The sequence below is a fragment of the Mycobacterium sp. SMC-17 genome, assembly GCF_045310915.1.
Taxonomy (GTDB): domain Bacteria; phylum Actinomycetota; class Actinomycetes; order Mycobacteriales; family Mycobacteriaceae; genus Mycobacterium.
Window position 1 is genome coordinate 1 of the sequence record NZ_JBJIAK010000025.1, and the last position, 56,024, is coordinate 56,024.

At 68.0% G+C, this 56,024-nt stretch carries 56 protein-coding genes (1 of these 56 running past the window's edge); 40 read left to right on the forward strand and 16 right to left on the reverse strand.

Annotation, left to right across the window (positions count from 1 at the left end):
- Positions 1-20 precede the first annotated feature (20 nt).
- Positions 21-518 (forward strand): 2'-5' RNA ligase family protein, encoded by a 498-nt coding sequence (locus tag ACJH7A_RS17030; protein ID WP_406802418.1) that lies wholly within the window; start codon positions 21-23, stop codon positions 516-518.
- Between the two features lie 232 nt (positions 519-750).
- On the opposite strand, the gene ACJH7A_RS17035 is transcribed toward ACJH7A_RS17030, so the two are convergent.
- Positions 751-1,362: a TetR family transcriptional regulator gene (locus ACJH7A_RS17035; RefSeq protein ID WP_406802385.1), complete on the reverse strand. Its 612-nt coding sequence runs from the start codon at positions 1,360-1,362 to the stop codon at positions 751-753.
- 61 nt (positions 1,363-1,423) lie between these two features.
- Here ACJH7A_RS17035 and bioB point away from each other — a divergent pair, with 61 nt between their 5' ends.
- Genes bioB through ACJH7A_RS17050 form a run of 3 tightly spaced genes read left to right on the forward strand, consistent with a single transcriptional unit; the run spans position 1,424 to position 3,350 of the window.
- Complete coding sequence (bioB, locus tag ACJH7A_RS17040; RefSeq protein WP_061002338.1) at positions 1,424-2,431, forward strand: biotin synthase BioB; 1,008 nt, start codon at positions 1,424-1,426, stop codon at positions 2,429-2,431.
- Positions 2,432-2,442: 11 nt separating this feature from the next.
- A complete protein-coding gene (locus ACJH7A_RS17045) occupies positions 2,443-2,682 on the forward strand; it encodes a hypothetical protein (protein WP_020103208.1) in 240 nt (79 codons plus the stop codon).
- Complete coding sequence (locus tag ACJH7A_RS17050; protein WP_406802386.1) at positions 2,679-3,350, forward strand: DUF2567 domain-containing protein; 672 nt, start codon at positions 2,679-2,681, stop codon at positions 3,348-3,350. The genes ACJH7A_RS17045 and ACJH7A_RS17050 overlap by 4 nt, the downstream gene beginning before the upstream one ends.
- On the opposite strand, the gene ACJH7A_RS17055 is transcribed toward ACJH7A_RS17050, so the two are convergent.
- Positions 3,307-4,635, reverse strand: coding sequence for a lipase family protein (locus tag ACJH7A_RS17055; RefSeq protein ID WP_406802387.1), 1,329 nt, complete (start codon positions 4,633-4,635; stop codon positions 3,307-3,309). The genes ACJH7A_RS17050 and ACJH7A_RS17055 overlap by 44 nt on opposite strands.
- A gap of 91 nt (positions 4,636-4,726) precedes the next feature.
- A complete protein-coding gene (locus ACJH7A_RS17060; RefSeq protein ID WP_305798837.1) occupies positions 4,727-5,419 on the reverse strand; it encodes an NrtR DNA-binding winged helix domain-containing protein in 693 nt (230 codons plus the stop codon).
- 153 nt (positions 5,420-5,572) lie between these two features.
- Here ACJH7A_RS17060 and ACJH7A_RS17065 point away from each other — a divergent pair, with 153 nt between their 5' ends.
- From ACJH7A_RS17065 to ACJH7A_RS17090, 6 genes are all read left to right on the forward strand, one after another.
- On the forward strand, positions 5,573-6,607 hold the full coding sequence (locus tag ACJH7A_RS17065; protein WP_406802388.1) for an ATP-grasp fold amidoligase family protein: 1,035 nt from the start codon (positions 5,573-5,575) through the stop codon (positions 6,605-6,607).
- Positions 6,608-6,741: 134 nt separating this feature from the next.
- The gene (locus tag ACJH7A_RS17070) at positions 6,742-7,566 is read left to right on the forward strand and encodes a hypothetical protein (protein ID WP_406802389.1); all 825 of its coding nucleotides are present in this window, start codon (positions 6,742-6,744) and stop codon (positions 7,564-7,566) included.
- 167 nt (positions 7,567-7,733) lie between these two features.
- Positions 7,734-8,747, forward strand: a complete 1,014-nt coding sequence (gene nadA / locus ACJH7A_RS17075) for a quinolinate synthase NadA (protein WP_020103215.1) — start codon at positions 7,734-7,736, stop codon at positions 8,745-8,747.
- A gap of 1 nt (position 8,748) precedes the next feature.
- Positions 8,749-10,344 carry an L-aspartate oxidase gene (locus tag ACJH7A_RS17080; RefSeq protein ID WP_406802391.1) on the forward strand — a complete coding sequence of 532 codons (1,596 nt, stop codon included), beginning with the start codon at positions 8,749-8,751 and terminating at the stop codon, positions 10,342-10,344.
- Entirely contained in the window at positions 10,344-11,201 is an 858-nt protein-coding gene (nadC, locus tag ACJH7A_RS17085) for a carboxylating nicotinate-nucleotide diphosphorylase (protein WP_406802392.1), read from the forward strand. Before ACJH7A_RS17080 ends, nadC begins: the two co-directional genes overlap by 1 nt.
- A 22-nt stretch (positions 11,202-11,223) precedes the next feature.
- The gene (locus ACJH7A_RS17090) at positions 11,224-11,772 is read left to right on the forward strand and encodes a hypothetical protein (protein ID WP_212813950.1); all 549 of its coding nucleotides are present in this window, start codon (positions 11,224-11,226) and stop codon (positions 11,770-11,772) included.
- A gap of 50 nt (positions 11,773-11,822) precedes the next feature.
- Here ACJH7A_RS17090 and ACJH7A_RS17095 read toward each other — a convergent pair whose 3' ends face one another.
- Entirely contained in the window at positions 11,823-12,239 is a 417-nt protein-coding gene (locus tag ACJH7A_RS17095) for a nitroreductase family deazaflavin-dependent oxidoreductase (RefSeq protein WP_212813952.1), read from the reverse strand.
- 56 nt (positions 12,240-12,295) lie between these two features.
- Here ACJH7A_RS17095 and hisD point away from each other — a divergent pair, with 56 nt between their 5' ends.
- The 8 genes from hisD to hisI all read left to right on the forward strand — a co-directional run bounded on the left by hisD (position 12,296) and on the right by hisI (position 18,779).
- Positions 12,296-13,615 carry a histidinol dehydrogenase gene (gene hisD, locus ACJH7A_RS17100; protein ID WP_406775221.1) on the forward strand — a complete coding sequence of 440 codons (1,320 nt, stop codon included), beginning with the start codon at positions 12,296-12,298 and terminating at the stop codon, positions 13,613-13,615.
- Positions 13,615-14,736, forward strand: coding sequence for a histidinol-phosphate transaminase (locus tag ACJH7A_RS17105; protein ID WP_406802393.1), 1,122 nt, complete (start codon positions 13,615-13,617; stop codon positions 14,734-14,736). Before hisD ends, ACJH7A_RS17105 begins: the two co-directional genes overlap by 1 nt.
- The gene (hisB, locus tag ACJH7A_RS17110) at positions 14,733-15,341 is read left to right on the forward strand and encodes an imidazoleglycerol-phosphate dehydratase HisB (RefSeq protein WP_020103224.1); all 609 of its coding nucleotides are present in this window, start codon (positions 14,733-14,735) and stop codon (positions 15,339-15,341) included. The genes ACJH7A_RS17105 and hisB overlap by 4 nt, the downstream gene beginning before the upstream one ends.
- The gene (gene hisH / locus ACJH7A_RS17115) at positions 15,338-15,955 is read left to right on the forward strand and encodes an imidazole glycerol phosphate synthase subunit HisH (protein ID WP_212813958.1); all 618 of its coding nucleotides are present in this window, start codon (positions 15,338-15,340) and stop codon (positions 15,953-15,955) included. Before hisB ends, hisH begins: the two co-directional genes overlap by 4 nt.
- On the forward strand, positions 15,952-16,683 hold the full coding sequence (gene priA, locus ACJH7A_RS17120) for a bifunctional 1-(5-phosphoribosyl)-5-((5-phosphoribosylamino)methylideneamino)imidazole-4-carboxamide isomerase/phosphoribosylanthranilate isomerase PriA (protein ID WP_406802394.1): 732 nt from the start codon (positions 15,952-15,954) through the stop codon (positions 16,681-16,683). The genes hisH and priA overlap by 4 nt, the downstream gene beginning before the upstream one ends.
- Positions 16,683-17,495, forward strand: a complete 813-nt coding sequence (locus tag ACJH7A_RS17125; RefSeq protein ID WP_406802419.1) for an inositol monophosphatase family protein — start codon at positions 16,683-16,685, stop codon at positions 17,493-17,495. Before priA ends, ACJH7A_RS17125 begins: the two co-directional genes overlap by 1 nt.
- Complete coding sequence (gene hisF, locus ACJH7A_RS17130) at positions 17,465-18,265, forward strand: imidazole glycerol phosphate synthase subunit HisF (RefSeq protein ID WP_168175979.1); 801 nt, start codon at positions 17,465-17,467, stop codon at positions 18,263-18,265. The genes ACJH7A_RS17125 and hisF overlap by 31 nt, the downstream gene beginning before the upstream one ends.
- A gap of 166 nt (positions 18,266-18,431) precedes the next feature.
- Positions 18,432-18,779, forward strand: coding sequence for a phosphoribosyl-AMP cyclohydrolase (gene hisI, locus ACJH7A_RS17135; protein ID WP_073694223.1), 348 nt, complete (start codon positions 18,432-18,434; stop codon positions 18,777-18,779).
- Here hisI and ACJH7A_RS17140 read toward each other — a convergent pair.
- Positions 18,776-19,423 carry a TetR/AcrR family transcriptional regulator gene (locus ACJH7A_RS17140; protein WP_406802395.1) on the reverse strand — a complete coding sequence of 216 codons (648 nt, stop codon included), beginning with the start codon at positions 19,421-19,423 and terminating at the stop codon, positions 18,776-18,778. The two genes, hisI and ACJH7A_RS17140, sit on opposite strands and share 4 nt — an antisense overlap.
- Before the next feature lie 162 nt (positions 19,424-19,585).
- Here ACJH7A_RS17140 and ACJH7A_RS17145 point away from each other — a divergent pair, with 162 nt between their 5' ends.
- The 5 genes from ACJH7A_RS17145 to atzF are packed head-to-tail and all read left to right on the forward strand — an operon-like array spanning position 19,586 to position 26,378.
- Entirely contained in the window at positions 19,586-21,094 is a 1,509-nt protein-coding gene (locus ACJH7A_RS17145) for an amino acid permease (RefSeq protein ID WP_073694225.1), read from the forward strand.
- 34 nt (positions 21,095-21,128) lie between these two features.
- Positions 21,129-21,989, forward strand: a complete 861-nt coding sequence (locus ACJH7A_RS17150) for an urea amidolyase associated protein UAAP1 (RefSeq protein WP_406802396.1) — start codon at positions 21,129-21,131, stop codon at positions 21,987-21,989.
- Entirely contained in the window at positions 21,986-22,630 is a 645-nt protein-coding gene (locus ACJH7A_RS17155; protein ID WP_406802397.1) for an urea amidolyase associated protein UAAP2, read from the forward strand. Before ACJH7A_RS17150 ends, ACJH7A_RS17155 begins: the two co-directional genes overlap by 4 nt.
- Positions 22,627-24,702 carry a 5-oxoprolinase/urea amidolyase family protein gene (locus ACJH7A_RS17160; protein ID WP_406802398.1) on the forward strand — a complete coding sequence of 692 codons (2,076 nt, stop codon included), beginning with the start codon at positions 22,627-22,629 and terminating at the stop codon, positions 24,700-24,702. The genes ACJH7A_RS17155 and ACJH7A_RS17160 overlap by 4 nt, the downstream gene beginning before the upstream one ends.
- Entirely contained in the window at positions 24,699-26,378 is a 1,680-nt protein-coding gene (gene atzF / locus ACJH7A_RS17165) for an allophanate hydrolase (RefSeq protein WP_406802399.1), read from the forward strand. Before ACJH7A_RS17160 ends, atzF begins: the two co-directional genes overlap by 4 nt.
- A gap of 55 nt (positions 26,379-26,433) precedes the next feature.
- On the opposite strand, the gene ACJH7A_RS17170 is transcribed toward atzF, so the two are convergent.
- Entirely contained in the window at positions 26,434-27,231 is a 798-nt protein-coding gene (locus ACJH7A_RS17170) for an ABC transporter ATP-binding protein (protein WP_406802400.1), read from the reverse strand.
- Complete coding sequence (locus tag ACJH7A_RS17175; protein ID WP_073694231.1) at positions 27,228-27,899, reverse strand: FadR/GntR family transcriptional regulator; 672 nt, start codon at positions 27,897-27,899, stop codon at positions 27,228-27,230. Before ACJH7A_RS17175 ends, ACJH7A_RS17170 begins: the two co-directional genes overlap by 4 nt.
- Before the next feature lie 159 nt (positions 27,900-28,058).
- Between ACJH7A_RS17175 and ACJH7A_RS17180 the strand changes: the two genes are divergently transcribed.
- The gene (locus ACJH7A_RS17180) at positions 28,059-29,732 is read left to right on the forward strand and encodes a 2-isopropylmalate synthase (protein ID WP_406802403.1); all 1,674 of its coding nucleotides are present in this window, start codon (positions 28,059-28,061) and stop codon (positions 29,730-29,732) included.
- Here ACJH7A_RS17180 and ACJH7A_RS17185 read toward each other — a convergent pair.
- The gene (locus tag ACJH7A_RS17185; protein ID WP_406802420.1) at positions 29,719-30,174 is read right to left on the reverse strand and encodes a peroxiredoxin; all 456 of its coding nucleotides are present in this window, start codon (positions 30,172-30,174) and stop codon (positions 29,719-29,721) included. The genes ACJH7A_RS17180 and ACJH7A_RS17185 overlap by 14 nt on opposite strands.
- A 14-nt stretch (positions 30,175-30,188) precedes the next feature.
- On the opposite strand from ACJH7A_RS17185, the gene ACJH7A_RS17190 reads away from it, so the two are divergent.
- The 7 genes from ACJH7A_RS17190 (at position 30,189) to ACJH7A_RS17220 (ending at position 38,096) form a co-directional block, all read left to right on the forward strand.
- Positions 30,189-31,724 (forward strand): anthranilate synthase component I, encoded by a 1,536-nt coding sequence (locus ACJH7A_RS17190; RefSeq protein ID WP_406802404.1) that lies wholly within the window; start codon positions 30,189-30,191, stop codon positions 31,722-31,724.
- Positions 31,721-32,323, forward strand: a complete 603-nt coding sequence (locus ACJH7A_RS17195) for a TIGR02234 family membrane protein (RefSeq protein ID WP_406802405.1) — start codon at positions 31,721-31,723, stop codon at positions 32,321-32,323. The genes ACJH7A_RS17190 and ACJH7A_RS17195 overlap by 4 nt, the downstream gene beginning before the upstream one ends.
- Positions 32,324-32,452: 129 nt before the next feature.
- Positions 32,453-33,271 carry an indole-3-glycerol phosphate synthase TrpC gene (gene trpC, locus ACJH7A_RS17200; protein WP_073694234.1) on the forward strand — a complete coding sequence of 273 codons (819 nt, stop codon included), beginning with the start codon at positions 32,453-32,455 and terminating at the stop codon, positions 33,269-33,271.
- A 38-nt stretch (positions 33,272-33,309) separates the two neighbouring features.
- A complete protein-coding gene (gene trpB / locus ACJH7A_RS17205; RefSeq protein WP_406802406.1) occupies positions 33,310-34,581 on the forward strand; it encodes a tryptophan synthase subunit beta in 1,272 nt (423 codons plus the stop codon).
- Positions 34,578-35,369 carry a tryptophan synthase subunit alpha gene (trpA, locus tag ACJH7A_RS17210; protein WP_406802407.1) on the forward strand — a complete coding sequence of 264 codons (792 nt, stop codon included), beginning with the start codon at positions 34,578-34,580 and terminating at the stop codon, positions 35,367-35,369. Before trpB ends, trpA begins: the two co-directional genes overlap by 4 nt.
- Positions 35,366-37,147 (forward strand): prolipoprotein diacylglyceryl transferase, encoded by a 1,782-nt coding sequence (gene lgt, locus ACJH7A_RS17215; RefSeq protein WP_406802408.1) that lies wholly within the window; start codon positions 35,366-35,368, stop codon positions 37,145-37,147. The genes trpA and lgt overlap by 4 nt, the downstream gene beginning before the upstream one ends.
- Before the next feature lie 328 nt (positions 37,148-37,475).
- Positions 37,476-38,096 carry a TetR/AcrR family transcriptional regulator gene (locus tag ACJH7A_RS17220; protein WP_073694291.1) on the forward strand — a complete coding sequence of 207 codons (621 nt, stop codon included), beginning with the start codon at positions 37,476-37,478 and terminating at the stop codon, positions 38,094-38,096.
- 98 nt (positions 38,097-38,194) lie between these two features.
- On the opposite strand, the gene ACJH7A_RS17225 is transcribed toward ACJH7A_RS17220, so the two are convergent.
- Positions 38,195-39,349, reverse strand: a complete 1,155-nt coding sequence (locus ACJH7A_RS17225) for an LLM class flavin-dependent oxidoreductase (protein ID WP_073694292.1) — start codon at positions 39,347-39,349, stop codon at positions 38,195-38,197.
- Between the two features lie 108 nt (positions 39,350-39,457).
- On the opposite strand from ACJH7A_RS17225, the gene ACJH7A_RS17230 reads away from it, so the two are divergent.
- The 3 genes from ACJH7A_RS17230 (at position 39,458) to ACJH7A_RS17240 (ending at position 42,283) form a co-directional block, all read left to right on the forward strand.
- Positions 39,458-39,850 (forward strand): DUF2752 domain-containing protein, encoded by a 393-nt coding sequence (locus tag ACJH7A_RS17230; protein WP_073694238.1) that lies wholly within the window; start codon positions 39,458-39,460, stop codon positions 39,848-39,850.
- 111 nt (positions 39,851-39,961) lie between these two features.
- Positions 39,962-41,380, forward strand: coding sequence for a pyruvate kinase (pyk, locus tag ACJH7A_RS17235; RefSeq protein ID WP_073694239.1), 1,419 nt, complete (start codon positions 39,962-39,964; stop codon positions 41,378-41,380).
- Between the two features lie 42 nt (positions 41,381-41,422).
- Complete coding sequence (locus tag ACJH7A_RS17240) at positions 41,423-42,283, forward strand: acyl-CoA thioesterase II (RefSeq protein WP_073694240.1); 861 nt, start codon at positions 41,423-41,425, stop codon at positions 42,281-42,283.
- Between the two features lie 15 nt (positions 42,284-42,298).
- Here ACJH7A_RS17240 and ACJH7A_RS17245 read toward each other — a convergent pair whose 3' ends face one another.
- The 6 genes from ACJH7A_RS17245 to ACJH7A_RS17270 all read right to left on the reverse strand — a co-directional run bounded on the left by ACJH7A_RS17245 (position 42,299) and on the right by ACJH7A_RS17270 (position 49,156).
- Positions 42,299-42,751, reverse strand: a complete 453-nt coding sequence (locus ACJH7A_RS17245; RefSeq protein WP_073694241.1) for a DUF4190 domain-containing protein — start codon at positions 42,749-42,751, stop codon at positions 42,299-42,301.
- The gene (locus ACJH7A_RS17250) at positions 42,748-44,274 is read right to left on the reverse strand and encodes an ATP-binding cassette domain-containing protein (protein ID WP_073694242.1); all 1,527 of its coding nucleotides are present in this window, start codon (positions 44,272-44,274) and stop codon (positions 42,748-42,750) included. The genes ACJH7A_RS17245 and ACJH7A_RS17250 overlap by 4 nt, the downstream gene beginning before the upstream one ends.
- Positions 44,261-45,868: a thiol reductant ABC exporter subunit CydD gene (gene cydD / locus ACJH7A_RS17255; protein ID WP_083611965.1), complete on the reverse strand. Its 1,608-nt coding sequence runs from the start codon at positions 45,866-45,868 to the stop codon at positions 44,261-44,263. The genes ACJH7A_RS17250 and cydD overlap by 14 nt, the downstream gene beginning before the upstream one ends.
- Before the next feature lie 23 nt (positions 45,869-45,891).
- Positions 45,892-46,947 carry a cytochrome d ubiquinol oxidase subunit II gene (gene cydB, locus ACJH7A_RS17260; protein ID WP_073694243.1) on the reverse strand — a complete coding sequence of 352 codons (1,056 nt, stop codon included), beginning with the start codon at positions 46,945-46,947 and terminating at the stop codon, positions 45,892-45,894.
- A 12-nt stretch (positions 46,948-46,959) separates the two neighbouring features.
- Positions 46,960-48,408: a cytochrome ubiquinol oxidase subunit I gene (locus ACJH7A_RS17265; RefSeq protein WP_073694244.1), complete on the reverse strand. Its 1,449-nt coding sequence runs from the start codon at positions 48,406-48,408 to the stop codon at positions 46,960-46,962.
- Between the two features lie 142 nt (positions 48,409-48,550).
- Positions 48,551-49,156, reverse strand: coding sequence for an HdeD family acid-resistance protein (locus ACJH7A_RS17270; RefSeq protein ID WP_406802421.1), 606 nt, complete (start codon positions 49,154-49,156; stop codon positions 48,551-48,553).
- A 150-nt stretch (positions 49,157-49,306) separates the two neighbouring features.
- On the opposite strand from ACJH7A_RS17270, the gene ACJH7A_RS17275 reads away from it, so the two are divergent.
- Genes ACJH7A_RS17275 through ACJH7A_RS17295 form a run of 5 tightly spaced genes read left to right on the forward strand, consistent with a single transcriptional unit; the run spans position 49,307 to position 53,719 of the window.
- Complete coding sequence (locus ACJH7A_RS17275; RefSeq protein WP_073694246.1) at positions 49,307-50,227, forward strand: ABC transporter substrate-binding protein; 921 nt, start codon at positions 49,307-49,309, stop codon at positions 50,225-50,227.
- Positions 50,211-51,164, forward strand: coding sequence for an amino acid ABC transporter permease (locus tag ACJH7A_RS17280; RefSeq protein ID WP_406802409.1), 954 nt, complete (start codon positions 50,211-50,213; stop codon positions 51,162-51,164). Before ACJH7A_RS17275 ends, ACJH7A_RS17280 begins: the two co-directional genes overlap by 17 nt.
- Before the next feature lie 5 nt (positions 51,165-51,169).
- Positions 51,170-51,922, forward strand: a complete 753-nt coding sequence (locus ACJH7A_RS17285) for an amino acid ABC transporter ATP-binding protein (RefSeq protein WP_406802422.1) — start codon at positions 51,170-51,172, stop codon at positions 51,920-51,922.
- The gene (macS, locus tag ACJH7A_RS17290) at positions 51,922-53,079 is read left to right on the forward strand and encodes a MacS family sensor histidine kinase (protein WP_406802410.1); all 1,158 of its coding nucleotides are present in this window, start codon (positions 51,922-51,924) and stop codon (positions 53,077-53,079) included. Before ACJH7A_RS17285 ends, macS begins: the two co-directional genes overlap by 1 nt.
- Positions 53,072-53,719: a response regulator gene (locus ACJH7A_RS17295; protein ID WP_406802411.1), complete on the forward strand. Its 648-nt coding sequence runs from the start codon at positions 53,072-53,074 to the stop codon at positions 53,717-53,719. Before macS ends, ACJH7A_RS17295 begins: the two co-directional genes overlap by 8 nt.
- Here the strand turns inward: ACJH7A_RS17295 and ACJH7A_RS17300 are convergent.
- Entirely contained in the window at positions 53,692-55,056 is a 1,365-nt protein-coding gene (locus ACJH7A_RS17300; protein WP_406802412.1) for an adenylate/guanylate cyclase domain-containing protein, read from the reverse strand. The genes ACJH7A_RS17295 and ACJH7A_RS17300 overlap by 28 nt on opposite strands.
- Before the next feature lie 580 nt (positions 55,057-55,636).
- Here ACJH7A_RS17300 and ACJH7A_RS17305 point away from each other — a divergent pair.
- Positions 55,637-56,024 carry the 5' portion of a cellulase family glycosylhydrolase gene (locus ACJH7A_RS17305; RefSeq protein WP_406802413.1) on the forward strand. Its footprint extends 1,577 nt past the window's final position, so 388 of the gene's 1,965 nt are visible here — the first part of the coding sequence; it begins with the start codon at positions 55,637-55,639; the stop codon falls past the right edge of the window.

Below are 56,024 nucleotides of genomic sequence, written 5' to 3' on the forward strand. Positions count from 1 at the left end.
TAACTGCCGCCCACAGCAAAATGATCCCGACCAGAACCGAAAAGTCCTCACAGAATCAGTCAGTCCACGGATCGAGGCTTAGGGATGCGGGCATCGCCGCACAGCCACCCGCCGCCCGTCCGCACGCCACTTTGTGCGTCGCACAACAGATCGACGAGGCGGTGCTGGCGGCACTCGCCGGTGTCGTCGACCGGTTGGCGTTCCCCGTCCGCCTCGGTGCCACGATGGTGTTCGGCCGCTCCGCCGGAATTCTCGCCCGACTCGTGGTGCCCAGCCGCGACCTGATCGACCTGCACGCCGAGGTCTGCCGGCTCAGCGCGCCACACCTGCGGCCGGGCCCCATGCCACACACCGAACCGGGCGACTGGACGCCGCACGTCACCCTGGCGCGCCGGGTCCCGCCGGACCGGCTTGCCCGCGCCCTCGGTATCGCCGGCCGGCCCGCCGAGGTCAGCGCCACCGCCAGCGGGCTGCGGCTGTGGAACGGCAACGAGCGCACGGAGATTCAGATCCGCTGACCCGCCCTCGCGGGCGCGGAGAGAACCGGCTGGGCCGAATGTCCCTGAGTTCAATCACGAGATATCGACACCTGTCGTGATTGACGTCAGGTACGCCTCGAAGCCCTCAGACGTCCCTCAGGGCAATCACCGCGGGCAGATCGCCAACGTGGTTGCACTCACGGACTTTTCACGTCTTCGCAGTGATGCGTACTGGCGCTTTGATCCGGTCAGGCGGCGTCGACTGGACGCTCTACCGGGCGCGCAGGGCGTCGACCGACGGCTGGCGGTCGTCCCCGTGCGCCGCGAGGCCGTCGACGAGCAGGCCCAGGCCGAAAGCGAAACGGCCACCGGCGTTTTCGGACCACACCGCGTCGCTGTCGGCCACGGTGGCGCCGGCCGCGTCCCACTGGATGCGGGACTGCTCGTCGGCGGTGAAGCCCAGCACGTAGTAGACGATGGTGCGGGCCGCGAGGTCGGCGTCATGGGCCGTGAGCCCCGATTCGGCACATGCCTCGGTGAGAGCAGTCACGATGCGGCTCAGCTCGGCAGACCGGCCGGCGGAGAAACTGGCCGAGACCAGCTCCGCGCCGTCGGTCGCGGACAGCAGCGCGTCACGCAGCGCCGAACACAGGGCGACGATGCGGTCCGGCCAGGTGCCGGCGGCCGGCACGGTCGCCGCGGTGGCCAGCAGCCGGTCGGCGACGGCGCCCAGCAGCTCCTGTTTGTCGGCGAAATGCCAGTACAGGGCGCCGGGGCTGACGCTCAGTTCCCGCGCCAGCCTGCGCATGGTCAGGTCGGCGATCCCGTAGTTGTCCAGGATTTCGGCGGCCTTGGCCACCACGTCGCTTCGGTGCAGTTGCACGTCTGTATCCTAAACACCGTTCAAGTTGTAGGCCGCAGTCGGCCTGAAGTAAGGAGTGCCGATGACTCAGGCCGCGACCGATGTTTTGGGTGTAGCCCGCGAGCAGGTGCTCGAGCGTGGCGAAGGCCTGAACCAAGAGCAGGTGCTCGAGGTTCTGCAGCTGCCCGACGACCGACTGGAAGACCTGCTGGCCCTCGCGCACGACGTGCGCATGAAGTGGTGCGGTCCCGAGGTTGAGGTCGAGGGCATCATCAGCCTCAAGACCGGCGGTTGCCCCGAGGACTGCCACTTCTGTTCGCAGTCGGGTCTTTTCGCGTCTCCGGTGCGCAGCGCGTGGCTGGACGTCCCGAGCCTCGTCGAAGCCGCGAAGCAGACCGCCAAGACCGGTGCCACCGAGTTCTGCATCGTCGCCGCGGTGCGCGGGCCCGACGAGCGGCTGCTGGCCCAGGTGGCCGCCGGCATCGAGGCCATCCGCAACGAGGTCGACATCCAAATCGCCTGCTCGCTGGGCATGCTCGATCAGGAGCAGGTCGACCGCCTCAAGGCCATGGGTGTGCACCGCTACAACCACAACCTGGAGACCTCGAAGTCGTACTTCCCCAACGTCGTCACGACCCACACCTGGGAAGAGCGCTGGAAGACGCTGGAGATGGTCCGCGAAGCCGGCATGGAGGTCTGCTGCGGCGGCATCCTCGGCATGGGCGAGACGCTGGAGCAGCGTGCCGAGTTCGCCGCGAACCTCGCGGAGCTGAACCCGCACGAGGTCCCGCTGAACTTCCTGAACCCGCGCCCGGGCACCCCGTTCGGTGACCTCGAGGTGCTGCCGGCCGCCGACGCGCTGCGCGCCGTCGCCGCGTTCCGCCTGGCCATGCCGCGCACCATGCTGCGCTTCGCCGGCGGCCGCGAGATCACCCTCGGCGACCTGGGCGCCAAGCAGGGCATCCTGGGCGGCATCAACGCCGTCATCGTCGGCAACTACCTGACGACGCTGGGTCGCCCGGCCGAGTCGGACCTGGAACTGCTGGACGATCTGCAGATGCCGATCAAGGCTCTGAACGCCACCCTGTAGAACTAGACGTGATGACCAGAGAATTGCCCGCACCCGTCAGTGCCGGCAAGTTCAACGTGTACACCGGTGTCGCGGCGGATGCCGTCGACGGCGCCGTCATGCCGACCACGGCTCAGCTCGGTCTGGAGGCGCCCCGCTGGTGCGCCGAATGCGGCCGACGCATGGTGGTGCAGGTACGCCCCGACGGTTGGTGGGCCAAGTGCTCGCGGCACGGGGTCGTGGACTCGAAGGACCTGGAAACTCAACGGTGACTCAGCCCGCTGAAACAGCCTCGGCGCCAACGCTTTCGCATCGCGCCGCGGTGCTGCGGGTCGTCGTCGGCCTGGCGGTGACCGGCGCGCTCGGTGGCGTGGTGTGGGCGTTTCTCGCCCCGCCGGTCGACGCCGTCGTCGCGCTGACCAAGAAGGGTCAGCGCATTCACGGGTACTTCGGTGACGAATCGGACCGGGTGTTCCTGGGCGGTGCGTTGGCGGTCGGTCTGCTGACGGTGATCGCCGTCGTGGCCGCGACATTGGTGTGGCAGTGGCGCGCGCATCGCGGGCCGCTGCTGGCCGGCGCGCTGGCACTCGGCAATGTGGCTGCCGCGGGCGCGCTCACGGGCGTGGGCGCTGTCGTCGCGCATTGGCGTTACGGGACACCGGATCTCGCGGGCGCGCCGTTGTCTCCCGAGCATCGGGTCGGTTACCTCGTCGAGGCGCCGCCGGTGTTCTTCGGCCACTCGCCGTGGGTCATCGCCACAACGTTGATCTTCCCGGCCGGCATTGCCGCGCTGGTCTACCTGTTCTGCACGCTGGCGACCAAGCGCGACGACCTGGGCGCCTGGCCGCCGGTGGAGCCGGCGCCGGTCCGGCTACCGGCCGCCGCCGCTCCGGTGGCTACCGACGCCCAATCGGAAGTCCCAGCAGAACCTTCGTGCTGACGACGCCCAGCTTGAGCAGGCCGAGGTAGGTCGCCGGGTTCAGGAGGGCCGGCCACGACGTACGCACCGTCGGGCCCAGCGGCTTGCCGTCGAACCGTTCGGCGAGCCAGTTCAGCGTCATCGGCGCGGCCAGCGGGTGCAGCGCAATGTGCTCGCTGAGGATGTCGCGGTGGTAGGTCACGTGCGAGCCGCCCATGACGTAGGTGTCGGTCAGCTCGTCGATGTTGCCGACGGAGATGATCTGGTCGTACACGGCCTGCATGATGAGCAGTGGCGGGGTGGGCGCGGTCTTGCCGAGCTTGATGCTCTCGAAGACGTGCTGCACCTCGGGAGTGTCGAGCACCTCCTGCAGCGGCGACTTCAGCAAGGTGTCGAAGTCGAGTCCGGCGTGCCGCAGCACCGCCTCGCCGGTGGTCATGCCCTCGATGTTGCGCAGCATGGCCTTGCCGGCCTCGGTCGCGTGCTCATGGATGACGCGCTTGAGGCCGGGGTAGATGTGCATGAGGGCGGCGATCACCGTGGCGGGCAGGCCGGCTTTGGAAGTGCCGTTGAGCTGGCGGAACACCTCGGCCAGGTCACCGACCGGCGAGCCGAGGGCGGCGCCGACGACGTTGAGCTCGGGCGCGTAGTTGGCGTATTCCTCTGCGGCCCAGGCGCTGGCGAGGCCACCGCCCGAGTAGCCCCAGAGGCCAATCGGCGCGTCGGCGTGCAGGCCGAGTGATTCGGTGTTGATGGCGGCGCGCAGGCCGTCGAGGATGTGGTACCCGGGCTCGTGCGGCGCGCCCCAGATGCCGTCGGTGCCTTCGTGGTCCGGGATGGACACCGCCCAGCCCTGCGCCAGGACTGCGGCGACGAGCATGTACTCGAGCTGCGCTACCGAGCCGAGGGCGCGGGCGCGGCGGCGGAGGGCGTAGGACGGGAAGCAGGCGTCGGAGACGGCGTCGATGGCGCACTGGTACGACACGATGGGGCAGCGCGTGTCGGCGTTGTGGCCGACGGGCAGCAGGACGGTGGTCACGGCGGCCTGCGCGCTGCCGCTCAGGTCGGTGCTGCGGTACAGCAGCTGGGTGGCGGTGACGCCCTGGGGGATGACGCCCATGAATCCGAGCTCGACGTCGCGGGACCGCAGGACGGTGCCGGGTGCGGTGAGTTCGAAGCCGACGGGCGGCACGTAGAACGCGTCGTCGCTGGGCCGCAGCGGGCGGATGCCGGACTGGAGTTCCTCGTGGTACGGCTGGCCGATCCACTCGGCGTCGAACGCCCTGGCTGCATTGCCCATGGTCATCGGGAAATCATGTCTTAAGGAACCCTTAAAAACCAATTCCGGCTCGCGAAATGTGGCCGGAAAGTGACCTACGTCACGGTGCGTAGAGCGGCTAACTAGGCGGGCGTAGCGCGGCGAACTCGTCGGTGACGCGGTATGTCGAGTCGGTGAACCGGTACAGCGCGGCTGGTCGGCCGCCGCTGCGGCCGGAACGGGCCGTCGTGCCGGTCGGGGTGATGACGCCGCGGCGGGCCAGCACGCGCTGCAGATTGGTCGGGTCGACCTGGTGGCCCAGTGTGGCGGCGTAGATGTCCCGCAGGGTGGTGAGGGTGAATTCCTTTGGCGCCAAGGCGAATCCGATGTTGGTGTACGACATCTTGGCGACCAGCCGGGCGTGCGCGTGCGTGATCATCGGGCCGTGGTCGAAGGCCATGGGTGGCAGCGCGGACACCGGATGCCAGCGCGTGTCGCCCGGCAGTTCGGGTGTGGCGGGGGAGGGCACCAGGCCCAGGAAGGTCGACGCGATGGTGCGCGGGCCGGGCACGCGCTTGGGCTCGGAGAAGACCGCGAGCTGCTCGAGGTGCGTCAGTTCGCGCAGGTCGACCTTCTCGGCGAGCTGGCGCCGGACGGAACTGACCATGTCTTCGTCGTGCCGCAGCTGACCGCCGGGCAGGGACCACGCGCCGCGTTGCGGCTCCATGGCGCGCTCCCAGAGCAGCACGCTGAGCTGCGGCCTCTTGCTGTCCAGATCGCGCACCTGGAAGACGACGGCGAGCACTTCATGCGCAGTGCCCACATCCGTCACGTTTTCGATTTTAAGTCGAAAACGTGGGAGATCAAAAGTGGCCATCGAGCCCCGCGGTAGATGGCGGCCGGACGTTGCTGTCGGTCAAACGGATGAATCTGCAGCAAACTGCGCAAAGTTTCAAAGAAGTAAAAACAATACTGTTATATTGCCGTGGATCACTTGAAACGCCAGGTAAGAGCGCTGCAATGCACTCAGAAAGTGATTGTTGCGGGCGGCTCCTACTTGGCTCGGGTGATGTACAGCAACGCAAATATATTCTCGGGGGTAGGAACTGGCATGGCGCTGAAGTACAGGAGGACGCCCGCGTGGCTGGTGCCGGCACGTCGCTGGGTGGTCGACATGATTCCGAAGCGACTGATGCGGAAAGCGCTCTTCGCGACGGTGATGGGCGCGCGCGGCAATTTCACCAATCCGCAGACCTTCAACGAGAAGGTGAACTGGCGCATCCTGAACGACCGGCGGGACCGAATCGTCAGGGCCTGCGACAAGATGTCGATGAAGGAGATGGCGCGGGAGGCGTATCCCGCCGCGGATCTGCGCATTGCGAAGACGCTGTGGTCGGGCGTTGATCTGCGGGATGCCCCCGATCTGTCGCAGCTGCCACCCTGGGTGCTCAAGCCCAACCACAGCAGCGGGCATGCATTGTTCGGGCCGGACACGGGCGTGGATCTCGCTGCGCTCCTGAGGAACACGGAGACCTGGCTGCACGAGACGCCGATGGAGTTGGGGGAGTGGGGCTACAGCCAGGCCCGCCCGTTGCTGCTCATCGAGGAGCGCATTCCCACACCGGACGGCAAGCCGCCGACGGACTACAAGTTCTTCGTCTTCGATGGGCGGATCGAGCTGATCCAGGTCAACCGTGGCCGGTTTGGCAAGAATCTGACCGCCACCTTCCTGGACGCGGAGTGGCGACAGTTCTCGGTGCGACAAGGAGAGCGGCTGGTTGTCGATGAGCCGCGGCCCAAGGAACTCGACAAGATGTCCGACATTGCCCGGGCCTTGGGGGCGGGCTGGGACTTCATTCGCATCGACCTCTACGCCGTCGATGGCGATGTGTGGTTCGGGGAGTTCACGCCGTATCCCGGCAGCGGTCTGCTGCCCTACAAGCCGATGAGTTTCGACCTCGAGCAGGGCATGCTGTGGAAATTGCCGACACTGGACGAGGTGCAGCCCGGTCGCCCATAGGCGCGTGATCTTCGAAAAGAAGAATCTCCGCCCAGCCAGTAGACTCACGCTCGATTGCAGCAAAGCTTCGTGTTCGTCGTGCGGGGGAAGGCCGGTGGGCCATGCGCAATGTCGGCATTCGGCCAAGAGACCCGATGGGTTGGGTTTGCACCCTCGCCGAGCTGGGCACACTCGGCCCGCGCCTGCTCGCCAGAAACCACAGTTCCGTTGAGCCGGTCGTCGGCACCGGTGCCGCCAATGTGTCATTGACGAGTTATGGCAAGCGGATTGCCACGGTGTGGCAAACGATCGAGACCATCGGCACCGGCACCGTCAAGCCGCGTCGGCTGATTCTGTGGCTCGATGACCGCGACGCGTGCGTCGATCCGCCGGCGACATTGAAGCGGTTGCAGGCACGTGGGCTGGAAATTCGTCATTGCCGCGACTACGGGCCGCACAAGAAGTACTTCCCGTATACCAACGAGGTACTGCCGGACGAACCCGGCCGCACCCTTGTCACGGCGGACGACGACGTCTACTACCCGCCCACCTGGCTCGCGGAGCTGCTCGCGGCGCACCGGCCCGGCGAGGTCACCGCTTTCCGCGCGCGCATGCGCAGCGACGGTCCGTACCGAACGTGGCCGATGTGCACCACGACCGAAGCCTCCGAGACGGTGTTCGCGACAGGTGTGTCCGGTGTGGCCTATCCGCCGGAACTGCTTGGGGCGCTGCGGGATCGGGGTGAAGCGTTCGCCCACGTGTGCCCCCGCGCGGACGACTACTGGCTGCACTACGCCGCCGTGGCCACGGGCATCCCGATCCGCCAGGTGCGCGATGTCGCGGCGTACTTCTGGCCCATCGTGCTGGTTTCCGCCCGGGGACTGTGGGACGGCAGCGGAGCTGCGAACGATGCCATCGCGGCCCAGACCCGGCAGATCTGGCAGAACTATCGGAATCGTCCCGAGATCGACGCGGAGTGAGAATCGGCCCGGTCGTCCGGCGCCGTCTTTGCTGGTAGGGCGGGTGACCGTCAGGCCGGCTGCTGTCGCACGCGGTACACGAAGGTGAACATTCCGTGTGCAGTGCTAGTATGTGGCATGTTTTCGATCATAAGTCGAAAACCTGGCCAGGTTCAAAGGAGACGGCCATGACGGTTCTGGACCGTGCGGCGGAGTTCGAAGGTTTCGGCGACGTGGTCGCCGACGGGCAGTGGGCAGACGAAGTGCGTCGCCTCGCCAAGGAGCGCAACGCCACAATCCTCGCGCACAACTACCAGCTGCCCGAGATTCAGGACATCGCCGACCACGTGGGCGACTCGCTGGCGCTGTCGCGTATCGCCGCGGACGCCGCCGAGGACACCATCGTGTTCTGCGGTGTGCACTTCATGGCCGAGACCGCGAAAATCCTCTCGCCGGCCAAGACCGTGCTGATCCCGGACCAGCGGGCGGGCTGCTCGCTGGCCGACTCGATCACCGCCGACGACCTGCGGGCTTGGAAGGCCGACTACCCGGACGCCGTCGTGGTGTCCTACGTGAACACCACTGCGGCCGTCAAAGCCCTCACCGACATTTGCTGCACCTCGTCCAACGCGGTCGAGGTCGTCGCCTCGATCCCCGCGGACAAGACCGTGCTGTTCTGCCCGGACCAGTTCCTCGGCGCGCACGTGCGCCGCATGACGGGCCGGGACAACCTGCACATCTGGGCCGGCGAATGCCACGTGCACGCCGGCATCAACGGTGACGAACTCGCCGACCAGGCCCGCTCGCACCCCGACGCCGAACTCTTCGTGCACCCCGAATGCGGTTGCGCCACTTCGGCTCTCTATCTGGCCGGCGAGGGTGCCGTACCCGACGACCGCGTGAAGATCCTGTCGACCGGCGGCATGCTCGACGCCGCCCGCGAGACCCACGCCAAGCAGGTCCTGGTCGCCACCGAGATCGGCATGCTGCACCAGTTGCGCCGTGCCGCACCGGAAACCGAGTTCCTCGCCGTCAACGATCGGGCCTCCTGCCCGTACATGAAGATGATCACGCCGGCCGCGCTGCTGCGCTGCCTGCGGGACGGTGCCGACGAAGTTCACGTCGACGAAGATGTCGCGGCCGCAGCTCGGTTGAGCGTGCAGCGCATGATCGGGATCGGGCAGCCCGGCGGCGGGGAATAGCGTGAGCGCCCACGCGGGCCGGTCGGTCGCCTGCGGCGGCCGTGGCTACTGGCGCCAGCGCGCCGACGTCATCGTCGTCGGTACGGGGGTCGCGGGCCTGGCGGCGGCGCGTGCCGCCCAGCTGGCCGGCAGCCGCGTCGTGGTCGTCGGCAAGTCCGGTGAGACGGCCACCGCTTACGCCCAGGGTGGCATCGCGGTCGTCATCCCCGACACCGATGACTCGGTGCAGGCGCACGTCGCCGACACCGTCGCGGCCGGGGCCGGCTTGTGCGATGTCGACGCGGTCACCTCGATCGTCGCCGACGGCTATGCCGCCGTGCGTGAATTGGTCGGCGCCGGTGCGGCTTTCGACGAGGTCGGGCCGGGGGCCTGGTCCCTGACCCGCGAGGGTGGGCACAGCCGCCGCCGCATCATCCACGCCGGTGGCGATGCCACCGGCGCCGAGGTGCAGCGTGCCCTGGCCGCCGCCACCCAGACGCTCGACATCCGGCCCAATCATGTTGCGCTGCAGGTGTTGCACCACGACGGAGCGGTCAGCGGCCTGCTGGTGCTGAGCCCGGACGGACCTGGCGTGCTGACGGCGCCGTCGGTGATCCTGGCGACCGGTGGCCTGGGGCAGCTGTACACCGCGACGACCAACCCGGACGGTTCGACGGGCGACGGCATCGCCCTGGCGCTGCGCGCCGGATTGCCGGTCCGCGACATCGAATTCGTCCAGTTTCACCCGACCATGCTGTACACCGGCGCGGCCGGCGGCCGGTGCCCGCTGATCACCGAGGCCTTGCGCGGCGAAGGGGCCATCCTGCGTGACGTTCGCGGCGACTCGGTGACCGACGGCGTGCACCCGATGGGCGACCTGGCCCCGCGCGACGTCGTGGCCGCCGCCATCGATGCCCGCCTCGCGGCCACCGGCGACGACTACGTCTTCCTCGATGCTCGTGGCGTCCCCGACGTCGCCGCCCGATTCCCGACGGTCACGGCCGCATGCCTGGCGGCCGGCATCGACCCTGCGCGCCAACCGATTCCGGTGGTGCCGGGCGCCCATTACAGCTGCGGGGGTGTGGTCACCGACGTGTACGGCCGCACCGAGATGGCCGGCCTGTACGCCGCCGGTGAGGTCGGACGCACCGGTATGCACGGCGGTAATCGCCTGGCCTCCAACAGCCTGCTGGAAGGACTGGTGGTTGGCGGCCGCGCCGGTCGTGCGGCGGCCGAGCAGGCCCGCGGCGCCGGTGGAAACCGCGTGCCGGAGCCGGATCTGGGCAAGCGGCCCGCGTTGGATCGCCATGCCCTGCAACGCGACATGACCAGGTACGCCTCGGTCGTGCGCGATGCCGCTGGACTGGACCGGCTGAGCGAGTTGCTCGCCGGCGCCTGCGGTACGGCCATGTCGGACCGGGCCGCCGTCGAGGATGCGGCCCTGACCGTGACGGCGTCGGCGGTTGCTGCCGCGGCAGCAGTCCGTGCGGAATCCCGTGGCTGCCACCACCGCAGTGACCGACCGGACCGCGATCCGGCGTTCGGGGTATCGATCGACGTGCGGCTGGACGCCGCCGGGCGCGCCGTGGCCGCCCTGCCGATAGGAGCGTGTAACTGATGGCATTGACCGCAGCCGAATTGGCCGACGCGCACGCGATCATCGATCGCGCGCTCGACGAGGATCTGCGCTACGGGCCGGACGTCACCTCGGTGGCGACCGTGCCGGCCGACGCCACCACGGTCGCGTCGATGGTGTCGCGACAGCCGGGCGTCATCGCGGGTCTGGACATCGCGGTTCTGGTGCTGGACAAGGTGATCGGGGAGGGCGCCTACAAGATCCGCGACCGCGCCGAGGACGGCGCCGAGGTCAAGCCCGGCGATGCTGTGCTGACCGTCGAAGCGCCGACACGGGCCCTGCTGACGGCCGAACGCACGATGCTGAACATCGTCTGCCACCTTTCGGGCATCGCCACCGAGACGGCGCGTTGGGTGCAGGAGGTGGCCGGGACCGAGGCCGCCATCCGTGACACCCGAAAGACGTTGCCCGGATTGCGGTTGTTGCAGAAGTACGCGGTGCGCGTCGGCGGCGGTGTCAACCATCGGCTGGGGCTGGGCGATGCCGCCCTGATCAAGGACAACCACGTCGCGGCTGCCGGATCGGTGCTCGCGGCCCTGCAGGCGGTCCGTGCGGTGGCGCCGGATCTGCCGTGCGAGGTCGAGGTGGATTCGCTCGAGCAGCTCGACGAAATCCTCGGTGAGAACGTCGAATTGGTGTTGCTGGACAACTTCCCGGTCTGGCAGACGCAGATCGCGGTGCAGCGCCGTGACGCCCGCGCACCCGGCACCAAGCTGGAATCGTCGGGTGGGCTCAGTCTGGAGTCGGCCGCGGCCTACGCCTCGACCGGTGTCGACTTCCTCGCCATCGGTGCGCTGACGCATTCGGTGCGGGTGCTCGACGTCGGCCTCGATACGTAACTCGGCCGCTACTATCACGAGCATGGCGGAAGACGAGAAGACCGAAGACAAGACCACCACGCTGAGCAAAGCCGCAAAGGACACCGACGAGACGTCGGGTTCGATGTCCGTCACGCAGATCATCGCGATTGCGGCCGTGGTCATCGGCCTGATCGCCGCCGGCATCGGCGGCTACGCGCTGTACGCGGTGAAGAACCAGGACAAGAAGTACACCGAGGCCGAGCAGGACACGGCCAAGATCGCGCTCTGTGACGCCATGAAGACCGTCAGCAAGGGCATCGCGATCAACACCAACCTGGCGGTCCCCGGCGGGCCGGACGACACCACGGGTGCCCTCGCCGTGGCCGCCAACGCGCGCCTGGCGCTGATCACCGGTGGCCAGTACCTGCTGAACCGGATCGACCCGGCCGCCCCGGCCGACCTCGCGACGGCGGCGCGCAAGTACGCCAACACCCTCTTGGACATCGGGGCCGCGGCGACGGCCGGCGCTCAGACCGACGATCCGCAGCAGAAGGTGCGCCTGGACGACGCCGGCGCCGACAGCAAGCAGATCAACGACATCTGCAAGTAGCCGTTGACGGACCGGGGGCCACGCTGACGATCAGCGTGGCCCCCGGTTTGTCAGTGGGCAATGTCGGCGACGAAAACGCCGCTGCGCTTGGCCACGATCCGCGCGATCCGCGGCAACGACGGGTCATCGGTGCCCGCGGGCAGGATGCGCGGATTCACCAGGTGCAGATCCTTGCGCGCGACGTGGATGTCGGCCTCGCCGGCGGCGAGCACGTTCTTGACCCAGTTGGTCTTGCCGTGGGCCAGCCCGATCGCCAGCACATCGCCCTTGCGGTACGAGGTGACGATGGTCTCGAATTCCTTACCCGACTTGCGGCCGCGATGCTTGATGACCGAGAACCCGGGCAGCTTCTTGGACAACGGGCGCAACGCCGGGTTGATGTACTTGATCTGGAAGTTCTCCAACCACACCGGGAAGATCATCGGCACGCCGGCGGCGTTGTTGGGGTGGTCCTGACGGCTTGACATGACGCCTCCGTATTCGATTTGGCCTGCTCTGGGAGAATAGTGGGGTGAACACTGCAGTGAAGCTCTCGCGTATCGATTTGCGAGGTCAGCAGCTGTCCGCGGCGCAGTTGCGAGCGGTGCTGCCCCGAGGCGGTGTCGACGTGGATTCGGTGCTGCCCAAGGTACGCCCGATCGTCGACGCGGTGGTCGAACGCGGTGCGGTGGCGGCCCTCGAATACGGCGAGTCCTTCGACGGCGTGCGGCCGGCCGCCGTGCGCGTCCCCAAGGCGGAGCTGGACGCCGCGCTGACCCGCCTGCCCGCCGACGTGCGGGTGGCGCTCGAGGTCGCGATCGAGCGGACCCGTGCCGTGCACGCCGACCAGCGGCGCACCGACACCACCACGACGCTGGCCCCGGGCGCCACCGTCACCGAACGGTGGGTCCCGGTCGAGCGCGTCGGGCTGTACGTCCCCGGCGGCAACGCTGTCTACCCGTCGAGCGTCGTGATGAACGTCGTCCCGGCCCAGACCGCCGGCGTCGACTCCCTGGTGATCGCCAGCCCGCCGCAGAAGGACCACGGCGGACTGCCGCACCCGACCATCCTCGCCGCGGCAGCTCTGCTCGGGGTCGACGAGGTGTGGGCCGTCGGCGGTGCCCAGGGCATCGCGCTGCTGGCTTACGGCGGCGTGGACACGACCGGCGAAGAGCTCGCGCCGGTCGACATGATCACCGGCCCGGGCAACATCTTCGTCACGGCCGCCAAGCGCATCTGCCGTTCCCAGGTGGGCATCGACGCCGAGGCCGGCCCGACGGAGATCGCGATCCTGGCCGACCACTCGGCCGACGCGGTGCACATCGCCGCCGATCTGATCAGCCAGGCCGAGCACGACGAGATGGCGGCCAGCGTGCTGGTCACCACCAGTGAGAAGCTGGCCGACGCCACCGATGTGGAGGTGGCCGCGCAGGTCGCCACGACGCTGCACCGTGAGCGGGTGACGGTCGCGCTGAACGGCAAGCAGTCGGCCATCGTGCTGGTCGACGACCTCGACACCGGGGTGCGGGTGGTGAACGCCTACGCCGCCGAGCACCTGGAGATCCAGACCGTCGACGCCGCTGAGGTCGCCGGCCGAATCCGTTCGGCGGGCGCCATTTTCGTCGGCGCCTGGTCGCCGGTGAGCCTTGGCGACTACTGCGCCGGGTCCAACCACGTGCTGCCGACCGCCGGTTGCGCGCGGCACTCCAGTGGCCTGTCGGTGCAGACGTTCCTGCGTGGCATCCACGTCGTCGACTACACCGAGGCGGCCCTGAAAGACGTTGCGGGTCACGTGATCACGCTGGCCACGGCAGAGAACCTGCCGGCGCACGGTGAGGCTGTGCGCCGGAGGTTCGAACGCTGATGGGTAAGAAGATCTCCCTGGCCGACCTGCCGCTGCGGGAGAACCTGCGCGGCAAATCGCCGTACGGCGCACCGCAACTCGTGGTGCCGGTGCGGCTCAACACCAACGAGAACCCGCACCCGCCGACACCGGCGCTGGTCGACGACGTCGCCGCATCGGTCGCCGCGGCCGCCGCCGAGTTGCACCGCTACCCGGACCGCGACGCCATGGCGCTGCGCACCGATCTGGCCGCGTACATGCAGGCGCAGACGGGCGTCGTGTTGACGGCGGAAAACCTGTGGGCGGCAAACGGTTCCAATGAAATCCTGCAGCAGCTGCTGCAGGCGTTCGGCGGGCCGGGCCGCAGCGCCATCGGTTTCGTGCCGTCGTACTCGATGCACCCCATCATCTCGGACGGCACCCAGACCGAATGGCTGTCGGCCACCCGGGCGACCGATTTCGGCCTCGACGTCGACGTGGCGGTGGCCGCCATCGAGGCGCAGCGGCCCGACGTCGTCTTCGTGACCAGTCCCAACAACCCGACCGGGCAGAGCGTTCCGCTCGCCGACCTGCGCCGCCTGCTGGACGTCACGCCCGGTGTGCTGATCCTCGACGAGGCGTACGGCGAATTCTCGTCGCAGCCCAGCGGTGTCGCGCTGCTCGCCGAGTACCCGGCCAAGCTGATCATCAGCCGCACCATGAGCAAGGCGTTCGCCTTCGCCGGCGGGCGGCTGGGCTACCTCGTGGCCGATCCTGCCGTGATCGACGCGATGCTGCTGGTGCGGTTGCCGTATCACCTGTCGGTCCTGACGCAGGCGGCCGCGCGTGCCGCGCTGCGACATGCCGATGAGACGCTGAGCAGCGTCGCCACCTTGGCTTCGGAGCGGGACCGGGTGGCAGCGGCGTTGTCCGGCATGGGTTTCCGGGTGATCCCCAGTGACGCCAACTTCATCCTGTTCGGCGAGTTCGCCGATGCCGCGGCGACCTGGCAGCGCTACCTGGACGCCGGCGTGCTGATCCGCGACGTCGGAATCCCCGGATTCCTGCGCACCACCGTCGGTTTGGCCGCGGAGAACGACGCCCTGCTGGAAGTCAGCGCCAAGCTCGCCGCAACGGAACTAGCCCCACAAGGAGTTTCATGACCCGCCGCGCCCGCGTGGAACGCACCACCAAAGAGTCGAGCATCGTCGTCGAGATCGATCTGGACGGCACCGGCCAGGTCGACATCAGCACCGGGGTGCCGTTCTTCGACCACATGCTGACCTCCCTGGGCACGCACGCCAGCTTCGATCTGACGGTGCACGCCAAGGGTGACGTCGAGATCGAGGGTCACCACACCGTCGAGGACACCGCCATCGTCCTGGGCCAGGCGCTCGGCCAGGCCCTGGGCGACAAGAAGGGCATCCGCCGGTTCGGCGACGCGTTCATCCCGATGGACGAGACCCTGGCCCATGCGGCCGTTGACGTTTCGGGCCGTCCGTACTTCGTGCACACCGGTGAACCGGAGTCGATGGTGTCCTTCACCATCGCCGGGTCCTCGGTGCCGTACCACACCGTGATCAACCGGCACGTGTTCGAATCGCTGGCCTTCAACGCCAAGATCGCGCTGCACGTGCGCACGCTGTACGGCCGCGACCCGCACCACATCACCGAGGCGCAGTACAAGGCCGTGGCGCGCGCGCTGCGTCAGGCCGTCGAACCCGACCCGCGGGTGGCCGGCGTGCCGTCGACCAAGGGCACTCTGTGACAAAGAAACTCGTCGTTCTGGACTACGGCTCGGGCAATCTCCGGTCCGCGCAGCGCGCCCTCGAGCGGGTCGGCGCTGACGTCGAGGTCACCGCCGACGCCGCTGCCGCGGCTGCCGCCGACGGTCTGGTGGTGCCCGGTGTCGGCGCCTACGAGGCCTGCATGACCGGTCTGCGGTCGATCGGCGGCGAGAAGATCATCGCCGACCGGCTGGCCGCGGGTCACCCGGTGCTGGGTGTGTGCGTCGGCATGCAGATTCTGTTCTCGAAGGGCGTGGAGTTCGGGGTGCAGACCGAAGGCTGCGGGCAGTGGCCGGGTGAGGTCACCCGGCTGGACGCGCCGGTGATTCCGCACATGGGCTGGAACACCGTCGATGCTGCCGCCGACAGCACCCTGTTCAAGGGGCTCGACGCCGACACCCGGTTCTACTTCGTGCATTCCTACGCCGCCCAGCAGTGGGGCGGCCATGCCGACGCGAAGGTCACCTGGGCCACGCATCACGTGCCGTTCATCGCCGCCGTCGAAGACGGCGCGTTGTCGGCGACACAGTTTCATCCGGAGAAGAGCGGCGACGCAGGTGCGACGCTGTTGGCGAATTGGGTTGAGGGGCTATGAGTTTGATTCTGTTGCCGGCCGTTGACGTGGTCGACGGCAAGGCGGTGCGGCTGGTGCAGGGCAAGGCCGGCAGCGAGACCGATTACGGTTCGGCGCTGGAGGCGGCGCAGACCTGGCAGCGCGACGGTGCCGAGTGGGTGCACCTGGTGGACCTGGACGCCGCGTTCGGCCGGGGCAGCAACCGGGAACTGCTGGCCGAGGTCGTCGGCAAACTCGATGTGGCGGTGGAGCTTTCCGGTGGCATCCGTGACGACGAGTCGCTCAAAGCGGCCATGGACACCGGCTGCGCCCGCGTGAACATCGGCACCGCAGCGCTGGAGAGCCCGGAGTGGTGCAAGCGCGCCATCGGCGAGTACGGCGACCGCGTCGCCGTCGGCCTGGACGTGCAGTTCGAGAACGGCAGCTGGCGCCTGCGTGGCCGCGGCTGGGAGACCGACGGCGGCGACCTGTGGGAGGTGCTGGAACGCCTTGATGGCGAAGGCTGTTCGCGTTACGTCGTCACCGACGTCACCAAGGACGGCACGCTGACCGGTCCGAACCTCGATCTGCTGAGCACCGTGGCCGGTCGCACCAACGCGCCGATCATCGCATCGGGCGGCGTGTCGAGCCTGGACGACCTGCGCGCCATCGCCACGCTGACCGGGCAGGGCGTCGAGGGCGCCATCGTCGGAAAGGCCTTGTACGCAGAGCGGTTCACGCTGCCTGAGGCGCTGGCTGCGGTTAAGTGATCGAACCGGCGAGGTTGGCAGAGCTGGTCGCCGCGGCGACCAGCATCCTCGACGATGCTGTCGCCCCGTTCATCGCCGGCCACCAGGCCGATGCGGCAGTGCGCAAGAAGGGCAACGACTTCGCCACCGAGATCGACCTGGCCATCGAACGCCAGGTGGTTTCGGCGCTGACGGCCGCGACCGGAATCGGTGTGCACGGTGAGGAATTCGGTGGTGAGCCCATCGATTCCGAACTGGTGTGGGTGCTCGACCCCATCGACGGCACGTTCAACTACGCCGCCGGTTCGCCCATGGCGGCCATCCTGCTCGGCCTGCTGTGGCGGGGGACTCCGGTCGCCGGGCTGACCTGGCTGCCGTTCATGGGCCAGCGCTACGTCGCGACCGTGGACGGTCCCGTCCGCGACGGGGACACGGTATTGCCGCCGCTCGCCCCGACCACACTGGCCGAATCGATCATCGGCATCCAGACCTTCAACATCGATTCGAAGGGCCGGTTCCCGGGCCGGTGGCGCAATGCGGTCCTGTCGGGCCTGACGCGGGAATGCTCGCGGGTGCGCATGCACGGGGCCACGGGCCTCGACCTGGCCTACGTCGGCGCCGGCATCCTCGGCGGCGCGATCAGCTTCGGTCACCACATCTGGGACCACGCGGCAGGCGTGGCTCTGGTGCGGGCCGCGGGCGGTATCGTCACCGACCTGGCCGGTGAGCCGTGGACGGCCGATTCGAAGTCTGCGCTGGCCGCTGCGCCCGGTGTGCACGAGAGGATGCTGGAGATCGTGAAATCCGTTGGCATTCCGGAGGATTACCTGTGAGTCTCGCAACGCGCGTCATCCCGTGCCTGGACGTCGACGGCGGCCGGGTGGTCAAGGGCGTCAACTTCGAGAACCTGCGGGACGCCGGCGATCCCGTCGAGCTGGCCGCCGCGTACGACGCCGAGGGCGCCGACGAGCTGACATTCCTGGATGTCACCGCGTCGTCGTCGGGCCGCTCGACCATGCTCGAGGTGGTGCGCCGCACCGCCGAGCAGGTGTTCATCCCCCTGACCGTCGGTGGCGGTGTGCGCTCGGTCGAGGACGTCGACACGCTGCTGCGTGCCGGCGCCGACAAGGTCTCGGTCAACACTGCCGCCATCGCCCGGCCCGAACTGCTGTCGGAGCTGTCGCGCCAGTTCGGTTCGCAGTGCATCGTGCTGTCAGTGGATGCCCGCACCGTGCCGGCAGGCTCCGAACCGACCCCGTCAGGCTGGGAGGTGACGACCCACGGCGGCCGTCGCGGCACCGGCATCGACGCCGTCGAATGGGCCACGCGCGGAGCCGAACTCGGCGTCGGGGAGATCCTGCTCAACTCGATGGACGCCGACGGCACCAAGGCCGGATTCGACCTGGCGATGCTGCGGGCGGTGCGTGCCGCGGTCAGCGTGCCGGTGATCGCGAGCGGGGGAGCGGGCGCCGTCGACCACTTCGCACCCGCGGTGCAGGCCGGTGCCGACGCTGTCCTGGCGGCCAGTGTGTTCCACTTCCGCGAGCTGACCATCGGTCAGGTGAAGGAAGCGATGGCGGCCGAAGGGATCACGGTCCGATGAGCGTGTCGACGGCGGGTCTCAACCACATGTCCGGACTGGAACGGTCAACTTTCCTTGACTGTCAAGGAAAGTTGACGACTCCGGTTCGAACGTGTGACAGGAGCGCCGACACGCGGGGGGCCGACACGCCGGGCGCAGGCAGGTCCGCCGTCACCTGGAGACTGCCATGAGCCTCGATCCGAATATCGCCGCCCGACTCAAGCGCAACGAGGCCGGGTTGTTCACCGCCGTGGCGCAGCAGCGCGGCACCGGCGACGTGCTGATGGTCGCCTGGATGGACGACGACGCGCTGGCCCGCACCCTGGAAACCCGTGAGGCGACGTACTTTTCGCGCTCGCGCGGTGAGCAGTGGGTCAAAGGTCTGACGTCGGGCCACACGCAGTACGTGCACTCGGTGCGGTTGGACTGCGACGGCGATGCCGTGTTGCTCGAGGTCGACCAGGTCGGCGGTGCCTGCCACACCGGCGACCACAGCTGTTTCGACGCAGACCAGTTGCTCGCCCCCGAGTCCTAATCCGGGACGGGCAGGTGTTGTTCGACCAGAGCACGTCCGTCGGCCCGCAGTGCGTCGTCGACGTCGACACCCAGAACCCGTAGCGCCGCGTCGGCGATATCGGCTGCCACCTCGTCACCGGCAATGCCCGGATCGTCGACCCGTTGCGCGATGACGGTCTCGGTCAGGCGCACCGGTAGCCCGCACCGGAATTCGTCGCCGCCCACGACGTCGACTGCCAGCTCGCGGTACACGGCGTGCAGCTCGCGGCGTCTGCGGTGGAAGCCTTCGATGCCGTCGACCTCCGGCAGTAGATAGAGCCGGCCCAGGTTCCACGGCACGGACAGCAGGTTGGCCGCGTCACCGGCAGTCACCGCCCACAGCGCCGCCCGTGGATCGTCCACCGAGCGTGTCACGCGCCGTGCGAATTCCAGTGACGGCACCACCGTTGCGCCGAGCAGTGCTTCGAGGATGGCTTCCTTGTTGGGGAAGTGGTGGTACAGCGAGGCTTGCCGGATGCCGACCGCCTCGGCGATGGACCGCGTCGAGGTCACGGTAAACCCCTGCGTCACGAACAGTTCTCCGGCGGCGTCGAGGATCTGCTCGACGGCGGTACTGCCGGGGCGTAGGGCATCGCGATGACGGGGGCGGCCGGGGCGGCTCATGCCACTACTGTGCCACCTGCGGTCATCCGCGCAGCGTCGGCTCGCACGAAACCCAACTGTTACACCGCGACCCACGCCGGAAACGTCGGTGACCCATCTGCGTCACGCTTCGCATTAATTCTGTCATTTGACAGGTATTAATCTTTGAAGAAGCGGGATCGGATGACATTGACCAACACGTCGCCGGCGGATCACGACGATCTAGCCGAGTTCGGCTACGACCAACAGTTGCACCGCTCGCTGGGCAAGTTCGCCTCGTTCGCGGCCGGCTTCTCGTTCGTCTCGATCCTGACCACGATCTTCCAATTGTTCGGCCTCGGATACAGTTTCGGCGGTCCGGCGTTCTTCTGGACCTGGCCTGCGGTATTCATCGGCCAGTTTGCCGTGGCCCTGTGCTTCGCCGAACTCGCCGCGCGGTACCCGATCTCTGGCGCCATCTACCAGTGGGCCCGTCGCCTCGGCGGTGAGGTGGTCGGTTGGTTCGGCGGCTGGTTCATGATCCTCGCGCAGATCATCACGGCGTCGGCCGCGGCCATCGCGCTGCAGGTGGTGCTGCCGGCGGTGTGGTCGGGTTTCCAGATCATCGGCACCGACACCGCTCTCACGTCCGCGGACGGCGCCGCCAACGCGGTGCTGCTGGGTACCGCGCTGCTGGTGATCACCACCACCATCAACTGCATCGGCGTCCGCTGGATGTCGCGAGTCGCGACCATCGGGGTCTGCTGCGAGATCGTCGGCGTCATCGCGGTCGTCGGCGTGTTCTTCACCCATGCACAGCGTGGTCCCCAGGTCGTTTTCGACACCGGCGCAGCGGGTCCCGGGTACGGCTGGGCGTGGATCGCCTCCGGCCTCATGGCCGCATACGTCATGGTCGGCTTCGGGTCGGCCGGTGAACTCGCCGAGGAGACCCGCGACGCGCGCCGGGTCGCCCCGCGCACCATCCGCTCGGCGCTCACCGTCTCCGCGCTCGGCGGTGGTCTGATGATCATCGGCGCCCTGATGGCCGCCCCGAGCCTGACCGATGGGCGCCTGGCGACCGAGGGCCTGCCCTACGTGCTGGGCGCGGTGCTGTCCTCGCCGTGGGGGACCTTGCTCCTCGTCGACGTCGCCATTGCAATCTTCATCTGCACCTTGGCCATTCAGACCGCCGCCACCCGTCTGATGTTCTCCATGGCACGCGACCACCGGCTGCCGTTCTCGTCACTGCTGTCCCGCGTCAATCCGGCTACTGGGACGCCCATTCCGCCGGCCATCGTGGTCGGTGTCGCCTGTGTCGGCGTGCTGCTGGTCAACGTCGGCAACTCCGCGATCTTCGCGACCCTCGCCAGCGTCTGCATCATCGCGATCTACATCGCCTACCTGCTGGTGACCGCACCGCTCCTGGCGCACCGACTGCGCGGAATGCGTTGGGATGCAACGGTCACTGACGCCGGCGGCCGGCCACTGTTCTCGATGGGCCGCTGGGGCCTGCCGATCAACGTGTTCGCCGTGGTGTACGGCGTGGCGATGGTGATCAACCTGGCCTGGCCGCGCCCGGAAATCTACGACCCGACCGGCACCATGCCGCTGCTCGTCTGGGCCGGGCCGTTCACCATCGTTGCCATCGTCGCGCTCGGTGCCCTGTGCTTCCCGTACCGACGGGAACACCCCCGCCCCGTCGGTTCGCTCTGACCTCGTCCAATCCGCAACTGCCGAAAGGATTCTCGTGACTGTCTCGTCCACCTCAACAACCGCTGCCGCCCGTGCGCACGCCCGCGCCCAAGCCGGCACTCACACGGCAGCCATGCCCGTCGTCCCGGCGTCGCTGTGGCCGACGCCGCCCGCCGGTGTCGACGCCGCCCGCCTGACCTGGGCCGAGACGGTGCCCGGCGGTCGCTACAGCAGCAAGGTGCTGGCCCGCGGAACCCGGTTGCGGCTCACCGACATCGACGGCCGCGCGTGCGCGCACCTGCTGCTGTGGCGCGCCGACGCCCCATGGGAGCGGCTCAACACCGCCGACACCGTCAAGGTGCCGTGGCAGGCGTACCTCGGTACCGGACATCCGCTGCTCGACGACCAGGGACGGGTCCTGGCGACCATCGTCGCCGACACGTCCGGTCACCATGACGCGTTGTGCGGCACCACAACCCGCGCCCAGAACGAAGCCCGCTACGGAGCCGGCACCGCGCATTCGGACAGCCCGGCCGGCCGCGAGCTCCTGGTGCTCGCCGCGCTCAAGCACGGCCTCGGACCGCGCGACGTCGGCCCCGGGGTGTCGTTCTTCCACGGCGTCCGTGCCGACGATGCGGGTCAGCTCGAGTCGACGGGCTCGGCCGGTCCCGGCACCGCTGTCGAACTGATCGTGCACCTGCCGGTGATCGTGGCGATCGCCAACACCGCGCACCCGCTCGACCCCGAGCCGAGCTTCAACACCTCCGACCTGGAGGTCCTGGCCTGGTCCGCTCCTGGCGACCTCGCCGAGCTCGCCGCCCGCGCCGAGACCATCGGGCCCGAATACGAACGCGCCCACCGCAACACCGAAGACTTCTGGACCGCACTGCATCTCACCGAAGGAGCATCCGCATGAGCACCGCCATCGACTCGGTCCCCGCGCTGGTTTCCGGCACGACCATCCTCGACGAGATCGTCGACGCCCGCGGCCCCTGGTCGGCGATCATCAAGGAAGGCGATGTGCTGACCATCGTCGACCTGCACGGCAACCAGGCCGTCGACACCCTGATCTACGGGGCGCACGACACGTCGCAGCGCTACAGCGCCCAGACGACCATCACGGCGCAGCGGTCACTGTTCGTCGGCACCGGAACGGTGTTGCGGGACAGCGACGGTGGGGCACTGATGACCGTCGTGGCCGACGAGGTGGGCAACCATGACACCGTCGGCGGCGCCTGCTCGCAGGAGTCCAACACCCTGCGCTACGGCCACCACACCCGTCACCAGCACGCCTGCGTGGAGAACTTCCTGATCGAAGGCGCGCGCTACGGCCTCGGAAAACGCGATCTGGCACCGAATCTCAACTTCTTCATGAACGTGCCGGTCGAGGCCGACGGCACCCTCGGCATCGTCGACGGGTTGTCGGCGCCGGGGCTGCGGGTCGCGCTGCGCGCCGACACCGACGTCCTCGTGCTGGTGTCCAACTGCCCGCAGATCAACAACCCGTGCAACGGCTTCGATCCGACGCCGGTGCGGATGATCGTCACCCGCCCATGACCGTCACCGTGCTTCGACCCGGGCCGAGCACCACCGTCCAGGACTGGCCGGGCCGCATCGGCTACTGGCAGGTGGGCGTGCCGCCGTCAGGTCCGATGGACGACCTGTCGCTGCGGCTGGCCAACCTCGCGGTCGGTAATGCCGAGGGCGCGCCCGGCCTGGAGGCGACGATGGCCGGTCCGACACTGGGATTCGATGAGGCGACCGTCGTCTGCGTCACGGGTGCCCCGGTCTCGGTGACGCTCGACGGGGTGCCGGCGCGGCAGTGGGCACCCATCGCGGTGCCCGAGGGCGGTGTGCTCGAGATCGGTGCGGTGCAGGGCGTCGGGATGCGCATCTACATCGCGGTGGCCGGCGGCATCGAGGCCGAGGCCTACCTCGGCTCGCGCTCGACGTTCACGCTCGGCAAGTTCGGCGCCCTCGGCCGCGCGCTGGCCGCCGGTGACCGCCTCGACCTGGGTGCCGCGGTGGGGCGTCCGCGCCGGCTCACCGACGAGGAGGTCCCGTCGATCGGCCACGAGTGGCGCCTGGCGGTCACCGAAGGACCGCACGGGGCGCCGGAGTTCTTCACCCGGGCCGACATCGAAACCCTCTACGAGGCCACGTATCTGGTCGACCATAACCTGGACCGCACCGGCGTACGCCTGGTCGGGCCCAAGCCGCAGTGGACCCGGCCCGACGGCGGTGAGGCGGGCCTGCATCCCTCCAACATCCACGACACGCCGTATTCGGTTGGCGCCCTGGACTTCACCGGTGACACCCCGATCCTGCTCGGCCCGGACGGCCCCAGCCTCGGCGGCTTCGTCTGCCCGGTGACGGTGACATCTGCCGATCGCTGGAAGCTCGGCCAGCTGACCCCCGGCGACCGGGTGCGCTTCGTCCCGGTGCGGGCCAGTGCCGCCGCACCGCTGGCAGCCCTCGGTATGTCGCGACGGGCGGCCTCGCCCGTGGTGCGCAGTCCCCGCGGTGACGGCGACGACGGCGTCCTGCACCGCGGCGTCACCGGCGACGGGACGACGTCGATGACGTTGCGCCGCAGCGGTGATGACAACCTCCTGGTCGAATACGGAACGATGACACTGGATTTGGTGCTGCGGGCGCGGGTGCACGCGCTGCACACCGCGATCGAGGCCCACCGCCCCCGCGGGATCATCGACCTGACACCCGGAATCCGTTCGCTGCAGGTCAAGTTCGACGCCGCGCTCACCGACCACCAGACGATGACCGCCTTCGTGCTCGACATCGAGTCCGCGCTCGGGCCCGTCGACCGGTTGGTGCTGCCGAGCCGCTCGGTGCGGTTGCCGCTGAGCTGGGACGACCCCACCATCCGGCTGGCCATCGAGCGGTACCAGAACGGCGTGCGCGACGACGCCCCGTGGTGCCCCAGCAATATCGAGTTCATCCGCCGCATGAACGGCCTGGAATCCCACCAGGAGGTGTTCGACATCGTCCACGCGGCAAGCTATCTCGTGCTCGGCCTGGGCGACGTCTACCTGGGCGCCCCGGTCGCGACCCCCGTCGATCCCCGGCACCGGGTGGTCACCACCAAGTACAACCCGGCGCGTACCTGGACTCCGGAGAATGCGGTGGGTATCGGTGGTGCCTATCTCTGCATCTACGGTATGGAAGGCCCGGGCGGCTACCAGCTGATGGGCCGTACCACCCAGGTGTGGAACCACCGATACCCGCTGTCCGCGCCCGGTTTCGAGCCCGAACAGCCCTGGCTGCTGCGGTTCTTCGACCAGGTGTCGTGGTATCCGGTGTCCTCCGATGAACTGACCGATCTGCGTGCTGACGTCGCTGCCGGGCGCGGCACCGTCGACATCACCGAGGGTGAGTTCCGCATTGCGGACTATCTGAACTTCCTGTCGCGCGAGGCCGACGACATCGCCGCCGTGCGACAGCGGATGACCACCGCCCGCAACGAGGAGCGGGCCCGCTGGGAGGCCAGCGGAGAGATCGGCGCACGCAAGAAGCCCGGGAGCGCGACGATCAAGCGGCGAGGAACGAGCCGCGATGAGGAGTGCGACCAATCAGATTCAGGTGCCACAACAGGACAGGAGGTCGCATGACGGACCGGATCGGTGCCGCGTTCGCGGCCATCGCACAGCGGCCCGAAGCCTTCATCACCGTGCGTGACGAAGCCGCGGTGCGCCAGGAGGTCGCGCAGGCGCAGGGTCCGCTGGCCGGTCAGCTGTTGGCCGTCAAGGACAACGTCGACGTCGCCGGCCTGCCGACCACCGCGGCATGCCCGGGCTACGCCTACACCCCGGATGCCGACGCTCCCGTGGTGGCGGCGCTGCGGGCGGCCGGTGCGGTGGTGATCGGCAAGACCAACCTGGACCAGTTCGCCACCGGACTTGTCGGCACCCGCAGCCCCTACGGCGCGGTCCGTGACGCGCGGCGGCCGGACCGGATCTCGGGCGGCTCATCGTCGGGTTCGGCGGTCGCGGTGGCCATCGGCGCGGCCGACATCGGAATCGCCACGGACACCGCGGGATCGGGCCGGGTGCCCGCGGCGTACCAGAAACTGGTCGGCATCAAGGCGACGATAGGTCTGGTGTCGACCACCGGCGTCGTCCCGGCCTGCCCGAGCTACGACTGCGTGACGATCCTCGCGCGCGACCTGACCACCGCGGAGCAGGCCATGGCCGTCATGGCGACGACGACGCAGCGGCCGTGGCCGGCCTCGACCCGGTTCGCCGCGCCCGCCGCCCCGACCCTGGCGGTTCCGACCGAACTGCCCGCGATGGCTCCCGGCTGGGATGCCGCGTTCCAGCGGGCCGTCGACGCCGCGCGGGACGCCGGGATGCGCATCGTGCCCATCGATCTGACCGATTTCCTGGCCGCCGCCCGGCTGCTGTACGACGGTGCACTGGTCGCCGAGCGCACGGAAGCGGTGGGGGACTTCATCAGTGGCGCCGGTGACGACGCCGGCCTCGATCCGACGGTGGCGGCCATCATCAGGGCCGGAGGCAGCCATTCGGCGACGGGATTGTTGCGTGACCGTCGCGAGTTGGACCGCCTGCGGGAGCGGGCCTTCCGTGAGTTGGGGGAGTGCGACGCACTGCTGGTCCCCACCGCACCCTTGCAGCCGACGCTCGCCGAGGTGGCGGCCGACCCGGTCGGCGTCAACGCCCGGATCGGCACGTACACCAATTTCTGCAATCTGTTCGACATGTGCGGCGTCGCGGTACCCGCCGGCGAGATCGCCGAACCAGATGGCACCACAGCACAATTCGGAGTGACGGTGCTGGGCCGGGCCTTCGACGACGCGGTGGTGGCCGACATCGCGGCCCGGCTGACCGGCGGCGAGCGCGGTGCGGTGGCATCCTGGCCGGAGCGGGCCGGCGCCGGAGTGCTGACGCTGGTGGTCGCCGGTGCGCATCTGCGGGACCAGCCGCTGGCCGGTCAGCTCCACGATCTCGGGGCTCGGTGGGACGGTCCGGCCCGCACAGCCGAGCGCTACCGGATGACCGCGCTGCCGTCCGGTAAGCCCGCGCTGGTGCGGGTGCCGCGCGTTGGGCGGGCGTTCGAGGTCGAGCGCTGGTCGCTGTCGCCCGCGGCGCTCGGGAAGTTCCTTGCCGCCCTCCCGACACCCATGGGATTGGCGGCGGTGGAGCTCGACGACGGGTCCTGGGAGACCGGGTTCGTGTGTGCCGACGAGGCGGCCATCGCGGCACCCGACATCTCGGAGTTCGGCGGCTGGCGCGCCTACCTACAGGCCCGGGAGTTCGCTACCCAGTGATTTGTGCACGATTTTCCGCGGCGAGCGCGGAAAATCGTGCACGAATCCCTACCAGCTAGCCGATGCGGGAACTCGCGGAGGCGCGTGCGGACCAGCGGCCGTCGTCATAGCCGACGGTCACCGGATGCGAGAAGGCCTCTGTCACATGATCGGTCGTTACCGTATCGACCGCCGGGCCCACCGCGATGGTGCGGCCGTCGGCGATCAGCAGGGCGTGCGACGTGGACGTCGGCAGCTCCTCGAGATGATGCGTCACCAGGATCGACGCCATCTCGGGGTGTGAATGTTCCAGCGCGTCAAGGGTTTCCAGCAGCTGTTCGCGGGCAGCCACGTCCAGGCCGGTGGTCGGTTCGTCGAGCAGCAGCAGCCGTGGCTCGGCGATCAGGGCACGGGCGATCAGGGTCCGGCCCCGCTCGCCCTGCGACAGCGTGGGCCACACGGCGTCGGCCCGGTGAGTTAGTCCGACGGTGCCGATCAGTGCGTCGGCGCGCCCGATGTCGTCAGCGGTCGGCGTCCAGCGCGCCGCGATGTCGATGGTGCCGGTGATGCCCGTCAGCACGACCTCGCGGACGGTCAGCGGATACTGCAACCGGTGCCGTGGATTGACGTGGCCGATCGACCGGCGCAGCGGGGCCAGGTCGGTCCGGCCCATCTGTGCGCCCAGCACCCGCACGGTACCCGTCGTCGGGAACGTCACCGCGCCGCAGAAGCCGAGCAGCGTGATCTTGCCTGCGCCGTTGGGGCCGAGCAGTGCCCAGTGCTCGCCTTCCTGGACCGTCAGCGAGATGCCGTCGATGATCTGCTTGCCCTCGCGGCGGAAGGTCACCTGGTCGAGTTCGAGGACCGGCGTCATGAGAACGATTCCTTCAGGGTGCTCAGGTGGGTGCGGCTGGCGTCGGCGGCCGCGGCGGGATCACGCGCCACGATGGCGTCGGCGAGCTGCTGGTGTAGGGCGTGGTCGCACGGCTCCGAGGCGATCGGGCGAATTTTGAGCATGTCGATCATCGCGAGCCGTAGTCGGGGGAGGAACAGGTCGAACAACTGGATCAGTACGTCGTTGTGGGCCGCAGCGATCACCGCGCGGTGAAATGCCATGTCCGCGTCCACATGTTCGGGTACCGACTGGCCGGTGACGCCGCGGGCGGCGAGGGTGCGCCGGATGACGCGAATGTCGGCCGGCGTGCGGCGGGTGGCCGCCAATGCCGCGCCCTCGGCCTCGATGGCGATGCGGGCTTCGATCACCGAGGCGATGTTCGCGCTGCGCAGCACGGTGTCCCAGTCGTCGGGGACATCGAGGGCGGTGACGAACACGCCGGCGCCCTGGCGGCTGTCGAGGACGCCTTTTCCGGCGAGTTCGCGGATGGCCTCGCGCAGGGTCGAGCGGCCGACGCCGAGCTGGGCGGCCAGGGTGGTTTCACCCGGAAGGCGTTGTCCCAGTGCCCATTCGCCGTCTTTGATGCGCGTCAGCAGGAGCTGTGCGGCTTGCGCCGCCAGGGGTTGACGCTGTACCTGCGCGACCATGAAACCTCTCTACTTGTCTGAGGAGTTGTGTATAGTCTAGCCATCATGACGCGCGTGCTCCTCCTTGGCTGCCGCGGCGGGGTCTGACACGACCGGCCCCCTGCCGTGGGGCTTCGTCGCGACCGGTCACTTCCTCACCTGACCGAAAGCAGACCACTCATGAGCACCACCTGGAACCGTCAACAACCGTCGTCCATGCCCTGGCATCGCTACACCGATGTCTTCAATCGTGTGGAAGTCCCTATCGCACACAGGGATTGGCCCAACAACCGAATCACCGCCGCGCCGCTCTGGGTTCCCGTCGACCTGCGCGACGGCAACCAGGCCCTGGCTGAACCGATGGACCCCGATCGCAAACGTCAGTTCTTCGAACAGCTCGTCGCCATCGGCTACAAGGAGATCGAGGTCGGCTACCCGTCTGCCTCGCAGACCGACTTCGACTTCGTCCGGCTGCTCGCCGAAACCGACATCGCACCAGACGATGTCACCATCGCGGTGTTCACCCCGGCCCGCCGCGACCTGATCGAGCGGACCGTCGAATCGGTGCGGGGCATGCGCAACGACGTCGTCATCCACATGTACACCGCGACCGCGCCGACGTGGCGAAACACCGTGCTGGGCAAGGATCGTGACGAGCTGCGCAGTCTGATCCTGCATGGCGCGCTCGACGTGCTGACGTTGACGGAGGACATGCCGAACGTCAGGTTCCAGTTCTCCCCGGAGGTGTTCAACCTCACCGAGCCCGATTATGTGCTGGAACTCTGTGACGCCGCAACGCAGCTGTGGGACGCCACCGCGGATCGGCCGGTGATCCTGAATCTGCCTGCGACCGTGGAGGTGGCGACGCCCAACGTGTATGCCGATCAGATCGAGTACATGCACCGGAACCTCGCCCGCCGCGATGCGGTGATCCTGTCGATACACCCGCACAACGACCGGGGGACAGGCGTGGCCTGTGCCGAATTGGCAGTCCTGGCCGGGGCGCAACGCGTCGAGGGCTGCGTGTTCGGCAATGGCGAGCGCACCGGCAACGTCGACATCGCCACCCTGGCGCTGAATCTGTATGCGCAGGGCGTCGACCCGATGATCGACTTCTCCGACATCGACGCGATCGCCCGCACGGTCGCGCACTGCACGCGGATGCCCATCCACGAGCGGCATCCGTACGTCGGCGACCTGGTGCACACCGCGTTCTCCGGCACGCATCAGGACGCCATCAAGAAGGGCCTGGCCGAACATAGTGCCCGGGCCGCTGCGGAGAACAAGTCGGAACGCGAAATCGATTGGCGCGTACCGTATCTGCCGATCGATCCGGCCGACATCGGCCGCAGCTACGACGCCGTCATCCGGGTCAACTCACAGTCCGGAAAGGGCGGCATCGCCTATCTGCTGCACACCGGGTACGGACTGGACCTGCCCCGACGGCTGCAGATCGACTTCGCCCGCCATGTCCAGGCCCACACCGACGGCAGTGGCACCGAAGTGACGGCCGCTGAGCTGTACGACTTGTTCGAGGCGACCTACCTGGGCTGCGGCGGCCCCGTCGAGCTGAAGGATTGGCACACCAACAGCGACGAGACCACCGAGATCACCGTGACCGTCAACGGGATTGCGCACACGAGCACACATCGCGGCGTCGGTCCGGTCGAAGCGCTGACCCTGGCACTGGCCGACGTGGGCCGGACCGTCGAGATTCTGGGCCTGACGCAGCAGTCCATCGGCGCGACGGCGGTCACCTACCTCGAACATCGCGGCGGCTGGGCCTGTGGCCGCAGCGACTCGGTGCTCACCGCGTCACTGGCCGCGGTGATCCGGGCGGCTAACGCGTCCTGAGCACCTCGAGCGCCTTGTCGGCGTGAGAGTCCATCGAGATCTCGCTGGCGATGACCTCGAGCACCGTGCGGTCGGTGTCGATGACGAACGTGGTCCGCTTGACGGGCATCAGCTTGCCGAGCAGACCACGTTTCACACCGAACTGTTCGGCCACCGCACCCGAGGTGTCCGACAGCAGCGGGTAGTCGAAGCTGTGCTTCTCGGCGAACTTGTCCTGCTTTTCCACCGCGTCCATGCTGATCCCGACCCGGGAGGCGCCGACGGCCGCGAACTCGGCGGCGAGGTCGCGGAAGTGGCAGGCCTCGATGGTGCAGCCCGGCGTCATGGCCGCGGGGTAGAAGAAGAGCGCGATCGGCCCATTCGCCAACAGTTCGGTAAGGCTGCGGTTCGTCCCGGTCTGGTCAGGGAGAGAGAAATCCGGAACCACGTCGCCCGTCTTGATAGCACCGTTCATGGTTGCCACGCTACTTCTGGGAGGATGACCGCGTGAAGACGACCTCACGTGAGGAATTCCAGGCGCTGGCCGCCGAGCACCGTGTCGTGCCGGTGACGCGCAAGGTGCTCGCCGACAGCGAGACGCCGTTGTCGGCCTACCGCAAGCTGGCCGCCAACCGTCCCGGCACGTTTCTGCTGGAATCGGCGGAGAACGGGCGGTCGTGGTCGCGCTGGTCGTTCATCGGCGCCGGTGCGCCCTCGGCGCTGACGGTCCGTGACGGTGAAGCCGTCTGGCTCGGCACCACACCGCAGGGCGCGCCGAGCGGCGGCGACCCGCTGCAGGCGGTGCGCGACACGCTGGCGCTGCTGCAGACCGCGCCGGTGCCGGGGCTGCCGCCGCTGTCAAGCGGGCTGGTGGGGTACTTCGCCTACGACATGGTGCGGCGCCTGGAACGCCTCCCCGAACTGGCGAAAGACGATCTCAAGCTGCCCGACATGGTGCTGCTGCTGGCCACCGACATGGCCGCCGTCGACCACCACGAGGGCACCATCACCCTCATCGCCAACGCCGTCAACTGGAACGGCACCGACGAGCGCGTCGACTGGGCGTATGACGATGCCGTCTCCCGCCTCGACGTCATGACCAAGGCGCTGGGGGAGCCGCTGCCGTCGAGCATCGCGACCTTCAGCCGGCCACAGCCGCAACCGCGCCAGCAGCGCACGGTCGAGGAGTACACGGCCATCGTCGAGAAGCTCGTCGGCGACATCGAGGCAGGTGAGGCGTTCCAGGTGGTGCCCTCGCAGCGGTTCGAGTTGGACACCGCCGCCGACCCGATCGACGTCTACCGCATCCTGCGGGTCACCAACCCGAGCCCGTACATGTATCTCCTCAACGTGCCCAATGCCGAAGGCGGCCTTGACTTCTCGGTGGTCGGCTCCAGCCCGGAGGCGCTCGTCACGGTGACGGACGGCGTGGCGACCACCCACCCGATCGCCGGCACCCGCTGGCGCGGCGCCACCGAAGAGGACGACGTCCTCCTCGAAAAGGAGCTTCTGGCCGACGACAAGGAGCGCTCCGAGCACCTCATGCTGGTCGACCTGGGCCGCAACGATCTGGGCCGCGTCTGCAAGCCCGGGACCGTGCGCGTCGAGGACTACAGCCACATCGAGCGCTACAGCCACGTCATGCACCTCGTCTCCACCGTCACCGGCCACCTCGCCGACGACAAGACCGCGCTGGACGCCGTCACCGCCTGTTTCCCGGCGGGGACGCTGTCGGGGGCGCCGAAGGTCCGGGCCATGGAACTCATCGAAGAGGTCGAACTGACCCGCCGCGGCCTGTACGGCGGTGTGCTCGGGTACCTCGATTTCGCCGGCAACGCCGACTTCGCCATCGCGATCCGCACCGCGCTGATGCGTGGCGGCACGGCCTACGTGCAGGCCGGTGGCGGCGTCGTCGCAGACTCGAACGGGCCGTACGAGTACAACGAGTCGTCCAACAAGGCCAAGGCCGTGCTGGCGGCGATCGCGGCCGCCGAGACGCTGAGCGAGCCGTGAGGACCACCCGCACCGCCCAGCTGCTGCTGCTCGTCGCCGCCCTGATGCTGTGGGGTGCCTCCCGGCTGCCCTGGGTCGACGTGTCGTCGTTCGACGGGCTGGGCCAGCCGAAGACGACGACGCTGTCCGGCGCGGCCTGGTCAACGGCCCTCATCCCGCTGGCACTGTTGGCCGGAGCTGCCGCGGTGGCGGCGCTGGCCGTACGGGGCTGGGCGCTGCGGCTGCTGGCACTGCTGGTCGCCGTGGCGAGCGCGGGCATGGGGTATCTGGCCATCAGCTTGTGGGCGGTCACCGACGTCTCGGTGCGCGCCGCCGACATGGCGCAGATCGCGGTCATGTTCCTGGTGGGGACACAGCGGCACTACTGGGGCGCCGGGGTGACGCTGGCTGCCGCAGTGTTGACGCTGGTCGGAGCCGTGTTGCTGATGCGCTCGGCCGGCCGGGGAGCGGTTGCGCCGGCGACCTCCAAGTACGCCGCGCCGGGCGCGCGGCGCGAAGCTGCGCAGGAGGAGGCCTCCGACGGCATGTCCGAACGGATGATGTGGGACGCCCTCGACGAGGGGCACGATCCGACCCAGAACGACGGCGGGAGCAAATGAGCGTCAGCGAGGAGCCGAAGGCGGATCGCGCGTGAGTGTGGCCCGGTGGCAGTCTGCGCCGCCCTGGCGACTACCCTTCGAGATGATCATCTGGCTTGCCGAACCGGCACGGAAGGACGACGACGCGTTATGACTTCGGGGACCGTGCTCGACTCCATCATCGAGGGAGTTCGCGCTGATGTTGCCACCCGCGAAGCCGCGCTGAGCCTGACCGAGGTCAAAGAGCGGGCCAAGCAGGCGCCGGCCGCCAAGGAGGCGCTTGCCGCCCTGCGTCAGCCGGGCATCGGCGTCATCGCCGAGGTGAAGCGGGCCAGCCCCAGCAAGGGGGCGCTGGCGCAGATCGATGATCCCGCCAAGCTGGCCAAGGCCTACGAGTCCGGCGGCGCGCGGGTGATCAGCGTGCTGACCGAGGAGCGTCGCTTCAACGGCTCGCTGGCAGACCTGGACGCCGTGCGTGCCGCGGTGTCGATTCCCGTGCTGCGCAAGGACTTCATCGTCACGCCGTACCAGATTCACGAGGCCCGGGCCCACGGCGCCGACATGCTGCTGCTGATCGTCGCCGCGCTGGAGCAGTCGGTGCTGACCTCGATGATCGACCGGACCGAGTCGCTCGGGATGACCCCGCTGGTCGAGGTGCACACCGAGGAAGAAGCGGACCGCGCCATCCAGGCCGGTGCCAAGGTCATCGGCGTCAACGCCCGTGACCTCAAGACCCTCGAGGTCGACCGCGACTGCTTCGGCCGTATCGCGCCCGGCCTGCCGAGCAACATCATCCGGATCGCCGAGTCGGGGGTGCGTGGCACCGCCGACCTGCTGGCCTACGCCGGTGCCGGCGCCGACGCCGTCCTCGTCGGTGAAGGCCTGGTGACCAGTGGCGATCCCCGCAGCGCCGTCGCCGACCTGGTGACTGCCGGCACGCACCCGTCCTGCCCGAAACCAGCCCGCTGAATTGCGGGCTCCTGCGCGAAGAAGCAGCCCGAGTTCTCATGTCTGATCACACAGGTACTGAATTGCCGCGGATGAGCGCGGCGGTCGCCGAAGCCACGAGCCACGACCCCGACGCCAAGGGGCATTTCGGTGCCTACGGCGGCCGTCTGGTGCCCGAGGCCCTGATGGCGGTCATCGAGGAAGTCACCGCGGCCTACGACAAGGTCCGCACCGACCAGACCTTCCTCGACGAGCTCGACCGGCTGCAGCAGCACTACACAGGCCGGCCGTCGCCGTTGTACGAAGCGACGCGCCTGTCCGAACACGCCGGCGGCGCGCGGCTTTTCCTCAAGCGGGAAGACCTGAACCACACCGGTTCTCACAAGATCAACAACGTGCTCGGCCAGGCGCTGCTGGCCAAGCGCATGGGCAAGACCCGCGTCATCGCCGAGACCGGCGCCGGCCAGCATGGCGTCGCCACCGCGACGGCCTGCGCGCTGCTGGGCCTGGAGTGCGTCGTCTACATGGGTGCGGTCGACACCGCCCGGCAGGCGCTGAACGTCGCCCGGATGCGGCTGCTCGGCGGCACCGTGGTGTCGGTGGAGGCCGGTTCGGCGACCCTCAAGGACGCCATCAACGAAGCCTTCCGCGACTGGGTCACCAACGCGGACAACACCTACTACTGCTTCGGCACTGCGGCCGGGCCGCACCCGTTCCCCGTCATGGTGCGCGACTTCCAGCGCGTCATCGGCATGGAGGCACGGGTCCAGGTGCAGGAGCAGGCCGGCCGGTTGCCCGACGCGGTGACCGCCTGTGTCGGTGGCGGATCGAACGCCATCGGCGTCTTCCACGCCTTCATCGATGACCCGGGCGTGCGTCTGGTCGGTTTCGAAGCAGCCGGTGACGGTGTCGAAACCGGAAGGCACGCCGCCACTTTCACCGGCGGCTCGCCGGGCGCGTTCCAGGGATCCTTCTCCTATCTGCTGCAGGACGAGGACGGCCAGACCATCGAATCCCATTCGATCTCAGCGGGTTTGGACTACCCGGGCGTCGGCCCCGAGCACGCGTACCTCAAGGACATCGGCCGCGCCGAGTACCGGCCGGTGACCGACACCGAGGCCATGGAAGCGTTCGGCCTGCTGTGCCGCACCGAGGGCATCATCCCGGCCATCGAGTCGGCGCACGCCGTTGCAGGCGCGTTGAAACTGGGTAGCGAGCTGGGCCGCGGCTCGGTGATCGTGGTGAACCTGTCCGGCCGCGGCGACAAGGACGTCGAGACCGCCGCGAAGTGGTTCGGGCTGATGGACGGCGAGACGGGGGAAGCGTCATGAGCCGACTGGCTGGATTGTTCGAATCGTGCCGCGCTGAAGGGCGTTCGGCGCTGATCGGCTACCTGCCGACCGGCTACCCCGATGTGCAGAATTCGATCGATGCGATGGTCGCCATGACCGAATCCGGTTGCGACATCATCGAAGTCGGCGTCGCGTACTCCGACCCGGGCATGGACGGGCCGGTCATCGCCGCCGCCACCAACACCGCTCTGCAGAACGGGGTTCGCGTCCGCGACGCGTTGAAGGCCGTCGAGGCCATCAGCAACGCCGGCGGGCACGCCGTCGTCATGACCTATTGGAACCCCGTGCTGCGCTGGGGCGTCGACGCCTTCGCGCGCGACCTGGCGTCGGCAGGCGGGCTCGGGCTCATCACGCCCGACCTCATCCCAGACGAGGCCGACGAATGGTTCGGCGTCTCCGACGCCCACAACCTGGACCGCATCTTCCTGGTGGCGCCGTCGTCCACCCCGGAGCGGCTGGCTGCCACGGTGCAGGCCTCGCGCGGGTTCGTCTACGCCGCGTCGACCATGGGCGTCACCGGCGCGCGGGATGCGGTGTCGAACATGGCGCCAGAGCTGGTGTCCCGCGTGCGGGCCGTGTCGGACATCCCGGTGGGTGTCGGGCTCGGCGTGCGCTCGCGCGAGCAGGCCGCCGAGATCGCGGCCTACGCCGACGGCGTCATCGTCGGCTCGGCGCTGGTATCCGCGCTCGGCGACGGCGGCATTCCCGCGGTACGAGCATTGTCCGAAGAACTGGCCCACGGAGTACGACAGAAAGTTTCCGCGTGACCACATCGTTGCTGGCATACATCCCGAGTCCGGCCCAGGGCGTCTGGCACTTGGGGCCAGTACCGATCCGGGCGTACGCGCTCTGCATCATCACCGGCATCATCGCCGCGCTGATCATCGGTGACCGCCGCTGGGTCGCTCGCGGTGGTGAACCGGGCGTCATCTACGACATCGCGCTGTGGGCAGTGCCCTTCGGCCTCATCGGCGGTCGCCTGTACCACCTGATGACCGACTGGCGAACCTACTTCGCCGAGGGCGGCGCGGGCATCGCCGGCGCCGTCCGCATCTGGGATGGTGGTCTGGGCATCTGGGGTGCGGTGGCACTCGGTGGCGTCGGCGCCTGGATCGGCTGCCGCCGGCACGGAATTCCGTTGCCCGCGTTCGGTGATGCTGTCGCTCCCGGCATCATCCTGGCGCAGGCCATCGGCCGCCTCGGCAATTACTTCAACCAGGAGCTGTACGGCCGCCCGACGGATCTGCCCTGGGGTCTGCAGATCTTCCAGCGCAGCGACGGCTCCGGCGTGGTGAACCCGCACCTGCTCAACGGGGTCTCGACGGGGCAGGTCTACGAGGTCGTGCACCCGACGTTCCTCTACGAATTGCTGTGGAACCTCCTGGTTTTCTTCATCCTCCTGTGGGCCGACCGCCGCTTCAAGCTGGGCCACGGCCGGCTGTTCGCGCTGTACGTCGCCGCCTACTGCGTCGGCCGCTTCGGCGTCGAGCTGATGCGCAGCGACACCGCGACGCTGATCGCCGGTATCCGCGTCAACTCGTTCACCTCGACGTTCGTATTCATCGGTGCCGTGGTCTACATGATGGTGGCGCCGCGGGGCCGTGAAGATCCGTCGACGCTCGCCGGTCGGCGTACCGACGACGGCGTCGACGTCATCGAGCTCGACAGCGGAGCTGTCCTGAAGGTCCCCGCGGCTGTCGCGGCGGGGGCTGGTGCTGCTGCTGCCGGCGCTGGTGCGGCTGCCGGGGACGACGACGACGAGGAACCCGCCGCCGACAGTGATGTCGCGGACGAGGCCGACGCCGCTGAGACCCAGTCCGACGAGACCGAAGCTCTCGCTGAGGTGTCCGACGAGGATGAGGATGCGGTCGACGCCGAGGATGCCGTAGAAGATTCCGCCGACGAATCTGTCGAGGAGACAGTCGATTCCGACGACGTCGAAGCCGAAGACGAGTCCGACACCGAGGCCGAGGACCTGGCTGGCGATGAGGCTGAGACAGCCGCGGAATCCGAGGAGACAACGGAATCCGACGAGTCAGCTGACGAGGCGGCCGAGGAGACGGCGGTTGCTGACGCCGATGACAGTGCTGATGTCGAGGATGCCGAGGCCGAAGCTGCTGAGGAATCCGAGGGGACAACGGAATCCGACGAGTCAGCCGAGGAGACGGCGGTCGTCGACGCCGATGACAGTGCTGATGTCGAGGATGCCGAGGCCGAAGCTGCTGAGGAATCCGAGGGGACAACGGAATCCGACGAGTCAGCTGACGAGGCGGCCGAGGAGACGGCAGTTGCTGACGCCGATGACAGCGCCGATGTCGAGGCCGAAGCTGCCGAGGAATCCGACGGCGAAGCTGCTGAAGTAGCCGACGAGGCAACGGAATCCGGAGACTCTGCTGACGACAGCACCGACGACGAAGAAGCCGACGCCGAGCCTGTCGAGGATGCCGCACCGAAGGTGGAAGCCGCCGAAAAAGTCGAGCCGGTTGGGGTTCCGGTGTGGGAGCCGCCGGCTGCACGGCGCCGCTGGTGGCGTCGTCAGGGCTGAGTCAGGCTTTGCAGGCCGCGAATGTGCATACAGGTCAACGGATCTGCCCGCATGCGGCGCTGTGTGCACATTCGGCAGACCTCGTCGTTGACCCTGCGCTGAGGGCGGAAAAGCTCGAGTGATTAGGGCCCTGGGCGCAGTGTCAACCGACCCCGGGCGTTGGCCCTGCGCTGAAGGCGGAAAGCTCGAGTACCGGGGACCCTGGGCGCGGGATCAAGCAGCATCGCGCAACCTCACATTCACCCTGTGACCACTGTGAATACGATTCGACTTTCATGCGAACGGTATGTTCCCGACTCACCGGTTGTTTTGGGAATCCGGTGGTTGGATGTCCCCTGTGGATGACATAGCCGACAGGGCGCAGCTGCAGCAGTCTCGGCAGGACCGCATCCTCAATGCTGCTCTGCAGGTGTTTGCGCAGCGGGGCACGTCCGATGCGACGTTGCAGATGGTGGCCGACCGCGCCGGGGTTTCGGTCGGGTTGGTGCAGCACCATTTCGGCACCAAGGATGGGCTGATCAAGGCCGTCGATGACGTGGCCATGAAGCTCATCAGCAGCACTTTGTTCGCCGCGCTCGCGGCTCCGGGCCCCGATTCGGTGGCCACGATCGGTCGGGCGGTACGTGGTCTGCTCGCCGATCACCTGGTGGTCATGGACTACCTGGGCCGGGCGGTGGCTTCCGAAACACCCAGCGGGATGGCGATATTCGATGCGATGGCGCGCAGCGGCATCGAGCGGTGGCAGCGCATGGTCGAAAGTGGAGACGCGGTCGACGGACTCGATGTGGTCTGGGCCGGATTGAATCCGTTGATCGTGACCTTGGGGTCGGTAATCCTGCGCCGGCACCTCGACCGGCATCTGCCCGCGCCGTTCACCTCGGAGGCCGAGTTGGTGCGCTGGGAAGAGTCGGTCAACGAGTTGATCCGTCACGGCCAGTTGCGCCCATAACCCCCCGCTGCGTTTGCCCCAACCGTTACAATACGGCAATATTGTCGCTGGATTGCAGCGAACGTCGGTGTCGAGGGGTCACCGACGTTCGCGCGCCATCAGAGCTTCTTGAGCCGCCGGACGATCTGGTTGAACGGCTGGACCGAGATCATGCCTTTCCGCAGGCTGCGCTGCATGAAGCTGAGGTTGGCCAGCACCATGTACCGGACTCCGCAGTCGCGCCATTCCGCCGCCTGCTCGAGGACTTCGTCGGGCGTGCCATTGAGGCAGATGTCCCGCATCAGCGACGGCGGGACCGCGTCGACCAGGGATAGCGCCGTTCCTTCGTCGATGCCGTGCGGCAGGAAGTCCTGCGCGCCGGAGAAACCCGATCCCAGGGGATGTTCGGCACCGTGGCGGCCGAACATCTCATCGCTGGCGTTGAGTGCGAACGACTTGAGCACCTCTGAATCCAGTGCCGTGTCGACGTCGTCCCTGCTGCGGCCGGTCACCACGAACAGCATTACGGCAGGCAGGACGGACATGGGGTCGCGTCCGGCGTCCGACGCCGCGTTGCGAATGACTTCCAGCCGCTGGGCATAGTCTTTCGGCTGGTGCGGGAATGCCGGAAAGTAGGCGTCGCCGTAGCGTCCTGCAGCACGCAGCATTCGTGGACCATGGGCCGCGATCCAGATCTCGGGCCACTTTCCTCGGTAGGGTGGCAGTTCGAAGACCGCGTTGCGCAACGGGAAGTATGGCGAGTCGCGGTTGACCAGTTCGCCGCCCGAATCCCAGAGCGCCCGGATGGTGGCCATGGCCTCCTCGAAACGCGCGACCGGTTTGGACCAGTCCACCCCGTAGGGTTCATTGCCTTCCCGTTCGCCGGGTCCGATGCCCAGGATTGCCCGTCCACGGGTGAGCAGATGCAGCGTCGCCGCGGCCTGCGCGGTGACGGCGGGGTTTCGCCGTCCGGTGTCGGTCACGGCCACGCCGAGCCGCAGCCGACCAACCCGGTTGCGAGCGGCGATGTGGCCCAGCATGGTCCACGGCTCCAAGCTGGCGTCGATCGTCGGGACCACCTTGGCGGCGCCGCTGTATTTCCGCTGCCACAAAGAGCGGGGGAAGAGTTGGTTGAGGTGGTCGGGTACCCAGAACGAGTCGACACCCGTGGCGACCGCCCCCAGGTAGTTGGCTCGGGTCATGGCGTCGACGGTCGGTCGAGCCGCGAGGATGACGTCCGAAGTGCCGACGCGGAATCCCGTGTTGCTTGTCATGTGCTGCCCCTCGGAGTCGGTCAGTCCACTGTCTGATGCGCGGACCCGCAGGACATCAGCCGAACGGCGTAAATCGGCGATCGGTCCACCGCCGGGCATCATGGACTCATGACGTCGGCCGGCAGGGGAGCACGTGTGGCGGCGGTGGCCGGCACCGGCCTCGTGTCCGCGGCCGCGCTGACCTATACCGGGCTGGTCGATCCGCACCGCCCCGGATTCGGCTTTCCCCCGTGCCCGTTCAAGGCGGCGACCGGCTGGAACTGCCCACTGTGCGGTGGTCTGCGGATGACTCACGACGTCCTCCACGGCGACTTTGCGGCCGCGGTGGTCGACAACGTGTTCGCGCTCGTCGGCCTGCCGCTGCTCATGGCGTGGCTGGTGGTGTGCTGGCGACGTCGGTTGTCGGTGACGCCGCCCTTGGTGACGGCGCTCGTGGCGATGGTGGTGTGGACGGTGGTCCGCAACCTGCCGGGTTTCCCGCTGGTGCCGACGTTCAGCTAGCTCCGGACACCTTTGGACACCACGCGGTAACTCCGCATTCGACGGATATTGATGTGCCGACGGTCCTCCCGGCGGGCCGTTTTCTGAATCGATCAACTATGCTCATGCACTGTGAATAGGCGCGGAAAAATCGTCTGTACCCTCGGCCCGGCTACCTCCACCGATGAGGGCGTAAGGGCCCTGGTGGAAGCTGGGATGGATGTGGCGCGGCTGAACTTCAGCCATGGTGCGCACGCCGACCATGAGGTGGCCTACAAGCGCGTGCGCGCGGCCTCCGATGCCGCCGGCCGTGCCGTCGGCATCCTCGCGGACCTGCAGGGCCCGAAGATCCGGCTCGGTCGCTTCGCCGACGGGCCCACCGAATGGCGCACCGGCGAGACGGTGCGGATCACCGTTGACGACTGCGAAGGCACCCATGACCGGGTGTCGACCACCTACAAGCAGCTGGCCGAGGACGCCGTCGCCGGTGACCGCCTGCTGGTGGACGACGGCAAGGTCGGCCTGGTGGTCGACAAGATCGACGGCAACGACGTCGTCTGCACCGTCACCGAAGGTGGTCCGGTCAGCAACAACAAGGGCCTGTCGCTGCCCGGGATGAACGTGTCGGTGCCGGCGCTGTCCGAGAAGGACATCGACGATCTGAGGTTCGCTCTGAAGCTCGGCGTCGACCTGGTCGCGCTGTCTTTCGTCCGGTCGCCCGCCGACATCGAACTCGTGCACGAGGTGATGGACGAGGTGGGCCGCCGGGTGCCCGTGATCGCCAAGCTCGAGAAGCCCGAAGCCGTCGCCAACCTCGAGGCGATCGTCCTGGCGTTCGACGCCGTCATGGTCGCCCGCGGTGACCTGGGCGTCGAACTGCCGCTCGAAGAAGTTCCGCTGGTCCAGAAGCGCGCCATCCAGATGGCGCGGGAGAACGCCAAGCCGGTCATCGTGGCCACGCAGATGCTCGAGTCGATGATCGAGAACTCCCGGCCCACCCGGGCTGAGGCCTCGGACGTCGCCAACGCGATTCTCGACGGCGCCGACGCCGTGATGCTCTCCGGTGAGACGTCGGTCGGCAAGTACGCGCTCGAGGCCGTGCGGACCATGGCGCGCATCGTGAAAGCCGTCGAGGCCAACTCCACGGCCGCTCCGCCGTTGACCCACGTGCCGCGCACCAAGCGTGGCGTCATCTCCTATGCGGCCCGCGACATCGGCGAGCGGCTGGACGCCAAGGCCCTGGTTGCGTTCACGCAGTCGGGCGACACCGTGCGCCGGTTGTCCCGCCTGCACACGCCACTGCCGCTGCTGGCGTTCACCGACCTGCCCGAGGTGCGCAGCCAGCTGGCACTGACCTGGGGCACCGAGACGTTCATCGTGCCGCAGATGGACAGCACCGACGGCATGATCCAAGAGGTCGACAAGGCGCTGCTGGAGCTGGACCGCTACAAGCGCGGTGACCTTGTGGTCATCGTCGCAGGCGCGCCTCCGGGCACAGTAGGCTCGACCAACCTGATCCACGTGCACCGGATCGGGGAGGAAGATCACTAGCACGCCGGGGCGAGCGAAGCGACGGGAAAGAGACGGCAACGCGTGACGACTGCGGATTTCGAGGAACTGCTCAAGATTCTCGACGTCACCCAGGTCGACGACGACACCTTCACCGGTGGTCATCCCAGCCGGAACCCGGTCCGCACCTTCGGCGGTCAGATGATGGCGCAGGCGTTCGTCGCCGCCAGCCGTACCGTGCCGCCGAAGTTGCCGCCGACGACGCTCTCGACGCACTTCATCGCCGGCGGTGACCCGGAGCGCGACCTGGAGTTCAAAGTGGTCCGGTTGCGCGACGAGCGACGGTTCGCCAACCGCCGGGTCGACGTCATGCAGGGTGACACGCTCCTGGCGACGGCGCTGGTGTCACACCTGGCCGGCGGCAAGAGCCTGGAGCATGCCGTCAAGGCGCCGGTGGTGCCGGATCCGTTGTCGCTGCCCACGATTGACGACCTGCTGAAGGGCTACGAGCAAACCGTCCCGCTCTTCGTCGAGGCGCTCAAGCCCATCGAATGGCGCTACACCAACGACCCGGCCTGGGTGATGCGGGACAAGGGCGGCAAGCTCGACCACAACCGCGTGTGGCTCAAGACCATGGGCGCCATGCCGGACGAGCAGGTGCTGCACGCCGCGGCACTGGTGTACTCGTCGGACACGACGTTGCTGGACTCGATCATCACCACCCACGGGCTGTCGTGGGGCCACGACCGGATTTTCGCGGTCACCATGAACCACACCGTGTGGTTCCACCGGCCCATCAAGTTCGACGAGTGGGTGCTGTATTCGACGACGTCACCGGTGGCCGCCGATTCCCGGGGCCTGGCCTCCGGCCATTTCTTCGATCGCTCCGGTCAGGTGCTGGCGACGGTCACTCAGGAAGGCATCGTCAAACACTTTCCGGGCTGACGGTTTTGGGCGGGGTCAGTTGACCTTGACCCCGAACTCCTTCTCGATGCGGCTCCTGAAGTCCTGGACGCAGGTGCTCTGGGCGTTCTGGTCCTGCCCGGCGCGGGTCATGCAGTCGGCGTAGTCGCCGAACCCGACCTGACGGTAGAAACCGATCGCGACGAAGACGAACACCACGGCCAGCACCGTCGCCAGTGCACCGAGCGCGATGCCCGCGCCGGCCACCACGCCGTTGTCGGCGAGGCCCTGCTTGACCCGGCTGCGGCCGACGACGCCGCACGCCACCGCGCCGAGTCCGAACAGCAGCCCACCGATCACCGACCACGACGTCAGTAGTCCCACGATGCCGAGGACCAACGCGGTGGTGCCCATGCCATTGCGGGGCGCCGCTGTGTACGGCCCGTATCCCTGACTGGCGTAGGGCGGCGGTGGCGGCGGGGGATACCCGCCACCGGGATACATGCTCATGACCCCGCAGGGTACCCGTCGTTGCTGGAGTCCAGGTCCAGCACCGCACAGTCCAGGTGCGCCGGTAGGTGGTGCGTGGCCACCACCACCGCGCGGTCGGGGCCGAACAATGCACCGGGAGTGAGGAGTTCGGCGAGCAGGCGGTGGCTGTCGGTGGCATCGAGGTGTTCGGTCGGCTCGTCGAGCAGCACCACAGGGAAGTCGGTGAGCAGAGCGCGGGCGAGCAACAGTCGTCGACGCTGACCGGCGGAGACCGCGGCGGCGCCGCCGTCGAGCAGGGTGGACAACCCGTCGGGCAGTGTCGCCAGCCACGGTCCGAGGCCGACCTGGTGCAGCGCGGTGGTGAGCTCCTCGTCGGTGGCGTCGCCGCGGGCCACCAGGAGGTTGTCCCGCAGCGTGGTGTCGAAGAGGTGCGCGTCTTCGGCGAAAAACCCTGCCGGTGAACCGGTTACGCGGTGGTGGTCGGCCGTGGCCAGCAGCAGCGTGGTCTTGCCGCGGCCACTGGCGCCCAGCACGGCAATGCGGTCGCCGGCACTCACCTGCAGGGGCGAGACGGCGGTGAGCACGCGGTCCGTCGGTTCATCGGCCAGCATCCCCGTCAGTCGCTGCAGGGCGATGTGGGCCCGGGTCAGTTGCACTGCCGCAGCGGGCAGCGCGCCGGTCGCTTCGAACGCCGACAACGGCAGCAGCATGAGGATCGCCAGCGTCGTGGGTGCGACGGCGCCGGCCAGCGAGACGGCCGCGATCACCGCGGCGATCGCGCTGGCGCCGGTGGCGAGGATCGGGACCGCGGCCGCCATTGCGGCAGGTCGGGCGGCGCGGTCGACGGCGTCGCCCCAACGACGGTGGTCCGCGCCGGCTTGCGCGATGACGTCGGTCAGCCGCCCGGACACGGCCAGTTCGGCGGCATGGTCCAGGGCCAGCATGACGGACCCGTCGCGACCCGAATGATGCGCTGCGGCAAGGTTCTCGGAGGCCTGGGCGGCGCGGGCCGCCTGCCACGGTGCCCACACGCCGGCGACCACCAATCCGGCGGCCAGGACGAGGGCCGCCGCGGGGGAGATGACGGCGATGACGACCACCGCGGCCGTCGACAACACCGTCGCCACGGCGATCGGCAGCACCGAGCGCGCCAGGGTGTCGGCCAGGTCGTCGACGGAAGCACCTGCGCGCGAGACCAATTCGCCGCTGCTCAGCCGCAGTACGGTCGCCGGCGGTGCCGCGCACAGGCGCCGGTAGAGCTCGGTACGGGCGTGGCCCGCGGCCCGCAGCGCCACGTCGTGTGACGCCAGCCGCTCGCAATAGCCCAGCACCCCACGGGAAATGCCGAACAGCCGCACCGCCACCACCGCGACGGTCAATTCCAGAATCGGCGGACGCTCCCAGGCCCGGGTGATCAACCACGCCGACACCCCGGCCAGGGCGAGTGCGCTGCCGAGCGCCGCCGACCCGAGGAAGACGGCGAGGGCCAGACGGGTGAGCCGGGGCCGGAGCAGGTCGATCGCGAATCTAACTGTGGACACGGGACGCACCTCCCGTCTGGACGATCTCGTCACCGACGGCCAGCACGGCGGCCCGGTGTCCGACGACGATGACGGAGGCGCCGGCTGCAGCGCGGGCCCGGACCGCTTGGAGGACGCGGATTTCCAGTTCGGCGTTCAGATGTGAGGTCGGTTCGTCGAGCAGCAGCACCGGGGTACGACGGCCCAGCACCCGGGCCAGCGCCAGCCGCTGCCGTTGGCCCAGCGACAGCCCGGAGCCACCGCGGCCCAGCACGGTGTCGAGTCCGGCGGGCAGGGTCGCCAGCACCTCGTCGAATCCCGCTGCGCGACAAGCGTCGTCGAGGTCGGGGAGGGCGCCGAGCAGTTCGAGGTTCTCCCGCACGGTGCCCGGGATCAGTACCGGCCGTTGCGGCAGCCAGCCGATCTGCTGCCACCAGTGCGCCCGGTCCAGCGCGCTGACCTCACGCCCATCGATCAGCACCCGGCCCGCGTCGGGCGTCGTCAACCCCAGGATCGCCTGCAGCGCCGTGCTTTTCCCACTGCCGTTGGGGCCCGTCAGCACCGTCACCGAACCCGGTGCGGCCCGCAGCGTCAGATTGTGCGGGGCCGGTCCGTCCCGGCCGTCGATGCTGACGTGCTCGAGGGCGATGGTCGGCTGCGCTCCGACGCGCCCGGTGCCGGATTCCGGCTGCGCCGCGGTGTCGAGCAGTCGGTAGGCCTGGCCGAAGGCGACCTTCCCGTCCTGCGCCGCATGGAATTCCACGCCGACACGGCGCAGCGGCCAGAACACCTCCGGTGCCAGCAGCAGCACGGTCAGCGCGACGGGCAGGGTGACGCCGCCGCTGACCAGTCGCAGGCCGACACCGACGGCGACCAGCGCCACCCCGAGGGTCGCCAGCAGTTCCAGAACCAGGGCGGACAGGAACGCGATACGCAGGGTCGCCAGGGCCGAATGCCGGTGTGCGTCAGACAGTTCGGTGATGCGGGGCGCGGCGCCGTCGGCGCGGTCGAGGGCGCGCAGGGTCGGAATCCCCGCGATCAGGTCGAGTAGCCGCGACTGCAGGGTCGCCATGGCGGCCAGCGCGGCCGCCGACCGTTCCGTCGTCATGACGCCGATCAGCACCATGAACAGCGGGATCAGCGGCAGCGCGATCAGCACGACCGCAGCGGATTTCACGTCATACCAGGCGATCAGCATCACCGCGGCCGGGGTCAGCAGCACCGACATGACCACTGCGGGCAGGTAGCGGGTGAAGTACGGCCGCAGCCCGTCCAGGCCGCGGGTGAGCAGGATCGCGGCCTCGTCGCGCACGGCCTGCCGCCGGTGCGGCGGTAGCGCGGTCACGGCCGTCAGGACCTGGGCGTCGAGATCGGCGATCATCGCGGTCGCGCCGTGCTGGCTCAGCCTGGCCTGCCACCACTGGGCGCCTGCCCGCAGCGTCCACAGGGCAGCGAGTGCCACCAGTTGCGGCGCCCAGTGCGACAGCGGGGCAGGACGGGTGATGACTCCGGCCACTGTCTGCGCGGTCAATACCGCCGCCGCGAGAGCGGCGCCGGTGATGACGGCCCCGCTACCGACCGTCGCGGCCAGGTGCCGCCGCAGGCCGGCGGTCATGCGGGGATTGGTCGACGATCGGGTCAGTGCGGCGCGCCGTTCCGGGACAAGCCGATGGATGCGGGAATGTGCTCGGCCGAAATCCGTTGCCGGAACACCCAGTACGTCCAGCCCTGGTAGCACATCACCAGCGGGGTGAGCAGCAGTGCGGCCCAGGTCATCACCTTCAGGGTGTAGGGCGTCGACGACGCGTTATGGATGGTCAGGCTCCACGCCGGATTGAGGCTCGACGGAACGAGATTCGGGTACAGGCAGCTGAACAGCAGTACGACCACGGCGGCGACGACCACGGCGGTCGCCGCGAAGGCCCAACCGTCGGCGCGGCGCGTCCACACCAGGCGGACGGCGGAAAGTTGCGCCACCACAGCGATTCCCAACGCGATCCAGGTCACGTCGTTGCCGTATGCCACCTGCGTCCAGATGCCGAACGCGGCCACGATCACCGTCACCGGAACGGTCAGCCTGGTGGCGAAGTGGCGGGCGTCATCATGCACGGCCCCTTCGGTTTTCAGCGTGACGAACACCGCGCCGTGGAAGGCGAACAGGCTGGCCGTGGCGATGCCGCCGAGTAGCGAGTACGGGTTCAGCACATCGCCGAAGGACAGGTGAATCTGGTGGTGGGCGTCGACTGGCAGGCCGCGCAGGATGGAGGCGAAGGCCACGCCCCACAGCACGGCCGGCAGCCACGATCCCATGGCGATGCCGATGTCGGCCCACCGGCGCCACTGCGGGTCGTCGATCTTGCCGCGCCATTCGATGGCGCACACCCGCACGATCATGCCGACCAGGATCGCCAGCAGTGGCAGGTAGAGACCGGAGAACAGGGTGGCATACATACCGGGGAAGGCCGCGAACATCGCCGCGCCCGCGGTGATGATCCAGACCTCGTTGCCGTCCCAGATCGGGCCGATGGTGTTCAGGGCCGCGCGGCGGTGCTGTTCCGGGTCGCCCTTCACGGCGCTGTCGGTGCGGCCGAAGAATTCCATCAGCATGCCGACGCCGAAGTCGAAGCCCTCCAGGACGAAGAAGCCCACGAAGAGCACGGCCAGGATGATGAACCAGAGGTGCTGGAGTGTCATGGCTCCCCCTTCCTAGTACGCGAACGACAGGGGCGCGACGTCGTCGCTACCGGGTGGGGTGGGCGGTGTCGGCTCGGCGTCGTGCTCCAGCGGCCCTTCGAGCGTGTAGCGGCGCAGCAGCCAGAACCAGATGGCGGCCAGCAGTGCGTACAGCGCGGTGAAGGTGATCAGCGAGATCCAGACCGTGCCCGCGCTGTGGTCCGACACACCCTGCCGGATGGTGAGGTGCAGGTTCGGGTCGCCTGTCGGGTTGGTGGCGACCACCCAGGGTTGCCGGCCCATCTCGGTGAAGACCCAGCCGGCACTGTTGGCCAGGAACGGCATGGGCAGCGTCACCAGCGCGAAGAGGCTCAGCCAGCGCTGGGTGGGGATCCGGCCCTTGCGGGTCAGCCACAGCGTGGTGAGGGCGAAAAGTCCTGGGAAGGCCAGCAATCCGATCATCATGCGGAACGACCAGTAGGTGACGAACAGGTTGGGTCGGTAGTCGCCCGGGCCGTATTTGGCCACATATTCGTTCTGCAGATCCTGCACGCCTTCGAGGCGGACGCCCTCGAACTTGCTCTCGGCCAGGAAGGGCAACACGTACGGCACCTCGATGACGTGCATGACGCTGTCGCAGTTGTTGTGGGTACCGATGGTCAGCACCGAGAAATCGGGGTCGGTTTCGGTGTGGCACAACGATTCTGCGGACGCCATCTTCATCGGCTGCTGGACGAACATCAGCTTGCCCTGGATGTCGCCGGTGAGCCCGAGCGAGGCCGCGGCGACCAGTGCGACCCAACAGCCCAGCACGGCAGCGGGCCGGAACATGGTCCGCGATTCTTCGGTGTTGCCACTGCGCACCATCCACCAGGCGCTGATGGCCGCGACGAACGTGGACGCCGTCAGGATCGCGCCGCCGACGGTGTGGGTGAACGCCGCGATGCCGGTGTTGTTGGTCAGCAGCTCCCAGATGCTGGTGAGCTCGGCCCGTCCGGTCTCCGGGTTGTAGTGCGCGCCAACGGGATGCTGCATGAACGAGTTGGCCGAGATGATGAAGAACGCCGACGCGTTCACGCCGAACGCGACGATCCAGATACACGCCAGGTGCACCAGGCGCGGCAGCTTCGTCCAGCCGAAGATCCACAGGCCGATGAAGGTGGATTCGAAGAAGAAAGCGGCCAGGCCCTCGAGGGCCAGGGGAGCGCCGAACACGTCGCCGACGAACCGTGAGTACTCGCTCCAGTTCATGCCGAACTGGAATTCCTGCACGATGCCCGTGGCCACGCCGAGGGCGAAGTTGATCAGGAACAGCTTGCCGAAGAACTTGGTCAGCCGGTACCAGGCCGGATTGCCGGTCACCACCCAGATGGTCTGCATGACGGCCAACAGCGGTGCGAGGCCGATGGTCAGCGGGACCAGGATGAAGTGGTAGACGGTGGTGATCCCGAACTGCCACCGCGATACGTCCAGTGCGTCCATTGAGCCTTCCCCGAGCCGGAGGGATTGGTCTACGACTTACTGTAGTAGTTAAGGCGGGCGGCGGTCTAGACCCGCCGAACAGCGAATTGTGTGGCCAGGCGCACAGGTGCGCCCGGCCACACCAAGCCGACGGTGAGCTGACTCAGGCGTTGGTCGTCGCCTCGTTGATGGCCTTGTCAACAGCCTTGGCGCCCTTGCGGATTCCGAATGCGGTGATCACTTCGGCGACGCCGGTGACCACCAGCCAGATGCCGGTCACCAGGGCCAGGGTGCCGATGGATTCGATGGGCGACCCCAGCACCACGAAGCCCGCGATCAGGCTGATGATGCCGAGAAAGATGTTCCAGCCGCGGCCGGGCAGGCCGGGGTCGCTGATCGCCGACACCGTGGTGGCCACACCGCGGAAGATGAAGCCGATACCGATCCAGATGGCCAGCAGCAGTACGGCATCGCCGATATGACGGAACGCCAGCACCGCGAGCACCAGTGATGCTGCGCCACTGATGAATGCCAGCACCCGGCCGCCGGCCGCGACGTGCAGGCTGAACGCGAACACGACTTGGCCGATGCCGGTGACGAGCAGGTAGGCACCGAAGAAGATGGCCGCCACCGCGACCGAGATGCCGGGCTGGGCCAACACAGCCGCACCGAGTGCCACGGCGAGCAGGCCCGAGATGAGGGCGGATTTCCACAGGTGCTGCAACAGACTTGGTGGAGTTGGGGTCGTCATTGACGCAGTCTCACATATTTGACGCGGGCTTCGCAGAGTTAGGACAACCCTGTTTTTCATGGTGGACAACCGTCGATTGGGCCGCTCGACGACCACTGTGCCGATAAGGTTCTCCCAAGTCATGGCAGTTGTGGTCGGGACAGAGTGAAGCAGTAAGGAAGAGGCAACGTGTCAGGTGTCAGTCAGACCGGTCGGGGCACGGCGTGGCGCATTGCGGTGGTGGTGGCTGCCAGTGGCGCATTGGCGCTGTCGGGCTGTACGAAGAACACCGAATCCACCTCGCCCGCATCGAGTTCGTCGGCCGCCCCCGCATCCAAGGTCGAGTCCATCGCCAATACGGTGCCGGAGGCCATCAAGTCCAGCGGCAAGTTGATCGTCGGTGTGAACATCCCGTACGCCCCCAACGAATTCAAGGACCCGAGCGGCAAGATCGTCGGGTTCGACGTCGACCTGATGAACGCCATCGGCCAGACCCTGGGCCTGACCGTCGACTACCGCGAAGAATCGGATTTCTCCAAGATCATCCCGGCGATCCAGGCCGGCACCTACAACGTCGGGATGTCGTCGTTCACCGACAGCAAGCAGCGTGAGCAGCAGGTCGATTTCGTCACGTACTTCTCGGCCGGCAGCTTGTGGGCGCAGCGCCAGGGTGGCCAGATCGACCCGAACAATGCCTGCGGCAAGAAGGTCGCCGTCGAATCGACCACGGTGCAGGACACCGATGAACTCCCCGCCAAGTCCAAGGCCTGCACGGACGCCGGCAAACCGCCGATCGATGTGGTGAAATTCGACAATCAGGACCAGGCTGCCAACGCCGTCGTCGTCGGCCAGGCCGACGCCATGACGGCCGATTCGCCCGTGACGCTGTGGGCCATCAAGCAGGCGGGCGGGAAGCTGGTTCAGGCAGGCGAGGTGTTCGACTCGGCGCCGTACGGCTGGCCGGTGAAGAAGGGCTCTCCGCTGGCGCAGTCGCTGTTGCAGGCGCTGCAGCACCTGATCGACAACGGCACCTACAAGCAGATCGCCGGCAACTGGGGCGTGCAGCCGGGAATGATCGACAAGCCGGTCATCAATGGGGCGACCAGCTGACGTGACATCTGCTGAGTCAACGGCGGGCCCGAGCGGTCCCGCCGCCATTCACGCGGTCCCGCTACGGCACCCCTGGCGCTGGGTCGGGGCCGCGGCGATCCTCGTCATCGCCGGCCTGTTCCTCTACGGTGCTGCCACCAATCCCGCCTACGGCTGGGACACCTACCTCAAGTACCTGCTCGACGAGCGGGTGGCCGAGGCGGCGTGGAACACCCTGCAGCTCACCGTCTATGCGATGGCGATCGGCTTGGTGCTCGGTGTCGTCCTGGCCGTCATGCGGCTGTCGCCCAACCCGGTGTTCCGTGCGGTCGCGTGGGGCTATCTGTGGATTTTCCGCGGCACTCCGGTCTACGTGCAGTTGGTGTTCTGGGGCCTGTTCCCGTCGATCTACCAGAACATCCAGATCGGGGTTCCGTTCGGTCCGTCGCTGTTTCACATCCAGCTACAAGGACTTTCGCTGGCCTTCGAGATGGCCTTCATCGGCCTGGGGCTCAACGAAGCGGCCTACATGGCCGAAATCATCCGCGCCGGAATCATCTCCGTCCCGGAAGGCCAGACCGAGGCGTCGGTCGCACTGGGCATGTCGTGGTGGATGACCATGCGCCGCACCGTTCTTCCGCAGGCGATGCGGGTCATCGTGCCGCCCACCGGCAACGAGCTCATCAGCATGCTGAAAACCACATCACTGGTCACGGCCGTGCCGTACACGCTCGAGCTGTACACCCGCACGCGGGACATCTCCGCCGTGATCTTCCAGCCCATCCCGCTGTTGCTGGTTGCCGCCACCTGGTACCTGGTCATCACCAGCGTGCTGATGGTCGGCCAGTTCTACCTGGAGCGCTACTTCTCGCGGGGTGCGTCGCGCAAGCTGACGAGCAAACAGCTCGAGGCCCTTGCCCTGGCGCAGATGGGTGACCACGGAGGTATGCCCGCATGACGCCCATGGTGCGCGCCGAACAGGTGTGTAAGAGCTTCGGTGCCCTCGACGTGCTCAAGGGTGTCTCGCTCGAGGTCGAGCGCGGACAGGTCCTCGTGCTGGTCGGTCCCTCCGGTTCCGGAAAGTCGACGTTCCTGCGGTGTATCAATCACCTGGAACAGGTCAGCGCCGGCCGGTTGTATGTCGATGAGGAGCTGGTCGGGTACCGCGAACGCGGGGGCAAGCTGCACGAACTCCCGCCCAAGGAGGCCGCCCGCCAGCGCCGCGATGTCGGCATGGTCTTCCAGCACTTCAATCTGTTCCCGCACCGGACCGCGCTGGAGAACATCATCGAGGCGCCGGTGCACGTCAAGGGTGTCAAGCGGGATGCGGCGGTGAGTCGTGCGCGGGACCTGCTCGACCAGGTGGGGCTGTCCAGCAAGGCCGATGCCTATCCGGCCCAGTTGTCCGGCGGCCAGCAGCAGCGCGTGGCGATCGCCCGGGCGCTGGCGATGGAGCCCAAGCTGATGCTGTTCGACGAACCGACCTCGGCGCTGGATCCGGAACTGGTCGGAGACGTCCTCGCGGTCATGAAAAAGCTTGCCCAACAGGGCATGACGATGATCGTCGTCACGCACGAGATGGGCTTCGCCCGCGAGGTGGCCGACGAGCTGGTGTTCATGGACGGCGGCGTGGTGGTCGAGCGTGGCGCCCCGCGTGAGGTGATGGCCGACCCGAAACATGAACGCACGAAGGCCTTTCTGTCCAAAGTGATGTAGTGGCTGTGCACCCCGCGTCGAAGGCGGAACCAGAACCGGACCCGGCCGCCCCGCTGTGGCGGGCGGCACAGGGCTTCCGGCTGCTCAGCTGCCTGTACGCCTTGGGTTTTCAGCTCGCGGTCAATGACGATCTGCGACACCCGGCCGTCACGTGGGCGCTGTTCGGGGTCCTCATCGCGTGGAGCCTGGCGTGTGCGGTGGCCTATCTGAAGGGTTTCGGCCGACGGAAGGCCTGGGTGCTGGCCGAGGTGCTGGTCGTCATCCTGCTGGTGTTGTCCACCGAGCTGGTGGCTGCCCCGGCGTGGATAGCCGGCAACCAGTCGTGGCCGACGACGTTGTGGGCCACCAACGCGACGCTGTCCGCGGCCATCCAGCTGGGACCACTGGCCGGAATGGGCGCCGGGCTGCTCGTGACGGCGGCCGGCGCGCTGCTCAAGGGCTACTTCGACCCCAATCTCGGCCGGCAGGCGACGCTCGTCATCGAGTTGGCGGTGGGGCTCGCCGTCGGGATGGCTGCGCAGACCGCGCGCCGTGCGCACGCGGAGTTGCAGCGCGCCATCCGATTGGCGGCGGCGACCGCGGAGCGCGAGCGGCTGTCCCGGCAGGTGCACGACGGCGCCATCCAGGTGCTGGCGCTGGTGGCCCGCAAGGGGCGGGAAATCGGAGGTGCGACAACCGAACTCGCGCAGCTGGCCGGCGAGCAGGAACGGGCGCTGCGCCGACTGGTCAGTTCCGGTCTTGACGAGGCGCCGGGCGGTCTGGTCGACGTCGGGGAGATGCTCCGGGCCCGCGCGGGTGATCGCGTCGCGGTGAGCGTGCCGCCGGACCCGGTGCTGCTCGACGCCGCCGTGGCGGGCGAACTCGATGCCGCGGTCGCCAACGTGCTGGGCAACACGGTCGCACACGCGGGCCCCGAGGCGCGGGCTTACGTCCTCGTCGAGGACCTGGACGGGCAGGTCGTGGTGAGCGTCCGCGACGATGGGGTGGGGATCGCCGACGGACGGTTGGCGCAGGCAGCTGCGGAGGGGCATATGGGTGTGACGAAATCGATTGTGGGACGGCTGGAATCGCTCGGAGGTAAAGCCGAGCTGACGACGTCGCCGGGGGCCGGCACCGAGTGGGAGCTGACGGTGCCCAGGGCGGCCCGTGATGTCTGAGCCTCAGTTGACGGTGATGGTGGTCGATGACCACCCGATCTGGCGGGACGCCGTCGCCCGTGACCTCGAGGACTCGGGCTTCACCGTGGTGGCCACCGCCGACGGTGTGGCCGCCGCGGGCCGGCGGGCCGCGGTGGTCAAGCCCCAGGTGGTGCTGATGGACATGCGGCTGTCCGACGGCAGCGGCGTCGAGGCGACCACGCAGGTGCTGGCGGTCTCACCGGCGAGCCGGGTGCTGGTGCTGTCGGCCTCCGACGAGCGCGACGACGTCCTGGAGGCCGTGAAGGCCGGTGCCACCGGGTATCTGGTGAAGAGCGCCTCCAAGGCCGAGCTGGCCGACGCGGTGCGCGCGACGGGCGAGGGACGCGCGGTGTTCACCCCGGGGCTGGCCGGTCTGGTGCTGGGGGAGCACCGGCGCATGGCCAAGACGCCGGGTGCGGACCCGACTGCCGGCCTGACGGAGCGGGAAACCGAGATCCTGCGGTACGTGGCGAAAGGCTTGACCGCCAAGCAGATTGCCGAACGCCTGACGCTCAGCCACCGCACCGTCGAGAATCACGTGCAGGCGACGTTCCGCAAGCTGCAGGTGGCCAACCGGGTCGAAGCGGCGCGCTATGCCATCGAGCACGGGCTGGACTGAGCGCCGTCGGCTCGGGACGAGCCGGCCGCGGACAGCCGTCCGACCAGATACCAGGTGTGCATCAGTCCTTTGCCCTTGACGTCGATCTCGCCGCGCTCCTCGAATTCGTACGCATGGCGCAGACGTTCATACACGTTGTGCGGCACCTGGATTCGGCCGGCGACGTCGGTGCTCTCCATGCGGGACGCGACGTTCACCGCGTCGCCCCAGACGTCGTAGAAGAACTTGCGTGACCCCACCACACCGGCCACCACGGGGCCGGCGGCGATGCCGATGCGGACCGGGACGGGCCGCCCCTTGGGATCGGTCAGCCCGCGGACCGAATCGGCGAAGTCCAGTGCCAGGCAGGCCAGCGCCTCGAGGTGATCGGCCCGGCCGTGCGGTATCCCGCTGACCACCATGTAGGAGTCACCGCTCGTCTTGACCTTCTCCAGACCGTGCCGGTCGACGAGTGCGTCGAGCCCGGTGTAGAGCGTGTCCAGAAACTGGACCAGATCGGCGGGGGTGGTGTCGCTGGCGCGCTGGGTGTAGCCGGCGATATCGGCGAAAAGTATTGAAGCGTCGTCGAATTTGTCGGCGATCACCGAATGCGCCGGATCCTTGAGTCGCTGCGCGATGGACTCGGGGAGGATGTTCGCCAGCAGCGTCTCGGACCTGAGGTATTCGGCCTGGATGGCGCGCTGGGCGATGGCGTTCTCCCGCAGCACCGACCAGACCGTCGCCATCACGATGAGGCAGGCCGACACCGCGGTGATGACGAACGACACCCGGCTTTCCATCTCGCTCTGCGCTCCGGTGTGCGCCGGGACGGTGAATTCCAGGATGCTCGCGGTGACGATGCCGACGGCGGCGACGGCGGCCGCGAAACCCACATGTTCGAGGCCCACGATCAGCAGTGCGATGGCACCCGCCACCGCGAAATACAACAGAATTCCCGAGCCGGTGCCCACATTGATGGTCACGACGGTCACCGTGGCGTAGGCGATGAGTATGAATGCCGCCGGCGCCACGAGTTCACCGAACCGGTACAGCGTCGGCACGAGCAGGAAGAGCACCGCGCCGGCCAGGTTCACGGCGCCGATCCACATCGTGTAAGGCCCCGTGGTCAACGCCTGCAAGGCGAAGAAGACGCTGAGCACCGCGCCGAGGCGGCTGGTGCGCGTCAGGATTCGGCGACTGCGGGCGACGGTCGGGCTGAGGATGTCGGCGTCGGGGCGAAGGCACTCGCGGACGGTCGCGGTCGGCACGCAGACCGAACGGCGCACGGCAGCGACCAAATCGGCGCTGGCCGGGGTCGCGGCGCCGCCGGAGAGGCGAGCGTCGTCCATGATCGCCATGGACTAAAGGGTAGACGCGCGGGACCGGATTTGGTGCTCGGCTGCGGATACTCCGCTGACGGCGAAACAGCGGGCCGCCCCGGTACCGCCGGCGCGCTGTCCCGGATTGGTTGCGGGACCCATAATGGCCAGTCGCTGTGGCCATTTAGAAGGGCTCGCTGAGTGGGACATTCGTGGGTACTGGGTGTCCCTTCGCCGCCACCGAAAAGTATGTACGGCAGCGATCAATATCAAAATTGCCAAATATTCGACAGTTGCGTCGAATGGCGTTTCTGGTGCACCGGCTGAGGGCATTGAACTGCGTATATACCGGAGAAATGCTTGCTCATGACAATTTTGCAAACCGATATTGATTAGCTGTTAGTGAACATACCAGAGGTATTTAGGACATCTCTATATTTGCCTGTTTTGCATGCTCGGACTATTTCGATCAGATTTCGGATTTGCGCTCAATAAATTGTTGTCGGAGCAGTAAATTAACTGCCACGCGTCGTTGTCGAGGGGCGACGACCAGGGCGGAAAGGGGACTGCGGTGAACCGTCTGGTCCGTGCTCTCATGCTGAGAGTCGTTGTCGTATTGATGCCATTGGCTGTCATCTGCACCTACAGCCACGTGACGCCCGCGCCGACTCGAACGGTCGCGATCGACGTCATACCCACCGCCGAGATCGATGACACGCATTCGACCATCGGCATCGCCGACTCCAGCCTCTACGGACTGTCGCCGGCGGAGATCGACAAGACCCTGACCCAGCTGCAGTCCATCGGGGTGCAGAACATCCGGGTCTTCGTCCCATGGGCATTGATCAAGATGACGGGTCCGAATGATCTTGCGAATGACGCGAACTGGACGCTGATGAACAACGTGATGGACGCCGCGCGCGCCCACAACATGGGTGTGCTGGCGGTCATCAGCCATACCCCGCTGTGGGCGGCGCCGAGTGGGACCACCCCGGGTGCGGGCGCAC

What these genes read in the sequence shown, in the direction of transcription:
- ACJH7A_RS17030 (WP_406802418.1), top strand. Translation starts at nt 21, where the DNA reads ATGATCCCGACCAGAACCGAAAAGTCCTCACAGAATCAGTCAGTCCAC.
- bioB (WP_061002338.1), top strand. Translation starts at nt 1,424, where the DNA reads ATGACTCAGGCCGCGACCGATGTTTTGGGTGTAGCCCGCGAGCAGGTG.
- ACJH7A_RS17045 (WP_020103208.1), top strand. Translation starts at nt 2,443, where the DNA reads ATGACCAGAGAATTGCCCGCACCCGTCAGTGCCGGCAAGTTCAACGTG.
- ACJH7A_RS17055 (WP_406802387.1), bottom strand. Translation starts at nt 4,635, where the DNA reads ATGACCATGGGCAATGCAGCCAGGGCGTTCGACGCCGAGTGGATCGGC.
- ACJH7A_RS17070 (WP_406802389.1), top strand. Translation starts at nt 6,742, where the DNA reads ATGGGTTGGGTTTGCACCCTCGCCGAGCTGGGCACACTCGGCCCGCGC.
- nadA (WP_020103215.1), top strand. Translation starts at nt 7,734, where the DNA reads ATGACGGTTCTGGACCGTGCGGCGGAGTTCGAAGGTTTCGGCGACGTG.
- nadC (WP_406802392.1), top strand. Translation starts at nt 10,344, where the DNA reads ATGGCATTGACCGCAGCCGAATTGGCCGACGCGCACGCGATCATCGAT.
- ACJH7A_RS17090 (WP_212813950.1), top strand. Translation starts at nt 11,224, where the DNA reads ATGGCGGAAGACGAGAAGACCGAAGACAAGACCACCACGCTGAGCAAA.
- ACJH7A_RS17095 (WP_212813952.1), bottom strand. Translation starts at nt 12,239, where the DNA reads ATGTCAAGCCGTCAGGACCACCCCAACAACGCCGCCGGCGTGCCGATG.
- ACJH7A_RS17105 (WP_406802393.1), top strand. Translation starts at nt 13,615, where the DNA reads ATGGGTAAGAAGATCTCCCTGGCCGACCTGCCGCTGCGGGAGAACCTG.
- hisB (WP_020103224.1), top strand. Translation starts at nt 14,733, where the DNA reads ATGACCCGCCGCGCCCGCGTGGAACGCACCACCAAAGAGTCGAGCATC.
- priA (WP_406802394.1), top strand. Translation starts at nt 15,952, where the DNA reads ATGAGTTTGATTCTGTTGCCGGCCGTTGACGTGGTCGACGGCAAGGCG.
- hisI (WP_073694223.1), top strand. Translation starts at nt 18,432, where the DNA reads ATGAGCCTCGATCCGAATATCGCCGCCCGACTCAAGCGCAACGAGGCC.
- ACJH7A_RS17140 (WP_406802395.1), bottom strand. Translation starts at nt 19,423, where the DNA reads ATGAGCCGCCCCGGCCGCCCCCGTCATCGCGATGCCCTACGCCCCGGC.
- ACJH7A_RS17145 (WP_073694225.1), top strand. Translation starts at nt 19,586, where the DNA reads ATGACATTGACCAACACGTCGCCGGCGGATCACGACGATCTAGCCGAG.
- ACJH7A_RS17155 (WP_406802397.1), top strand. Translation starts at nt 21,986, where the DNA reads ATGAGCACCGCCATCGACTCGGTCCCCGCGCTGGTTTCCGGCACGACC.
- ACJH7A_RS17160 (WP_406802398.1), top strand. Translation starts at nt 22,627, where the DNA reads ATGACCGTCACCGTGCTTCGACCCGGGCCGAGCACCACCGTCCAGGAC.
- atzF (WP_406802399.1), top strand. Translation starts at nt 24,699, where the DNA reads ATGACGGACCGGATCGGTGCCGCGTTCGCGGCCATCGCACAGCGGCCC.
- ACJH7A_RS17170 (WP_406802400.1), bottom strand. Translation starts at nt 27,231, where the DNA reads ATGACGCCGGTCCTCGAACTCGACCAGGTGACCTTCCGCCGCGAGGGC.
- ACJH7A_RS17175 (WP_073694231.1), bottom strand. Translation starts at nt 27,899, where the DNA reads ATGGTCGCGCAGGTACAGCGTCAACCCCTGGCGGCGCAAGCCGCACAG.
- ACJH7A_RS17180 (WP_406802403.1), top strand. Translation starts at nt 28,059, where the DNA reads ATGAGCACCACCTGGAACCGTCAACAACCGTCGTCCATGCCCTGGCAT.
- trpC (WP_073694234.1), top strand. Translation starts at nt 32,453, where the DNA reads ATGACTTCGGGGACCGTGCTCGACTCCATCATCGAGGGAGTTCGCGCT.
- trpB (WP_406802406.1), top strand. Translation starts at nt 33,310, where the DNA reads ATGTCTGATCACACAGGTACTGAATTGCCGCGGATGAGCGCGGCGGTC.
- trpA (WP_406802407.1), top strand. Translation starts at nt 34,578, where the DNA reads ATGAGCCGACTGGCTGGATTGTTCGAATCGTGCCGCGCTGAAGGGCGT.
- ACJH7A_RS17220 (WP_073694291.1), top strand. Translation starts at nt 37,476, where the DNA reads ATGTCCCCTGTGGATGACATAGCCGACAGGGCGCAGCTGCAGCAGTCT.
- ACJH7A_RS17225 (WP_073694292.1), bottom strand. Translation starts at nt 39,349, where the DNA reads ATGACAAGCAACACGGGATTCCGCGTCGGCACTTCGGACGTCATCCTC.
- ACJH7A_RS17230 (WP_073694238.1), top strand. Translation starts at nt 39,458, where the DNA reads ATGACGTCGGCCGGCAGGGGAGCACGTGTGGCGGCGGTGGCCGGCACC.
- ACJH7A_RS17245 (WP_073694241.1), bottom strand. Translation starts at nt 42,751, where the DNA reads ATGAGCATGTATCCCGGTGGCGGGTATCCCCCGCCGCCACCGCCGCCC.
- cydD (WP_083611965.1), bottom strand. Translation starts at nt 45,868, where the DNA reads ATGACCGCCGGCCTGCGGCGGCACCTGGCCGCGACGGTCGGTAGCGGG.
- cydB (WP_073694243.1), bottom strand. Translation starts at nt 46,947, where the DNA reads ATGACACTCCAGCACCTCTGGTTCATCATCCTGGCCGTGCTCTTCGTG.
- ACJH7A_RS17265 (WP_073694244.1), bottom strand. Translation starts at nt 48,408, where the DNA reads ATGGACGCACTGGACGTATCGCGGTGGCAGTTCGGGATCACCACCGTC.
- ACJH7A_RS17280 (WP_406802409.1), top strand. Translation starts at nt 50,211, where the DNA reads ATGGGGCGACCAGCTGACGTGACATCTGCTGAGTCAACGGCGGGCCCG.
- ACJH7A_RS17285 (WP_406802422.1), top strand. Translation starts at nt 51,170, where the DNA reads ATGGTGCGCGCCGAACAGGTGTGTAAGAGCTTCGGTGCCCTCGACGTG.
- ACJH7A_RS17295 (WP_406802411.1), top strand. Translation starts at nt 53,072, where the DNA reads ATGTCTGAGCCTCAGTTGACGGTGATGGTGGTCGATGACCACCCGATC.
- ACJH7A_RS17300 (WP_406802412.1), bottom strand. Translation starts at nt 55,056, where the DNA reads ATGGCGATCATGGACGACGCTCGCCTCTCCGGCGGCGCCGCGACCCCG.